This window comes from Citrobacter sp. Cpo061 (genome assembly GCF_030332845.1).
Lineage (GTDB): Bacteria > Pseudomonadota > Gammaproteobacteria > Enterobacterales > Enterobacteriaceae > Citrobacter > Citrobacter portucalensis.
On record NZ_JAOWHB010000019.1, the window covers coordinates 170,601 to 227,528 of the forward strand.

Consider the following 56,928-nt stretch of genomic DNA (forward strand, 5'->3'; position numbering starts at 1 on the left):
AATGTCGTTCGACGCACCGGTAGAAACATGTTCAGCACCGTAGATGATCTCTTCCGCCAGACGGCCACCGTACAGTGTGGAGATCTGACTTTCCAGTTTCTGACGGCTGGCGCTGATTGCGTCGCCTTCAGGCAGGAAGAAGGTCACACCCAGCGCACGACCGCGCGGGATAATCGTTACTTTGTGCACCGGATCGTGTTCCGGTACCAGGCGACCGATAATCGCGTGGCCAGCTTCGTGATACGCGGTAGATTCTTTCTGCGCTTCCGTCATCACCATGGAGCGACGTTCCGCACCCATCATGATTTTGTCTTTCGCTTTTTCGAACTCAACCATCGACACTACGCGCTTGTTGCCACGAGCAGCAAACAGCGCCGCTTCGTTCACCAGGTTCGCGAGGTCCGCACCGGAGAAGCCAGGCGTGCCACGTGCAATGATTGCCGCATCGATATCCGGAGACAGAGGTACGCGACGCATATGCACTTTCAGGATCTGTTCACGACCGCGAACGTCTGGCAGACCAACCACAACCTGACGGTCGAAACGGCCTGGACGCAGCAGCGCAGGGTCAAGAACGTCCGGACGGTTAGTTGCCGCGATAACGATAATACCTTCGTTACCTTCGAAGCCGTCCATCTCAACCAGCATCTGGTTCAGCGTCTGTTCACGTTCATCGTGACCACCGCCCAGACCTGCGCCACGCTGGCGACCTACGGCGTCGATTTCATCGATGAAGATGATGCACGGTGCCGCTTTCTTGGCTTGTTCGAACATGTCACGCACACGAGATGCACCGACACCCACGAACATTTCCACGAAATCAGAACCGGAAATTGTGAAGAATGGAACCTTCGCTTCACCTGCGATAGCTTTCGCCAGCAGGGTTTTACCCGTACCCGGAGGACCAACCATCAGGACGCCTTTCGGGATTTTACCGCCCAGTTTCTGGAAACGGCTCGGTTCGCGCAGATACTCAACCAGCTCAGCGACTTCTTCTTTTGCTTCGTCACAACCCGCAACGTCAGCAAAAGTCGTTTTGATCTGATCTTCCGTCAGCATGCGCGCTTTGCTCTTGCCGAACGACATGGCACCTTTGCCACCACCGCCCTGCATCTGACGCATGAAGAAGATCCAGACACCAATCAGCAGCAGCATTGGGAACCAGGAAATGAAGATAGAAGCCAGCAGGCTCGGCTCTTCAGGTGGTTCGCCAACAACCTTGACGTTTTTGGTCAGCAGGTTATCAAGCAGCTTCGGATCGTTAACCGGGATGTAGGTCGTGTAACGGTTACTATCTTTCTTGGTAACGTTAATCTCACGTCCGTTGATCTTCGCTTCACGAACCTGGTCCTGATTGACCTCTTGCAGGAAGGTAGAGTAATCAACCTTACGGCCATTAGACTCGCTGGGCCCAAAGCTCTGGAATACTGACATCAGCACAACGGCAATGACCAGCCAGAGAATTAGGTTTTTCGCCATGTCACTCAAGGGATTAACCTCATATTACAACTGTGTTAAAAACAGCGTCAGGATACTCTATATCCAGTTTCTTTCAAACTTTCGTTTGAAATCTGCCGGTTATGGTTTACGCCCGGTCGCTACAATATACACTTCACGCGAACGGGCGCGAGAAGAGTCCGGCTTACGAACTTTGACCTTCGTAAACAGGGAGCGAATCTCTCTTAGATACTCATCGAAGCCTTCGCCCTGGAACACCTTCACTACAAAACTACCACCTGGCGCTAATACATCACGAGCCATTCCAAGCGCCAGCTCTACCAGATACATGGCCCGGGGAATATCCACCGCCGGTGTTCCACACATATTTGGCGCCATATCAGACATGACAACTTGTACTTTACTGTCACCTACGCGTTCAAGTAACGCTTTCAGGACTAATTCATCACGAAAGTCGCCCTGAAGGAAGTCCACACCAACGATTGGATCCATAGGTAAAAGATCGCAAGCGATAATGCGGCCGGTGTTGCCGATCTGCGTAACTGCATATTGCGACCAGCCACCGGGTGCAGCACCGAGATCAACTATCGTCATCCCCGGTTTAAAAATTTTGTCACTTTGCTGTATTTCATCAAGTTTAAACCAGGCACGGGAACGTAACCCCTTTTTCTGCGCCTGTTGAACATATTTATCGCTAAAGTGTTCCTGAAGCCAGCGACTCGAGCTGGCAGAACGCTTTTTACCTGTCATTTCACATTCCCAAAGGGCAGTTCATCGTAACCAATGGTGTAAATTTCTACACAGCTATTTGGTGATATATGGGAGATGGCGGTAGAATGACCCGTTTTCAATCCCAACGTAAGCAAAAATATACGATGAATCTGAGTACTAAACAAAAACAGCACCTGAAAGGTCTGGCACATCCGCTCAAGCCTGTAGTTATGCTTGGCAATAATGGTTTGACCGAAGGGGTACTGGCCGAGATTGAACAAGCGTTAGAGCACCATGAACTTATCAAGGTGAAAATCGCCTCGGAAGATCGCGATACTAAAACCTTGATCGTGGAAGCTATCGTACGCGAAACCGGCGCCTGCAATGTACAGGTCATCGGCAAAACGCTGGTACTGTATCGCCCGACTAAAGAACGTAAAATCTCGCTGCCACGCTAAGAATATCCCAAAGTTGCACACGAAGTTTGTGTAAAACGCGGGGTTTTCCGCTAGCAGGAGAGCAAAATGCCACGCTCTCTTCGTTGATAAAAGGCCGCTATGCGGCCTTTTTCCTTTCTTTACAATGTATCAACATCTTAACCAAGATGCGAATTACAGGTATTCTACCTTCGTCACTTCATATTCCACTTCGCCGCCCGGCGTTTTGATAACTACGACGTCATCCTGCTCTTTACCGATCAGGCCACGAGCGATAGGCGAGTTCACTGAAATCAGGTTCTGTTTAAAATCGGCTTCATCATCGCCGACAATACGCCAGGTCTGCTCTTCATCGTTATCGAGATTCAGAACGGTAACCGTCGCACCGAAAACAACGCGGCCATTGTTCGGCATTTTAGTAACGTCGATTACCTGCGCGTTGGACAGTTTAGCTTCGATATCTTTAATGCGTCCTTCGCAGAAACCCTGCTGTTCACGCGCCGCGTGATACTCCGCGTTCTCTTTCAGGTCACCGTGCTCACGCGCTTCAGCGATAGCGGCAATAATTTCAGGACGGCGCACAGATTTCAGAAAATCCAGCTCTTCGCGCAGTTTTTCAGCACCACGTAAGGTCATCGGGATAGCTTGCATTTGTTATACCTCTTGAACATTCCTGTAGGGGGTAGTTGCTCTCACCCCGGCTGCTAAGCCCACCCTGGCGTGTGTCATGCCAGAGTCAGAAGCAAAAAAATACCGACCCGGGGCTCAAGGTCCCAGGTCAGCTACAATTCTCTATTTGATGATCATTTTACCCTGGAGTTCCTTATGGGTCATCGTTTACTTTTTGGGGCGTTGCGCCGTAGTATGACGGCCTGTTTCCAGGTTGTTAGCGCGAGATTATGCGATTTTCCAGATTTACCATCGGATTGACTGCCAGTATAGCGTTCAGCGTTCAGGCTGCGAACGTCGACGAGTATATCAATCAGCTCCCTGCCGGGGCCAACCTCGCCCTTATGGTACAGAAGGTTGGCGCACCTGCACCCGCTATTGATTTTCATAGCCAGCAGATGGCGCTGCCCGCCAGTACCCAGAAAGTAATCACCGCGCTGGCGGCATTGATTCAGCTCGGGCCTGACTTTCGTTTTACCACCACGCTCGAAACCAAAGGCAGCGTGGAAGGCGGCGTATTGAAAGGTGACTTAGTGGCACGATTTGGTGCCGATCCGACGCTAAAACGCCAGGATATTCGCAATATGGTGGCAACCCTGAAAAAATCAGGTGTGACGCAAATTGCCGGGAATGTCCTGATCGACACCTCTATTTTTGCCAGTCATGATAAAGCGCCCGGTTGGCCCTGGAACGACATGACGCAGTGTTTTAGCGCACCGCCCGCAGCGGCTATTGTCGATAGAAACTGTTTCTCGGTTTCACTCTACAGCGCGCAAAAACCCAACGATCTCGCCTTTATTCGCGTGGCATCTTATTACCCGGTCACCATGTTCAGTCAGGTGCGTACTCTCGCCCGAGGTTCTGCGGAAGCGCAATATTGTGAACTGGATGTGGTTCCCGGCGATCTCAACCGCTATACGCTGACCGGATGCCTGCCACAACGTGCCGATCCGCTGCCGCTGGCGTTCGCCATTCAGGACGGTGCCAGCTATGCCGGGGCAATTATCAAAGATGAGCTAAAACAAGCAGGTATCACCTACAGCGGTACACTGCTGCGCCAGACGTTGGTCAACGAACCAGGAACGGTGGTCGCCAGTAAACAGTCTGCGCCGCTACATGACCTGCTTAAGATTATGCTGAAAAAATCGGACAACATGATTGCCGATACCGTTTTCCGTATGATTGGTCATGCCCGATTTAACGTGCCGGGCACCTGGCGGGCGGGTTCTGATGCCGTGCGCCAGATTTTACGTCAGCAGGCAGGCGTTGATATCGGCAACACCATTATTGCCGACGGTTCTGGCCTCTCCCGCCATAACCTGATTGCCCCAGCGACCATGATGCAGGTGCTGCAATATATCGCTCAACACGATAACGAGCTGAACTTTATCACTATGCTGCCGCTGGCGGGTCACGACGGCTCTCTGCAATACCGTGCGGGTCTGCATCAGGCTGGTGTGGATGGCAAAGTATCGGCGAAGACAGGCTCGCTGCAGGGGGTTTATAACCTCGCAGGTTTCATCACCACGGCAAGCGGCCAACGCATGGCATTCGTGCAGTATTTATCTGGTTATGCGGTAGAGCCAGCTGACCAGCGTAATCGCCGTATTCCGTTGGTGCGCTTCGAGAGCCGGTTGTACAAGGATATTTATCAGAATAACTGAGTGCATTATTGCCGGATGTCGACGCTAACGCGTCTTATCCGGCCTACGATATGATGCCGTCCGTAGGCCGGATAAGCGCTAGCGCCATCCGGCGACGAGATTAACGCTTGTAGATGAACTCAACGCCTTCTTCGTCGTCTTCGTCCCAATCGTCATCCCAGTCATCTTCCGCTTCGTCTTCGACTTCAGCGAGCTGCTGGCGGTGATAATCATCCCACATGAACTCAACTTTCTCTGGCTGTTTCGCTTCTTCAGCCTGAACAATCGGGTTCTCGATGATAAAGGTCATCACATCCCAGCAGAGATCTTTCACGCCCAACTGGCTGGCGGCAGAGATCAGGTAATATTTACCTTCCCAACCCAACGCTTCGGCGATCGCTTTCGCTTTCTCTTCCGCTTCAGCCTTGTCCATCAAATCAATTTTGTTGAACACTAACCAGCGCGGTTTAGATGCCAAATCCTGACTGTATTTTTCCAGTTCGCCAATAATGATACGGGCGTTTTCAACTGGATCAGAGCCATCAATCGGATCGATATCGATGAGGTGAAGCAGTACACGGCAACGTTCCAGGTGTTTCAGGAAGCGGATGCCCAGGCCTGCGCCTTCAGCCGCGCCTTCAATCAGTCCCGGAATGTCGGCAACCACGAAGCTCTTTTCGTTGTCCATACGCACCACGCCCAGGCTCGGCACCAGGGTGGTAAACGGATAATCAGCGACTTTCGGCTTCGCCGCGGACACCGCACGGATAAACGTCGATTTTCCGGCGTTTGGCATGCCCAGCATACCCACGTCCGCCAGCAGCATCAGCTCCAGCATCAGATCGCGCTTATCACCCGGCGTACCCATTGTTTTCTGACGCGGAGTACGGTTAACCGAGGATTTGAAACGGGTGTTGCCCAGACCGTGCCAGCCACCTTTAGCGACCATCAGACGCTGACCGTGTTTGGTCATGTCGCCCATGGTTTCGCCCGTGCCCTGATCGATAACACGCGTACCAACAGGTACTTTAATGGTAACGTCTTTGCCACGCTTACCGGTGCAATCACGGCTCGCGCCATTCTGACCACGTTCCGCACGGAATGATTTTTCAAAACGGTAATCGATCAGTGTGTTCAGGTTTTCGTCGGCTTCCAGCCAAACGTCACCACCGTCACCACCATCACCACCGTCCGGACCGCCTTTTGGGATGTACTTTTCGCGGCGGAAGCTGACGCAACCATTACCGCCATCACCTGCAACGACCAGAATCGATGCTTCATCAACAAACTTCATTTTACTCTCCGTAAATCATTCGCCTGAGCGGGGTTGCGAAACCACCGTTTCATGCTTACGTAAACCGCCCCAAATTCGATGACCAATGGCGGAATACATCGCGCCCGCAACCACGATAAACGCACCGAGATAACCTAATAGGTTTAGCATCGGTCTGGCGAAGAAATCGGGCCAGGCCAGTGATAATAAATCTGAAAATAACAACGTAAACAGCGGTGTGAGCGTGATAAGAGCGCTCACCTGCGCCGCCTGCCAACGCGCCATTGCTTCCGCGAGAGCGCCATATCCTACCAGCGTATTCAGGCCGCAGAATATCAGGCATGCCAGCTGCCAGTCGCTGAGCTGCGTGATGACACCGGGTTTAGCCAGCGGCAACAACGCAATCGTACATAAAGTGTACAGTAAAAACAGGATCTGCGGTGATGCCAGGCGGCGCAATAACACCTTTTGCGCGACCCCATAGCTCACCCAGACCATCGCCGCACCGACACCAAAGATAACGCCCCAGGTGTAATCGGTGAGTCGGGTAAAAATTTCGATCAGACTGGTATTAAAAAACAGGACCAGGCCGCTCAGAAGCATAATGGCGCCAATCACCTGCGTGCCGCGCATCTTTTCTTTCAGGATAAAGACGCTGGCGATCATCATACCAACCGGTGACAGCTGACCGATAACCTGCGAAGCCGTTGGGCTCAAATACTGCAAGGATGAACTAAACAGAATGAAGTTACCAAACAGCCCACCGGTTGCGATAGCCAGCAACACCAGCCAACGCGCTTTGCGAAAAATACGCAACGGAGGGAGCTTTTTTTTAACCGCAAGAATAGCGCCAAGGCCAACGCTTGCCATTAAAAAACGGTAGAACACCACGGTAGGAGGCTCCATCACCTCCAGCACTTGCTTCATTGCTATTGGCAAAGCGCCCCAACATACTGCCGTTGTGAGTGCTAACAGAATACCAATGCCTGCCTGCTGCTTCATGCCGTATTCCCTGCAAGGGCTCGTTTCCGGGTTGTCACGGCGCGACGAGCGTATTTACCGGCCGTCGAATGTAAAAAGCCCCGCAACGTGTTGCGGGGCTTTTATCCGTTACCGGGACGCGAAAAACTTATTCAGCAACGATGCTGATGAATTTACGGTTTTTCGGGCCTTTCACTTCAAATTTCACTTTACCGTCTGCTTTAGCAAACAGAGTGTGGTCTTTGCCGCAACCAACGTTGGAGCCAGCGTGGAATTTAGTACCACGTTGACGAACGATGATGCTACCAGCCAGAACTGTTTCACCGCCGAAGCGTTTTACGCCCAGACGTTTAGCTTCTGAATCGCGACCGTTACGAGTCGAGCCGCCAGCCTTTTTATGTGCCATTTAATCTGCTCCCCTTAACTTAAGCGCTGATGCCAGTGATTTTCACATCAGTGAACCACTGACGATGGCCCTGCTGCTTACGGTAGTGTTTACGACGACGAAACTTAACAATTTTAACTTTCTCGCCACGACCGTGAGCAACGACTTCAGCTTTGATAACGCCGCCATCAACGAAAGGAACGCCGATTTTGACTTCTTCACCGTTTGCGATCATCAGAACTTCTGCGAATTCAACAGATTCGCCAGTTGCGATGTCCAGCTTTTCCAGGCGAACGGTCTGACCTTCGCTTACTCGGTGTTGTTTACCACCACTTTGGAAAACCGCGTACATAAAAAACTCCGCTTCCGCGCACACCTTTTTGATGATTCAGAGTGCGCTATAAATATTCACAATAGGGCGCGAATATTACGCAAAACGCGAGCCTTTGACAAGTGCTACCGTCAATACATGAAGAAAAAAAACACAACACGTACGGTAACGTTTATCTACGGCGTTTTTTCAGTACAATCAGCATATATTTATAACCCTAAACCCGACGTTACCTTCCCACACAGTAAGGTAATCGGGGCGAGAAGCCCGGCTTTTGCGATGAATTTAGAAAAAATCAATGAGTTAACCGCGCAAGATATGGCGGGGGTCAATGCGACAATCCTTGAACAGCTCAATTCCGACGTTCAGTTGATTAATCAACTGGGGTACTACATCGTTAGCGGCGGCGGAAAACGCATTCGCCCAATGATCGCCGTCCTCGCAGCGCGGGCCGTTGGCTACCAGGAAAATGCGCACGTTACGATTGCGGCCCTCATCGAGTTTATCCACACAGCGACCCTGCTGCACGACGATGTTGTGGATGAGTCAGACATGCGCCGTGGGAAAGCTACGGCAAATGCGGCGTTTGGTAATGCGGCCAGCGTGCTGGTTGGCGATTTTATCTATACCCGTGCATTTCAGATGATGACCAGCCTTGGCTCGTTGAAAGTGCTGGAAGTCATGTCGAAAGCAGTCAACGTCATTGCCGAAGGTGAAGTCTTGCAGTTGATGAACGTCAACGACCCGGACATCACCGAAGAAAACTATATGCGCGTCATCTACAGTAAGACCGCGCGTTTGTTTGAAGCGGCAGCCCAATGTTCAGGTATTCTGGCTGGCTGTAGCGAAGAACAAGAAAAAGGGTTGCAGGATTATGGCCGTTATCTCGGTACCGCTTTCCAGTTAATTGACGATTTGCTGGATTACAGCGCAGATGGCGAGCAGCTGGGTAAAAACGTCGGTGATGACCTCAACGAGGGTAAACCAACGCTACCACTGCTGCATGCCATGCGCCACGGCACCCCAGAACAAGCGCTAATGATCCGCCAGGCCATTGAGCAAGGTAATGGTCGTCACCTTCTGGAACCGGTTCTGGAAGCGATGAACGCCTGTGGTTCTCTGGAATGGACCCGTCAGCGGGCAGAAGAAGAGGCTGATAAAGCCATCGCTGCGCTGCAGGTGCTGCCCGATACACCGTGGAGAGAAGCGCTGATTGGTCTGGCACATATTGCCGTACAGCGCGACCGTTAATTCCCTACAGCATCCTCCCTCATCCCGTGCACTGCACGGGATTTTCTTATAAGTTCCAGTAAGCCTTTCCCTCTCCAGATAATCACACAGAATCTTGGCATATTCTGAATATACACACACTTTACATGAACATTTTAGAACATTCGTTCTTCGGGCGTTATAGTGTCGGCACAACCGATCGTGAAACCGTAAGCCGTTAACCAAAGGAGAGATGAATTGATGGAAAGCAAGCTGATTGACTGGCATCCGGCCGACATCATCGCCGGACTGCGCAAGAAAGGGACCTCAATGGCCGCTGAATCACGTAAAAATGGATTGAGTTCATCAACGCTGGCCAATGCGTTAACGAGACCATGGCCAAAAGGTGAGTTGATTATCGCCCGGGCACTGGGAACTGACCCCTGGGTGATTTGGCCGTCACGCTATCACGATGCCAAAACGCATGAGTTCATCGACAGAACGCGGATGATGAGGAGTCGCAGAGAGAAAAAGAATCCGGAATGAACATTGAGCTGTAACCCCCGGCCAACTGAACTGGGGGTTACAAGAGACGTTGACGATTACTCGCCTTTCACGCGCTCAATGTTTGCGCCCAGCGCACGCAGTTTATCTTCGATGCGCTCATAGCCGCGATCGATGTGATAAATACGGTCGACTACCGTCGTACCTTCAGCAATACACCCTGCCAGCACCAGGCTTGCAGATGCGCGCAGATCGGTCGCCATAACCTGTGCGCCAGAGAGCGTTTCCACGCCGTGGCAAATCACGGTATTGCTTTCGATTTCTGCGTGAGCACCCATACGGCTCAGCTCAGGCACGTGCATAAAGCGGTTCTCAAACACGGTTTCCGTGATGAAGCCGGTCCCTTCAGCTACCAGGTTCAGCAATGTAAACTGGGCCTGCATGTCGGTAGGGAACGCCGGATGCGGTGCAGTACGCACATTGACCGCTTTCGGACGTTTACCGTGCATATCAAGGCTGATCCAATCATCACCCACTTCAATATCCGCACCCGCATCACGCAGCTTCGCCAGAACGGCATCCAGCGTGTCCGGCTGTGCATTACGGCAGATAATCTTGCCGCGAGAAATTGCCGCCGCCACCAGGAAGGTACCGGTTTCGATACGATCTGGCAGAACGCGATAAACACCACCGCCAAGACGCTCAACGCCTTCGATGGTAATACGATCGGTGCCCTGACCCGTGATCTTCGCGCCCAGCGCAATCAGGAAGTTCGCGGTATCCACAATCTCCGGCTCGCGCGCAGCGTTTTCGATGATGGTGGTGCCTTCGGCAAGCGTTGCTGCGCACATGATGGTGACCGTCGCGCCGACGCTCACTTTGTCCATGACGATATGCGCGCCTTTCAGACGGCCCTCAACGGACGCCTTCACATAGCCTTCTTCCAGCTTAATTGTCGCGCCTAACTGCTCCAGACCGGTAATGTGCAGGTCAACCGGACGCGCGCCAATGGTACAGCCACCCGGCAGTGAAACCTGGCCCTGACCAAAGCGGGCAACCAGCGGCCCGAGCGCCCAAATGGATGCACGCATGGTTTTCACCAAATCGTACGGCGCACAGAAGACGTTCACATCACGCGCATCGATGTGCACAGAACCATTACGCTCAACTTTCGCACCCAGCTGGCTCAGCAGCTTCATTGATGTGTCAACGTCCTTCAGTTTCGGGACGTTTTGGATCTCTACAGGTTCTTCAGCCAGCAGCGCCGCAAACAGGATCGGCAGTGCGGCGTTTTTAGCGCCTGAAATTGTGACTTCGCCCTGGAGCTTAGTTGGCCCCTGAACACGAAATTTATCCATTATTCTGTTCTCTGTTAAGAATTTATCTTCGCTACCGGCACATCACCCGTAGCTCAAAAACCGTTAAGTTTGCGATCGCGCGCCCATTCCGCTGGGGTAAACGCCTTAATCGACACGGCATGAATGCGGTTGTCCGCAATGTACTCCATCAACGGGCCATAGACCGATTGCTGCTTCTTGACCCGGCTCATGCCTTCAAACATCTCACCCACGGCAATAACCTGAAAGTGACTGCCGTCGCCAGAAACGTGGACTTCCTGGAGGGAGAGTGCATTCATCAGCACGCTCTGAATTTCATTATTTTCCATGGGCTCTTCATTCGTCAGATAGTGAAAACAGCCCAACATCTTAGAGCAAAGTGGCGCTGTCATAAATAAGCAAAAAGCCTCGCTGATAAATCAGACAAGGCTTTAGTGGCAGATCCCCCTCAGGGGTTTTGCCGGATAGCGGCACAAGACCTTATCCGGCCTGGAAAAATTAACGCGGAAGGACGTCGTCAGGCAGATTGTAAAGCTGCGCCAGCGTGTACACTTTATCGTTAACACCAGTGAGCGAAACGCTGTTTCCCTGCTGCTTGCCCTGATTAATCAGATGCAACAGTAACGCCAGACCGCCGGTATCTACCCGGGATACCTGGTTCAGGTCGATGCAGGATACCCCTTTCATCGCCTCAATTCGCGCATCCCATAATGGGTTTAACACGTCCTGATCCAGCTCCCCCACCAGCACCAGCTTGTCGCCTTCACGCGTCCAGGTGAGTGACTGCGTCATTATTTTTTCTCTTCCAGCGTGATTTTCTGCTGAGCAATAGATTTCAGCTGCGCCGTCAGGCCATCAATACCTTTGGTACGCAGCAGGTCGCTCCACTCATTTTGTTTGGTGGTGATCATACTTACGCCTTCAGCAATCATGTCATAAGCCTGCCAGTTACCGGTCTGGGAGTTTTTACGCCACTGGAAATCCAAACGTACCGGAGGACGACCGTTTGGATCGATGATGGTTACGCGGATAGGCACGATGGTCGCATCACCCAGCGGTTGCTCTGGTGCAATTTCATAAGTCTGGCCATGGTACATCGCCAGAGCCTGGCCGTAGGCCTGCTTCAGATATTCACGAAATGCGGCAAAATAGGCTTCACGCTGAGCAGGGGTCGCATCTTTGTAGTAGCGACCCAGTACCAGCGCACCCGCATATTTAACCTGCACGTATGGCAACAGTTCCTGATCGACAACCTGGCGCAGGTAATCCGGGTTTGCGCGGATTTTAGGTTGTTCATTCTTCAGACGGTCAAATGTCTTCTGCGCCGCCTCATTCATCTGTTTGTACGGGTTCGTTTGGTCGGCTGCAGTTGCTGCGCTAAGCGGGGCAATCACCAGCATAGCCACCATCATCAATCGTTTAAACATACGTCGATTCTCCTGAGATTATTTCGTTGCGCCCGCAGGCGTAGTGGCTTCATTATTGCCGTCAGTTGCGGCTGGCGCATCGCCAGAATTCTTATTGTCATCACCTTTACTGTTGCTGTTGTAAAGGAACTGACCAATCATATCTTCCAGCACCATCGCGGATTTCGTGTCCTGAATCGTACCGCCATCTTTGAGGATAGACGTTCCCAGCTCAGGATCTTCAAAACCCACATTCAATGCCAGATACTGTTCGCCCAGCAGACCGGAAGTACGGATGCTCAGAGAACTGGTGTCAGGAATATGGTTAAAACGCGATTCGATTTCCAGCGTCACGCGCGGCAGGTACGTTTTCGGATCTAACGAGATGTCCGATACGCGTCCAACTACCACTCCGCCAATCCGCACCGGAGAACGCTCTCTCAGGCCGCCAATATTATCAAAGGTCGCATAAATCGTGTAAGTCGGCTCAGTACGCATTGAGGTAACGTTCGCCGCCTTCAGGCAAACAAACAGCGCTGCCAGCAGCGCAACCAGCAGGAATAACCCGACCCAAATTTCATTTTTTTTCGTTTGCATGAACTCAATTCCCAAACATCAGTGCGGTCAGCACAAAATCCAGCCCCAGAACGGCAAGAGAGGCGTGCACAACGGTGCGTGTCGTTGCCCGGCTAATCCCGGCAGAGGTCGGGATCGCATCATAACCATTGAACAATGCAATCCAGGTGACCGTAATGGCGAACACCACGCTCTTAATCAGACAGTTGACCAGGTCCAGACGCCAGTCGACGGCATTTTGCATAGCCGACCAGAAGAAGCCTGCATCAATACCCTTCCAGCTTACGCCAACCAGTGAACCACCCCAGATACCCACTGCGACAAAAATAATCGTCAGCAACGGCAATGAAATGACGCCAGCCCAAAAACGTGGGGAAATCACCCGGCGCAGTGGATCGACGGCCATCATCTCCAGACTGGAAAGCTGTTCGGTCGCCCGCATCAGGCCAATTTCTGCGGTTAAGGCCGACCCGGCCCGCCCGGCAAACAGCAGCGCCGCAACAACCGGTCCCAACTCACGTAACAATGACAGTGCCACCAGCATACCGAGGCTGGTTTCCGCGCTGTAGGTGGTCAGCACCAGGTATCCCTGCAACCCCAGCACCATACCGATGAACACGCCAGAAACAATAATGATCAGCATCGATAAGACACCGACATTATAGAGCTGGCGTATCAGCAGCGGCGCATGTTTGCGAAACTCCGGCTTGCCGACAACCGCATTGAACAACATTAATCCGGCTCGCCCGAACGTCCTGAGGGTTTTTATTCCCCGATGTCCGAGTGATGCCAGCGCATTTAACAACATGGGTGGCTTAACTCCCTGTTTTGAGTAAATCGATGTGGTAGTCGCCCGCCGGGTAACGGAACGGAACCGGTCCATCGGCAATGCCGTCAAGGAACTGGCGTACACGCGGATCGACATTTTCTTGTAGTGCCTGAGCACTACCGTAGGCCACTATTTTTTTGTCCGCCATTATATAGGCGTAATCCGCAATACTCAGTACCTCAGGCACATCATGGGATACCACCACACAGGTGACGCCCAGCGCGCTGTTCAGTTCTGAAATCAGCTTCACCAGAACGCCCATGGTGATGGGATCCTGACCGACGAACGGCTCATCAAACATGATGAGGTCTGGCTCCAGCGCGATAGCACGTGCTAACGCGGCGCGACGCGCCATCCCACCGGATAATTCAGAAGGCATTAATTTGGCCGCACCCCGCAGGCCGACGGCCTCGAGCTTCATCATCACCGTGCTCTTCAGCAACGGCGCTGGCAACGTCGTATGCTCGCGCAGAGGGTACGCGACGTTGTCAAACACATTCATGTCGGTAAATAGCGCACCAGACTGAAACAGCATACTCATGCGCTTACGCACGGTAAATAAACGCGAACGGGACATGGCCGGGACGTTCTCACCGTCAAACAGGATCTCGCCCTTATCCGGGGGGATCTGTCCGCCAATCAGACGCAACAGCGTCGTTTTGCCGATGCCTGATGGCCCCATGATCGCCGTCACCTTACCGCGCGGTACCGTCAGGGAAATATTATCAAAGATGCAGCGGTCACCCCGGGAAAAGCTGACATCGCGCATATCGACTAGATTCGCCACAGACTGCCCCATTGATTCATCCTTTACTATTGCCTCGTTGATCGAAGAGTTTGGCGCTCAATTTAGCCATGAACTCAACATATTTACAGATTATTGCCTGTCCTGGTTAGCGAAAGCTGGCATTTGTTTTACTTTTTAGCCGCATAAAGTCAAAATTAAGACTTCGTTACGGCTTCCAGAAGATCCTTCAAGTGGACCGGCGAGTATACCTGAAGAAAGGACTTTAGATGCTTTTAGCGACGGCGCTGTTAATAATTGGTTTACTTCTGGTGGTCTACGGTGCCGACCGTCTGGTATTTGCTGCATCCATTTTATGTCGAAACTTCGGTATTCCTCCCATTATCATCGGAATGACCGTGGTCAGCATGGGTACGTCGTTACCCGAGATAATTGTCTCCGTTGCCGCATCGATGAATGGGCAACTCGATCTGGTTGTCGGGACCGCCATCGGTTCTAACATCACCAACATTCTGCTTATTTTAGGCCTGTCGGCGCTGATTCATCCTTTTACCGTGCATTCTGATGTTCTGCGTCGTGAATTACCGCTAATGTTGCTGGTAAGTATTTTAGCTGCATCCGTCCTGTATGACGGGCAGCTAAGCCGCAGCGACGGTTTCTTTCTTCTGCTTCTGGCCGTGCTATGGCTGCTATTCATTGTTAAAATCGCCCGTCTGGCCGAGCGACAAGGCAATGACAGCCTGACACGTGAGCAGATAGCTGAGCTGCCGCGCGAAGGCGGATTACCGGTCGCATTTTTGTGGTTGGGCATTGCGCTGATTATCATGCCAATGGCAACACGTATGGTGGTGGATAACGCTACCGTACTGGCGAACTATTTCGCCATGAGCGAACTTACTATCGGGCTGACAGTGGTCGCCATTGGTACCAGCCTGCCTGAGCTGGCAACAGCGATTGCGGGTCTGCGTAAAGGTGAAAACGATATTGCCGTCGGTAACATTATCGGCGCAAACATTTTTAATATCGTTATCGTCCTCGGGCTACCGGCGCTGATTACGCCGGGTGAAGTCAATCCGATGGCCTTCACCCGTGACTATAGCGTCATGCTGCTGGTGAGCGTGATTTTTGCACTACTCTGCTGGCGACGTCCGCGCCAGATTGGTCGCGGCGCAGGTGCGCTGCTGACCGGCGGTTTTATCATATGGCTGGCGATGCTGTATTGGTTATCGCCACTTCTCGTTGGATAACTGGAAACGCATTATGTCGCACTTAGAGTTGCAACCGGGTTTTGACTTTCAGCAAGCAGGCAAGGAAGTCCTGGCAATTGAACGTGAAGGCCTGGCGGAGCTTGATCAGTACATCAACCAAAATTTTACCCTCGCATGCGAGAAAATATTCAGCTGCCCGGGCAAAGTGGTGGTGATGGGAATGGGGAAATCCGGCCATATTGGGCGGAAAATGGCAGCCACATTTGCCAGCACCGGCACCCCCTCATTTTTTGTACACCCAGGCGAAGCCGCACATGGCGATCTGGGTATGGTCTCGCCGCAGGATGTGGTCATCGCCATCTCTAACTCCGGTGAATCCAATGAGATAGCGGCGCTGATCCCGGTATTAAAACGTCTTCATGTACCGCTTATCTGCATGACCGGTCGTCCTGAAAGCAGTATGGCGCGTGCGGCAGATGTGCATCTGTGTGTTAAAGTGCCCAAGGAAGCTTGTCCGTTAGGTCTGGCACCGACCAGCAGTACGACAGCAACACTGGTGATGGGCGATGCCCTAGCGGTGGCATTATTAAAAGCGCGCGGCTTTACCGCGGAAGATTTTGCGTTGTCTCATCCCGGTGGCGCACTGGGCCGTAAGCTTTTACTGCGCGTTAACGATATTATGCATACGGGCGACGAGATCCCGCATGTGACCAAAAACGCCAGCCTGCGTGACGCCTTAATTGAGATCACGCGTAAAAATCTCGGCATGACCGTCATTTGCGATGATGCCATGAAGATTGACGGTATTTTCACCGATGGCGATTTACGTCGTGTCTTCGATATGGGCGTTGATGTACGCCAGTTAGGCATTGCCGATGTGATGACCCCTGGAGGCATTCGCGTGCGTCCGGGTATTCTTGCCGTCGATGCCCTGAACTTAATGCAGTCCCGCCATATCACCTCGGTAATGGTTGCTGATGGCGACCAGTTACTCGGTGTGTTACATATGCATGATCTGCTGCGTGCAGGTGTAGTGTAAGAAACTCAAGGATAACGAAAATGAGTAAAGCAGGTGCGTCGCTTGCGACCTGTTATGGACCCGTCAGCGCAGACGTTATCACCCGGGCAGAAAACATCCGTTTGCTGATCCTGGATGTGGATGGCGTACTGTCTGATGGTCTGATTTATATGGGCAACAACGGTGAAGAGCTGAAGGCTTTTAACGTCCGTGATGGTTACGGAATTCGCTGTGCGCTCACTTCCGGTATTGAGGTTGCCATTATTACCGGACGAAAGGCTAAACTTGTAGAAGATCGCTGTGCCACTTTGGGGATCACCCACCTGTATCAGGGGCAGTCAGACAAACTGGTTGCCTTTGGCGATCTCCTTAGCAAACTGGCGATCGCGCCGGAGAATGTCGCCTACGTTGGCGATGACCTGATCGACTGGCCGGTGATGGCTAAAGTGGGATTAAGCGTCGCGGTGGCAGATGCCCACCCTTTGCTGATCCCGCGAGCTGATTATGTCACCCGTATTGATGGTGGACGTGGCGCTGTGCGTGAAGTCTGCGATTTATTACTCATGGCGCAGGGCAAACTGGACGAGGCCAAAGGGCAATCGATATGAGCAAAACCAGACGTTGGGTTATCATTCTACTGTCGCTGGCTGTCCTTGTGATGATTGGTATTAATCTGGCAGACAAAGATGACACCACTCAGGTCGTCGTCAATAACAACGAGCCAACCTATAAGAGCGAACATACTGATACCGTCGTGTATAGTCCGGAAGGCGCGCTGAGCTATCACTTGATCGCACAACACGTTGAATATTATTCGGAACAAGCGGTTTCGTGGTTTACTCAACCAGTATTAACCACGTTTGATAAGGATAAAGTACCGACCTGGACGATCAAGGCCGATAAAGCCAAATTGACCAACGATCGGATGCTGTATCTGTACGGCCATGTTGAGGTTAACGCCCTGGTGCCTGACTCTCAACTACGCAGAATTACGACCGATAACGCGCAGATTAACCTGGTGACACAAGACGTCACTTCCGATGATCTGGTGACGTTGTATGGCACAACATTTAACTCCAGCGGACTGAAGATGCGCGGCAACTTACGCAGCAAGAACGCCGAGCTGATTGAAAAGGTTAGAACCTCATATGAAATCCAAAACAAACAAACTCAGCCTTAATCTTGTACTTGCCAGCTCACTTCTGGCCGCCAGCATTCCGGCATTTGCCGTCACCGGCGATACCGAGCAGCCGATTCACATTGAATCGGACCAGCAGTCCCTGGATATGCAGGGCAACGTGGTGACGTTTACTGGCAACGTGATTGTGACTCAGGGCACCATCAAAATTAACGCCGATAAAGTCGTCGTGACCCGTCCTGGCGGTGAAGACGGCAAAGAAGTGATTGATGGCTATGGCAATCCAGCGACGTTTTACCAGATGCAGGACAACGGTAAACCGGTTAAAGGCCACGCCTCTCAGATGCACTATGAACTGGCGAAAGACTTTGTCGTTCTCACCGGCAAGGCGTATCTGGAACAGCTCGATAGCAACATCACGGGCGATAAGATCACCTATCTGGTAAAAGAGCAGAAAATGCAGGCCTTCAGCGATAAAGGCAAACGCGTCACCACCGTTCTGGTTCCGTCGCAGTTGCAGGACAAAAACAAGGCTCCGGCAGAGAAAAAAGGTAACTGATTCGTTATGGCAACATTAACTGCAAAGAACCTTGCAAAAGCCTATAAAGGCCGTCGTGTGGTTGAAGATGTCAGTCTGACCGTCAACTCCGGGGAGATCGTCGGTCTGCTCGGTCCTAACGGTGCAGGCAAGACAACAACCTTTTACATGGTAGTCGGCATTGTCCCGCGCGATGCGGGTAACATTATCATTGATGACGAAGACATCAGTCTGCTGCCTCTGCATGCGCGCGCGCGTCGCGGCATCGGCTACTTACCGCAGGAAGCATCGATTTTCCGTCGCCTGAGCGTGTTTGATAACCTGATGGCGGTACTGCAAATTCGTGACGATCTGACCAGCGAGCAGCGGGAAGATCGGGCCAACGAGCTGATGGAAGAATTCCACATCGAGCACCTGCGCGACAGCTTAGGTCAGTCGCTCTCCGGTGGTGAACGACGCCGCGTGGAGATCGCTCGCGCACTGGCCGCTAATCCGAAATTTATCCTGCTGGATGAACCGTTTGCCGGTGTTGACCCGATTTCTGTTATTGATATTAAACGGATCATCGAACACCTGCGCGACAGCGGCCTTGGCGTGCTGATTACCGACCACAACGTCCGCGAAACGCTGGCAGTGTGTGAGCGTGCCTATATCGTAAGTCAGGGACACCTGATCGCGCACGGCACGCCAACAGAAATACTGCAGGATGAGCACGTTAAGCGCGTATACCTTGGGGAAGACTTCAGACTCTGATAGGGTAGAAGACTTCACGTCACTGCAGGAGAAAACAACTCTGAACATGAAGCAAGGTTTGCAACTCAGGCTTAGCCAACAACTGGCGATGACGCCTCAGCTACAACAGGCTATCCGTCTGTTGCAGCTGTCCACGCTGGAACTTCAGCAAGAACTTCAGCAAGCGCTGGAAAGTAACCCACTGCTCGAGCAAACCGATCTTCACGACGAAATTGATACCCAGGAAAAACAGGACAGCGAAACCCTCGACACCGCAGATGCTCTCGAACAAAAAGAGATGCCTGAGGAGTTACCGCTTGACGCCAGTTGGGATGAAATTTACACCGCCGGGACGCCTTCGGGCACCAGCGGGGATTACATCGACGACGAACTGCCTGTGTATCAGGGTGAGACCACGCAATCACTACAGGATTACCTGATGTGGCAAGTGGAACTGACCCCGTTCTCGGATACCGATCGCGCCATTGCGACATCCATTGTGGATGCGGTAGACGAAACCGGTTATCTCACCGTGACCCTGGACGATATTCTCGAAAGCATGGGCGATGACGACGTCGGTATGGACGAAATCGAAGCCGTGCTTAAACGCGTTCAGCGCTTTGATCCCGTTGGCGTGGCCGCCAAAGATCTCCGTGACTGCTTACTGATCCAACTTTCGCAGTTTGATAAAGCCACGCCGTGGCTGGAAGAAGCGCGTCTGATCATCAGCGATCACCTCGATCTGTTAGCCAACCATGACTTCCGCACCCTGATGCGTGTGACCCGGCTGAAAGAAGACGTGCTGAAAGAAGCCGTCAACCTCATCCAGTCGCTTGATCCCCGCCCAGGGCAATCGATCCAGACCGGCGAGCCGGAGTACGTCATTCCGGATGTGCTGGTGCGTAAGCATAACGATCGCTGGGTGGTCGAACTCAACGGCGACAGCATTCCGCGCTTACAGATTAACCAGCACTACGCCGCCATGTGCAATAGCGCGCGCAACGATGCCGACAGCCAGTTTATTCGTAGCAATCTGCAAGATGCGAAGTGGCTGATTAAAAGCCTGGAAAGCCGCAATGATACGTTGCTGCGCGTCAGCCGCTGCATCGTTGAGCAGCAGCAAGCTTTCTTTGAGCAAGGCGAAGAGTTTATGAAACCGATGGTGCTGGCGGATATAGCCCAGGCCGTCGAGATGCACGAATCGACCATTTCCCGTGTGACCACGCAAAAGTATCTGCACAGTCCGCGCGGCATTTTTGAATTGAAGTATTTCTTTTCCAGTCACGTTAACACTGAAGGCGGAGGTGAAGCCTCATCCACAGCTATCCGTGCGCTGGTGAAGAAATTAATTGCTGCGGAAAACCCCGCGAAACCGCTGAGTGACAGCAAGTTAACCTCTATGCTGTCAGAACAGGGTATCATGGTGGCACGCCGCACCGTTGCGAAGTACCGAGAGTCTTTATCCATTCCGCCGTCTAACCAGCGCAAACAGCTGGTGTGACCCAACCGATAAGGAAGACACTATGCAGCTCAACATCACTGGAAACAACGTCGAAATCACCGAAGCCCTGCGCGATTTTGTGAATACAAAATTTGCCAAGCTCGAACAATATTTCGACCGGATTAATCAGGTCTATATTGTGTTGAAAGTGGAGAAGGTTACACATATCTCGGATGCAACACTGCATGTGAACGGTGGCGAAATTCATGCCAGCGCGGAAGGTCAGGATATGTACGCCGCCATTGACGGTTTAATTGATAAACTGGCTCGGCAGTTAACAAAACATAAAGATAAACTGAAACAGCACTAACTTGTCCGGGCAGTTAGCGGGTGCAGGACGGCCTGTTGTGTAGCACAACGGGCCATTTGTACAGTTAGCGCTTAGGTGAAATTATGACAAATAACGATACGACTCTACAACTGAGCACTGTTCTTAACCAGGAATGTACACGCGCAGGCGTTCACTGCCAAAGCAAAAAACGCGCACTGGAAATCATCAGCGAACTTGCGGCAAAACAGCTTAGCTTGCCTTCTCAGGTGGTATTTGAAGCCATTCTGACGCGTGAAAAAATGGGCAGTACCGGCATCGGTAATGGTATTGCTATCCCGCACGGAAAGCTGGAAGAAGACACGATGCGCGCGGTTGGTGTGTTTGTTCAACTCGAAACACCCATCGCCTTCGACGCCATTGATAATCAACCTGTCGATCTGCTTTTCGCCCTGCTGGTCCCGGCAGACCAAACCAAGACGCATTTGCATACGTTGTCACTGGTCGCAAAACGTCTGGCAGATAAAACCATCTGTCGTCGTCTGCGCGCCGCGCAGAGTGACCAGGAGTTGTATCAAATCATCACGGACACCGAAGGTGGACAGGATGAAGCATAACAACCCAATGGCATCCTTTTTTGTCGTTGTGAGGAGAAACAGTACATGGTACTGATGATCGTCAGCGGCCGTTCAGGGTCAGGTAAATCTGTCGCCCTGCGTGCGCTGGAAGATATGGGTTTTTACTGCGTGGATAACCTTCCCGTAGTGCTGTTGCCCGATCTGGCTCGTACACTGGCCGATCGCCAGATTTCTGCGGCCGTCAGCATTGATGTGCGCAACATGCCTGAGTCCCCGGAAATTTTTGAGCAGGCAATGAATAATCTGCCCGAGGGTTTCTCACCACAGCTGCTGTTCCTTGATGCAGACCGTAACACGCTGATTCGTCGCTACAGCGACACGCGCCGTTTACACCCGCTCTCCAGCAAGAACTTGTCTCTGGAAAGCGCTATCGATAAGGAAAGCGATTTGCTGGAGCCTCTGCGCTCTCGCGCTGACCTGATCGTTGATACCTCCGAAATGTCCGTACACGAACTGGCAGAAATGTTACGTACCCGACTGCTGGGTAAACGTGAACGTGAATTGACAATGGTATTCGAATCCTTTGGTTTCAAACACGGTATCCCGATTGATGCGGATTACGTCTTTGACGTGCGCTTCCTGCCTAACCCACACTGGGATCCGAAGCTGCGCCCAATGACCGGTCTTGACCGCCCTGTCGCCGCATTCCTCGACAGGCACACAGAAGTACACAATTTTATCTACCAGACTCGCAGCTATCTTGAGCTATGGTTACCCATGCTGGAGACCAACAACCGTAGCTACCTTACCGTAGCCATCGGCTGTACCGGCGGGAAGCACCGTTCGGTGTATATTGCAGAGCAGCTGGCAGACTACTTCCGCTCACGCGGTAAAAACGTGCAGTCACGCCATCGCACGCTGGAAAAACGTAAATCATGACCGTGAAGCAAACCGTTGAAATCACGAATAAGCTGGGTATGCATGCCCGCCCAGCGATGAAACTGTTTGAATTGATGCAGGGCTTCGAAGCAGAAGTGTTGCTGCGTAATGATGAAGGAACGGAAGCTGAGGCCAACAGCGTTATCGCTCTGCTGATGCTGGATTCAGCCAAAGGGCGTCAGATAGAAGTTGAAGCCACGGGACCACAGGAAGTAGAAGCCCTGGCCGCAGTGATTGCCCTGTTTAATTCAGGGTTTGATGAAGATTAATCGAGTACACAGAACGTAGCCAGTAGGCCGGATAAGGCGTTTACGCCGCATCCGGCAATAACTACGCTAATACAGATTATTTTCCCGCATAAACGACTCACCACCTAACTGGCGCATTTGGCGCATAATCCAGGCCTGGCGGTTACGCACATAACCAGAAGGCGCATTCGCCTTAAAACGCAAAGGATTGGGCAATACTGCCGCCAGCAAGGCCGCTTCAGACAGGCTCAACCGACTGGCCGGTTTATGAAAATACCGTTGCGCCGCCGCCTCCACGCCAAATACTCCATCGCCAAACTCGGCGATATTCAAATAGACGGTCAGAATACGTTTCTTACTCCAGACGGTTTCCATACCCAGCGTTAGCCCGGCTTCGAGACCTTTACGCACCCAGCTACGTCCATCCCACAAAAAGAGGTTTTTCGCCGTCTGTTGCGATAACGTCGACGCCCCGCGAATGCGGTTTTCATTGCGTTCATTGTGCGCCAGCGCTTTCTCTATGGCGGTGACGTCAAACCCCCAGTGGTCTGGAAACTTCTGGTCCTCCGCAGCAATCACCGCCAGTCCCATCCACGGTGAGATCTCATCCATACTCACCCAGTCCGAGTGCGCCACATAGCCGAAATCACCGGACAGCCATGCGCCCAGCTGTCGCTCGACCATTACCGCCGAGAAAGGCACAGGCATCACGCTGAAAAGTGCAATGCCCCCGCCCCAGAATACGGCGAGGACAACCACCGCCCGCAAAAAAATACGTCGCAGAAAGGCGGTTACTCCTTTTCTCATTCAGTCAGCACCAGCACACGCGATACCAGTTTATCGATGCCACTCGCAGCCTGAGCGATGTCCTGCGCCAGCATATAGGCAGGCGTGGTGACGATTTTGTTGTCTTCATCGACGACAATATCATCAACCGGACAAGGCACATGCTCAGCGCCCATCTCTTCCAGCACCTCTGCCGTGTCGATATCAGTGCCGATGGTCAGACGCAGCGGGAAGTCAAAAATTTTAGGTAACATGGCAGGCGCAATGCACATAAACCCCAACGGCTTACCCGCCTGATGCATGGCCACCGCCAGCGCGGCTAAATCGCTGTCAACCCGGCATTCGCTGCCCTGACTGGCAAAATTGCTCAGATTTTTGGCCGCACCAAACCCACCCGGCACGATCAACGCATCCAGTTCCGATGAGACTGCCTGCGCAAGTGGGCGAGTATCGCCACGTGTGATACGCGCGGCTTCAATTAGCACATTGCGAGTTTCCAGCATCGGCTCGCCGGTCAGATGATTAATCACATCCGCTTGTTGTTTATCTGGTGCGAAACAGACAGCCTGAGCGCCGTTGCGGGCAATCGCCAGAAGCGTGAGAACAGTTTCATGGATCTCTGCACCGTCATACACGCCGCATCCGCTGAGCACTACACCCACTTTTTTCATCGCAATACTCCTTTCTCAACTGGCTGAAACATATTAGTTATTATGATTTAAATGCTACGCTTCACACATTTAACTGATTCATGTAACAAATTATTTAAGATTTGCTATCTTAACTGCGTGCGGCCTGAAAATTAGGGCTGCGCCCTTGTAAACAATGATAATAATTTACGGCGCAGCCACGATTTCCCTGGTGTTGGCGCAGTATTCGCGCACCCCGGTCAAGCCGGGGTCATTTTTTTTCCACACTCGCCACCCAGGCTTTTAATACTGCCACGTCGTGCTGCCACTCCTGCTTCATCTCTTCAATCCATTCAGCAACGTTATCTTCCCAGGCAGGAAGATCCGGCGACTGGATTTGCTGACCAAGCTGTTGCAGGTGACGCAGCCCCACTGAACCTGCTGCGCCTTTAATTTTATGGCCTTCCTCAACAACACCTTTTTTGTCCCGTGCCGTCAGGTTGGACTCCAGCACGCTCAAATATCCCGGCATCATCTTCTCAAACACCGCCAGCCCGTCGGTAATTAACTTCGGTCCCACCAGCTCGAGGTATTGTTCCAACATAGGAATATCTAACAGCGCTTGCGATTTACTGCTTTCTTCAGATGTCACAGTGCTCTCCTCTTCGTTTCGGGTATCCCAGTATTTTTTGATCATGGCGGTTAGCGCCGGAACCGACAGCGGCTTACTCAGCACGTCGTCCATGCCTGCGTCCAGATACTCTTTTTTATCTTTCAGTACGTTGGCGGTGAGTGCAACCAACGGTGGCAGCTCTTCACGGGCATATTTTTGCGTGAGCTCCCGCGAGATATCCAGACCGGTCATATCCGGTAGCTGAATATCCAGCAGCACCAGGTCATATTCACCCGGCGTAAACATTTCCAGCGCGGCTTTCCCGGTCATCGCGACATCCACGCTGTTGCCTAATTTTTCCAGCACGGAGCGCGCAACAATAACGTTCAGCTCAATGTCTTCTACCAGCAGCACATTCAGGGCTGGCAGCGGCATTTCATCGTCTTCAAAAGCATCTTCAATCTCTTCCGCTACCGCAGGCGCATGCACAGTCAGCGTAAAGATGGACCCTTTTCCTGCCTGGCTGGAAACCGTAATATCACCGCCCATGTTTTTCGCCAGACGCTTCGACACGGCCAAACCAATCCCTGTCCCCGTAGCCGGTTTACCGCCGTTGCTGTCCTTCACCTGATAATACATAGCGAAGATTTTATCCTGCTCATCCTGCGGAATGCCGATGCCGGAATCTTCAACTTCGAAATGCAGCATATTCCCCTGGTCATAGCGCGCCCGCACGGTCACCTGCCCCTGCTGGGTAAACTTCACGGCGTTGCTGATCAGATTCCACAGGATCTGACGCAGACGCGTTCCGTCGGTAATGACCTTATGCGGCAGCGGTAACGTCGGCTCAAGCACAAAGCGCAGCCCTTTTTGCTGCGCCTGTAGGCCAGAGAGGTTTTCCAGATCCGCCATAAAGCTGGTGAAATCGATTGGCTGGTTATCGAGCTGGACTTTACGTCGCTCCATCTTATCCATATCGATAATATCGTTGAATATATTCCCCAGCGTCACAGCAGAGACGTGGATTGTTTTCAGGTATTTTTCCTGCTCCGCGGTTAGATCCGTATCCAGCAGGATCCGGCTTAAGCCGACAATGCCGTTAAGCGGGGTGCGCAGCTCGTGGCTGATGGTAGAAATAAAGGTGGTCTTATCGCGGCTGGCGCGCTCAAGCGCGTCCTGATAACGCTTACGCTCGGTAATATCGCGCCCAAAGCCCATCAGACCATGTCGTTTACCTACGCGGTCATAGTAAGGCACTTTGCGAATTTCAAAGCAGGCTTTGCGCCCGTCCGGGTAGTCCAGCCACTGTTCGTAGGTGAGCGAAACATTATGGCGGAACACCTTCTCGTCGGTCTCAATCACCTTTTCAGCCGCTTCAGGAGAGTAAACGTCAGCCGGTTTTAAGTTCACCAGCTGCTTTTCGCTTTTGCCAGTCAGCAGCTCCATGGCACGGTTACAGCCGGAAAACTCCTTATCTTCATTGCGATAAAAAACCAGATCCGGCGAGGCATCAAGGAAAGAGCGTAAAAAGGAAGACTGTTGCTCAAGCTGGATCTGCGCCTCTTCGCGCTCTTTGATTTCAACCTTCAGTTGCTCGAATGTTTCCTGGCGCTCTGCTTCGGCTTTTTCACGCTCAACAATTTCCTGATTGAGCTGGGCAATATTATCTTTCAGCTGCACATTGAGCTTGAGATCGCGCTCGCGCATCTCTTCCAGCTTTTGTACCAGTCGTGACAGGCGTTGCCGGGACTCCTCAAGTTGCTCCACCACCACAGACAAGAAATAGACGGCCCAGGGGGTAATTAACAGACCAAAAAAGATAGAACGGATGACATCAATGCTTTCTACCTGGCCATGCAGCACCATGGTGACAGCCATCTGCACCACAATTGCCAACACGACCAGAGCCAGCGCCAACAGCAGCGAAAAGCGCACCAGACCTAACTTCATCATCAGGTCGACGTAATATTGCGCCAGCATACGGATTTGCTTCATAGAGGGTTCCTTCACGACAACTTGGCACAATAATACTCAATTCTCAGCGTGACGTTGAAGATTGTGCAAGAAATGCGGAGGTTATCGGTGAAATGACCGCGGAGAGGCCATCGTAGGCCTGATAAGCAAAGCGCCATCAGGCAAGCAGGCGCAGATTGCCGGATGTCGCTTTGCTTATCCGGCCTACGGAGAGTTAGCTCCCCGGCTGAATCCATGGCGTACCGAGCGCCGAGCCTTGCACACCGTACTTGTTAAGGTACTTATCCAGTTCGACCATCCCGGTCCAGCGGTTTTCACACCATAGCGGTGCCAACAGCGTTGGGCGGCGCGCGCTGGCGGAAATTCGATGATAAATCACCTCTGGCGGCGTATGACGGATCATCTCCCCGGCGGTAACCGTATAGTCGTCCAGTTCAATTCCGTTCAGCCGCCCGGCTTCCCAGGCTTTCGCCATCGTACTGCCTTTCACAATATGCAGCGGGTGCAGCTTAATACCGTCAACACCCGTCTCCACTACACGTTCCATGGTTTGCAGGCATTCTGCCTGCCCTTCTCCCGGCAGACCGACAATCAGGTGCGAGCACACTTTCAGCCCACGCTCGCGTGCCAGTCGCGTAGTGCGTTGGTAGCAGGCAAAATCATGGCCGCGGTTAATACGATGCAGGGTTTTGTCATGCGCGGTTTGCAAACCGAGTTCCAGCCATACCTCATAGCCGAGGTCTTTATACTCGCAAAGCAGATCGAGTACCGCATCCGGCACGCAGTCGGGGCGCGTCCCAACGCATAACCCGACGATACTGGCCAGGCTAACCGCCTGCTGATACATCGAACGCAGCACCTGCACTTCAGCAAAGGTGCTGGTATAGGCCTGGAAATAGGCCAGATAGCGTTTCGCGCGATTGACCAGATGCGCCTGATGCTCAAGCTGCTCGGCAATAGAATGGTGCTGCTGTGCTTCATCGGCAAACGAGGCGACATTGCAGAAAGTACACCCGCCACGTCCGATGGTGCCATCACGATTTGGACAGCTAAAGCCGCCGTGAAGCGTGAGTTTATGAACCTTTTGCCCGTAACGGCGAGAAAGATCCCCACCAAACATATTGACTAATTTCTGTAACTGCATAATCTGGTAGACCGCGCCTTGAAAAGAGGCCAAAGCCTGCCATTTTTTGCCCCAGTCGGCGATGACCTGGATCAATCGCCCTGGCGTGCCTTTATTTATTGCATAACAAATCAAAATAATCGAAATTTCATTCATTCAAAATGAAATTACTTTTCCTTATATCCGACTGTTTTTTTTATCTTCTTATACTCTCAGCATAAAAACAGTATCTTTAAGACGCCAAAACTCTAAAAACCAGCATAAAATGCCAAGCATAGCGATAAACAAAGGGAGGACGGGGGATATACAGCCTTTCTGACAGTGAGACAGATCACACTTCGCTCTCCATTGTCCTTGCGTTAAATCAATGTAAAAAAGCCTTAAATTTCAATATATTCATAAAGTTAATCGTCCTATAGCACATTTTTGCATAAATAAGATTGCCATTTGACCTGTGTGTGGATTCCCGATAACGTGGAAATCCGCTGGAAGCTTTCTGGATGAGCAGCCTGCTCATCATATTTATGCAGTAATTGAGATTCCCTCTGAAGCAAGTCCTCAAACTTGTTTGACCTATGCGAAAAGGATAAAGAGGGCGAATGCGAGGTAAGCGTATGACACGCAAACCCCGTCGCCATGCTCTTGGTGTGCCCGTGCGCAACGGTCCAGATGGGAATCCCGCAGAGCCTGGGGAGGTTCACTGATATGTTGTACGATAAATCCCTTGAGAGGGATAACTGTGGTTTCGGCCTGATCGCCCACATAGAAGGCGAACCTAGCCACAAGGTAGTGCGTACCGCCATACACGCACTGGCCCGCATGCAGCACCGTGGCGCAATTCTAGCCGATGGTAAAACCGGCGATGGTTGCGGTTTGCTGTTACAAAAACCTGACCGCTTTTTCCGCATCGTGGCGCAAGAGCGCGGCTGGCGTTTAGCTAAAAACTACGCCGTCGGCATGATCTTTTTAAATAAAGACGCTGAACTGGCTGCGGCTTCTCGTCGCATTGTCGAAGAAGAATTACAGCAGGAGACCCTGTCGATTGTCGGCTGGCGCGACGTGCCGACCAACGAAGGTGTTCTCGGTGAAATCGCCCTCTCCTCCCTGCCTCGTATCGAGCAAATTTTTGTCAACGCCCCTGCGGGCTGGCGTCCGCGTGATATGGAGCGCCGCCTGTTCATCGCGCGCCGTCGCATCGAAAAACGCCTCCAGGACGATAAAGACTTCTACGTCTGTAGCTTGTCGAACCTGGTCAATATCTATAAAGGTCTGTGTATGCCGGCGGATCTGCCGCGCTTTTACCTGGATCTGGCGGATCTGCGTCTGGAATCGGCCATCTGCCTGTTCCACCAGCGCTTCTCCACCAATACCGTACCGCGCTGGCCGCTGGCGCAACCGTTCCGCTACCTGGCGCATAACGGTGAAATCAACACCATCACCGGCAACCGCCAGTGGGCATGCGCACGTACCTATAAATTCCAGACGCCACTGATCCCAGACCTGCACGACGCCGCACCGTTCGTTAACGAAACCGGCTCCGACTCCAGCTCAATGGATAACATGCTGGAACTGCTGCTGGCTGGCGGGATGGACATTATCCGTGCCATGCGTTTACTGGTGCCGCCGGCCTGGCAGAACAACCCGGATATGGACCCGGAGCTGCGCGCGTTCTTTGACTTTAACTCCATGCACATGGAGCCGTGGGATGGCCCGGCGGGCATTGTTATGTCCGACGGCCGTTTTGCCGCCTGTAACCTTGACCGTAACGGCCTGCGTCCGGCGCGCTACGTCATCACCAAAGACAAGCTGATTACCTGTGCCTCTGAAGTTGGGATCTGGGATTATCAGCCGGATGAAGTCGTCGAGAAAGGTCGCGTCGGCCCTGGCGAGCTGATGGTTATCGATACCCGCAGCGGGCGCATTCTGCACTCCGCCGAAACCGATGACGATCTGAAAAGCCGCCATCCGTACAAAGAGTGGATGGAGAAGAACGTCCGCCGTCTGGTGCCGTTCGAAGACCTCGCAGACGATCAGGTCGGCAGCCGCGAACTGGACGATGACACGCTCGCCAGCTATCAGAAACAGTTTAACTACAGCGCCGAAGAGCTGGATTCCGTGATCCGCGTGCTCGGTGAAAACGGTCAGGAAGCGGTCGGCTCAATGGGTGATGATACCCCGTTTGCCGTGCTGTCCAGCCAGCCGCGCATCATTTATGACTACTTCCGCCAGCAGTTCGCGCAAGTGACTAACCCGCCGATCGACCCGCTGCGTGAAGCGCACGTTATGTCGCTGGCCACCAGCATCGGTCGTGAGATGAACGTCTTCTGCGAAGCCGAAGGTCAGGCACACCGCCTGAGCTTTAAATCGCCGATCCTGCTGTACTCCGATTTCACCCAGCTCACCACCATGAAAGAGGAGCATTACCGCGCCGACCGCCTGGATATCACCTTCGACGTGACCGAAACCACGCTCGAAGAGACCGTCAAAGCATTGTGCGATAAGGCGGAACAGATGGTGCGTAACGGTACTGTGCTGCTGGTGCTCTCTGACCGTAACATCGCGAAAAACCGCCTGCCGGTTCCTGCACCGATGGCCGTAGGCGCAGTGCAAACGCGCCTTGTAGAACAAAGCCTGCGTTGCGACGCCAACATCATCGTTGAAACCGCCAGCGCCCGCGACCCGCACCATTTTGCTGTCCTGCTCGGCTTTGGCGCGACGGCCATTTACCCGTATCTCGCGTATGAAACGCTGGGACGGCTGATCGACACTCAGGCGATTGCCAAAGATTACCGGACCGTGATGCTGAACTACCGTAACGGCATCAACAAAGGTCTGTACAAAATCATGTCCAAAATGGGCATTTCGACCATCGCCTCTTACCGCTGCTCGAAGCTGTTTGAAGCTGTTGGTCTGCACGATGATGTCGTGGCGCTGTGCTTCCAGGGCGTGGTCAGCCGTATTAGCGGCGCAGGGTTTAGCGACTTCCAGCAGGATCTGCTGAACCTCTCCAAACATGCATGGCTGGCACGTAAACCTATCAGCCAGGGCGGTTTGCTCAAATACGTCCACGGCGGCGAATACCATGCCTACAACCCGGACGTGGTGCGCACGCTGCAACAGGCGGTACAAAGCGGCGAGTACAGCGACTATCAGGAATATGCCAAGCTGGTCAATGAGCGTCCGGCGGCCACGCTGCGCGATCTGCTGGCGATTACGCCTGGCGATGAAGCCGTAAGCATTAGCGAAGTAGAACCCGCGACCGAACTGTTTAAACGCTTTGATACCGCAGCTATGTCCATCGGCGCATTAAGCCCCGAAGCACACGAAGCGCTGGCCGAAGCCATGAACAGCATCGGCGGCAACTCGAACTCCGGTGAAGGCGGCGAAGACCCGGCGCGCTATGGCACCAATAAAGTGTCGCGCATTAAGCAGGTTGCTTCCGGTCGCTTTGGCGTAACCCCGGCGTATCTGGTCAACGCCGATGTCATCCAGATTAAAGTCGCTCAGGGCGCGAAACCTGGCGAAGGCGGTCAGTTACCGGGTGATAAAGTCACCCCGTACATCGCCAAACTGCGCTATTCGGTACCGGGCGTGACGCTGATCTCCCCGCCGCCGCACCACGATATTTACTCTATCGAAGACTTAGCGCAGCTGATTTTCGACCTCAAACAGGTCAACCCGAAAGCGATGATCTCCGTGAAGCTGGTTTCCGAACCAGGCGTTGGCACCATCGCCACAGGCGTGGCGAAAGCCTATGCGGATCTGATCACCATTGCTGGCTACGATGGCGGTACCGGCGCAAGCCCGCTCTCCTCGGTGAAATATGCGGGCTGCCCGTGGGAACTCGGTCTGGTGGAAACCCAGCAGGCGCTGGTCGCTAACGGTCTGCGTCACAAGATTCGTCTGCAGGTTGATGGCGGTCTGAAAACCGGTGTCGATATCATTAAAGCGGCGATTCTGGGTGCGGAAAGCTTCGGCTTCGGTACCGGTCCAATGGTGGCGCTGGGCTGTAAATACCTGCGTATTTGCCACCTGAACAACTGCGCAACCGGCGTGGCGACTCAGGATGACAAACTGCGTAAGAACCACTATCACGGCCTGCCGTTCAAAGTGACTAACTACTTTGAATTTATCGCCCGCGAAGTCCGTGAGCTGATGGCGCAACTGGGTGTGAAGCGTCTGGTGGATCTGATTGGTCGTACCGACCTGCTCAAAGAGCTGGAAGGGTTTACCGCCAAGCAACAGAAACTGGAGCTGTCTCGTCTGCTGGAAACCGCCGAACCGCATCCGGGTAAAGCGCTGCATTGCACCGAGAACAACCCGCCGTTTGATAACGGCGTGCTGAACGCTCAGTTGTTACAGCAAGCGAAACCGTTTGTCGACGAGCGCCAGAGTAAAACCTTCTGGTTCGATATCTGCAACACCGACCGTTCCGTTGGCGCGTCGCTGTCGGGCTATATCGCGCAAACGCATGGCGATCAGGGGCTGGCGTCTGACCCAATCAAAGCGCACTTCAGCGGTACCGCAGGCCAGAGCTTCGGCGTGTGGAACGCGGGCGGCGTGGAGTTGTATCTGACCGGTGATGCCAACGACTATGTCGGTAAAGGTATGGCGGGCGGTCTGCTGGCAGTGCGTCCTCCGGTTGGCTCTGCTTTCCGTAGCCATGAGGCGAGCATCATTGGTAACACCTGTCTGTATGGCGCCACCGGTGGCCGCCTGTTTGCCGCGGGTCGTGCAGGTGAGCGCTTTGCAGTACGTAACTCCGGCGCAATCACCGTGGTTGAAGGTATTGGCGACAACGGCTGCGAATATATGACCGGCGGCATCGTCTGTATTCTCGGAAAAACGGGCGTCAACTTCGGAGCGGGTATGACGGGCGGATTCGCCTACGTGCTCGATGAAGACGGTGAGTTCCGCAAACGCGTGAACCCGGAACTGGTAGAAGTGCTGAGCGTGGACTCGCTGGCTATCCACGAGGAACACCTGCGCGGTTTGATTACCGAGCACGTACAGCATACCGGCTCTTCACACGGCGAAGAGATCCTGGCTAACTGGCCAGCATTCTCGGCGAAATTCGCGCTGGTAAAACCAAAATCCAGTGATGTGAAAGCACTGTTGGGTCACCGTAGTCGTAGCGCAGCAGAGCTGCGTGTGCAGGCGCAGTAAGGGGTAGCAGCAATGAGTCAGAACGTATACCAATTTATCGACCTGCAGCGCGTTGATCCACCTAAGAAGCCGCTGAAGATCCGTAAGATCGAGTTTATCGAGATCTACGAGCCGTTTTCCGAAGGCCAGGCCAAAGCACAGGCAGACCGCTGCCTGTCCTGCGGTAACCCGTACTGCGAGTGGAAGTGCCCGGTGCATAACTACATCCCGAACTGGCTGAAACTGGCGAACGAGGGGCGTATTTTTGAAGCAGCAGAACTGTCGCACCAGACCAACACTCTGCCGGAAGTCTGTGGCCGCGTGTGCCCGCAGGATCGTCTGTGTGAAGGATCCTGTACGCTGAACGATGAGTTCGGCGCGGTGACTATCGGTAACATCGAGCGCTATATCAACGATAAAGCATTCGAAATGGGCTGGCGCCCGGATATGACCGGCGTGCGCCAAACCGACAAGCGCGTGGCGATCATCGGTGCCGGTCCGGCAGGCCTGGCCTGTGCTGATGTGCTGACCCGTAACGGCGTGAAGGCGGTGGTGTTTGATCGTCATCCGGAGATCGGTGGTCTGCTGACCTTCGGCATCCCGGCTTTCAAGCTGGAGAAAGAGGTCATGACCCGCCGTCGTGAAATCTTCACCGATATGGGCATTGAGTTCAAATTGAACGTGGAAGTGGGCCGCGATGTACAGCTTGACGATCTGCTGAAAGATTATGACGCCGTGTTCCTTGGCGTAGGTACCTATCAGTCGATGCGCGGTGGGCTGGAAAACGAAGACGCTTCCGGTGTGTTTGATGCCCTGCCGTTCCTGATCGCCAATACCAAACAGTTGATGGGCTTTGGCGAAAGCAGCGACGAGCCGTACATCAGCATGGAAGGCAAACGCGTCGTCGTTCTCGGCGGAGGCGATACCGCGATGGACTGCGTGCGGACCTCGGTTCGCCAGAACGCAGCACATGTCATCTGCGCTTATCGTCGTGACGAAGAGAACATGCCGGGTTCCAAACGCGAAGTGAAAAATGCGCGTGAAGAAGGCGTCGAATTCCAGTTCAACGTCCAGCCTTTAGGCGTGGAAGTGAACGCCAACGGTAAGGTATGCGGTGTGAAAATGGCGCGTACTGAAATGGGTGAACCGGATGCGAAGGGCCGTCGCCGTGCGGAGATCGTCGCCGGTTCCGAACACGTTGTTCCGGCAGATGCGGTGGTACTGGCGTTTGGCTTCCGTCCGCACAGTATGGAGTGGCTGGCAAAACACAGCGTCGAACTGGATTCTCAGGGCCGCATTATTGCTCCAGAGCGCAGCGACAACGCCTTCCAGACCAGCAACCCGAAAATCTTCGCCGGTGGCGACATCGTGCGCGGTTCGGATCTGGTAGTCACCGCGATTGCCGAAGGTCGTAAAGCGGCAGACGGTATCCTGAACTACCTGGAAGTGTAATACAGCCTCTTAAGGCATCTCATCTGCCCGGGTGGGTGAGATGCCAAATTCCTGCCACAATACCGCCAAACCTGCCGATTAAGCCAGTCTGACAACACGTTTAGTAAACAGGGCAAATAACCTTAACACCCCAAACAGATCAACATCATGAATAATAACCATGTAAAAATCAGACGAAAACGTTTGCTTTACGTTGAGAACTGTATATTATGCGGCGGATTTTTTGGGCAAAATTCATGGAGGCGTTGTGTCGCAAGACAACAATTATAGCCAGGGCCCCGTCCCTCTGGCGGCGCGAAAAGGCGTAGTTCCACTAACATTTGTCATGTTGGGACTCACATTCTTTTCCGCCAGTATGTGGACCGGTGGCACACTCGGTACCGGTCTTTCTTATAATGATTTCTTCCTGGCAGTTCTCTTCGGTAATCTTCTCCTCGGTATTTACACTGCATTTCTCGGTTTTATCGGCGCAAAAACAGGGCTCTCAACCCACCTTCTGGCGCGTTACTCATTTGGTGTGAAAGGTTCATGGCTTCCCTCTCTGCTGTTAGGCGGCACACAGGTAGGCTGGTTTGGCGTTGGTGTGGCCATGTTTGCTATCCCGGTTGGCAAAGCGACGGGAATTGACGTCAATATCCTGATTGCGATTTCCGGTCTGTTGATGACCCTGACCATCTTTTTTGGCATCTCAGCGCTGACCGTTTTATCTATCATCGCCGTGCCTGCCATCGTCGTACTTGGCAGCTACTCCGTCTGGCTGGCAGTGAGCGATGTCGGCGGTTTGGAGCATTTAAAAACAATAGTGCCGCAAACGCCGCTGGATTTCTCCACCGCACTGGCGCTGGTAGTCGGCTCGTTTGTCAGCGCAGGGACGTTAACCGCTGACTTCGTCCGTTTTGGCCGCAACGCCAAAGGCGCGGTGCTGATCGCCATGGTGGCGTTTTTCCTTGGCAATTCGCTTATGTTCATCTTCGGCGCTGCGGGCGCGGCTGCGGTTGGACAGGCGGATATCTCTGACGTGATGATTGCCCAGGGACTGCTGCTGCCCGCGATCATCGTTCTCGGCCTGAATATCTGGACCACCAACGATAATGCGCTGTACGCATCGGGCCTGGGATTTGCCAATATTACCGGCCTTTCCAGCCGTACGCTGTCAGTGGCTAACGGTATTATTGGCACACTGTGCGCACTGTGGCTTTACAATAACTTTGTCGGCTGGCTGACATTTCTGTCGGCAGCGATTCCCCCGATTGGCGGGGTGATCATCGCCGACTATCTGCTGAACCATCGCCGCTATGCCGACTTCAGCAAAGCGCAATTTATTTCCGTAAACTGGATAGCGATCCTGTCCGTTGCACTGGGCATTGCCGCAGGTCACTATATTCCCGGCATCGTGCCCGTCAATGCCGTACTTGGCGGCGTATTCAGCTATATCCTGCTGAATCCACTTTTCAATCGCAGCCTTGCTAAATCCCCGGAGGTCAGCCATGCAGAATAATAACATCACCATTCATCAGGCGCGTTTACAGGGACGTGAAGGGTTATGGCAAATCACGATTGAAAACGGGCGCTTTAGCCGTATTGAGCCTCAAGACGCAGCGACGTTACCACAGGGTGAAGTGCTTGATGCTGAAGGCGGTCTGGCTATCCCACCGTTCGTTGAGCCACATATCCATCTGGACACTACACAAACCGCGGGCGAGCCGAGCTGGAATCAGTCTGGTACGCTGTTTGAGGGCATTGAACGCTGGGCTGAACGTAAGGCAATGCTCACTCACGAAGACGTCAAAGCGCGCGCCATGCAGACCCTGAAGTGGCAGATGGCCAACGGCATCCAGTATGTCCGTACTCACGTTGACGTTTCCGACCCTACGTTGACGGCGCTAAAAGCCATGCTGGAGGTGAAGCAAGAAGTCGCTCCGTGGGTAGAGCTACAGATTGTCGCGTTCCCGCAAGAAGGCATTCTTTCTTATCCCAACGGTGAAGCGCTCCTGGAGGAAGCCGTGCGTCTGGGCGCCGACGTCATTGGCGCGATCCCGCACTTTGAATTCACGCGTGAATATGGCGTAGAGTCGCTGCATAAGATTTTCGCTCTGGCGCAAAAATACGACAAACTTATCGACGTGCACTGTGACGAAATCGATGATGAGCAATCCCGCTTTGTTGAAACCGTTGCGGCGCTGGCGCATCGCTACAATATGGGCGAGCGCGTGACCGCCAGCCATACCACGGCGATGCATTCCTACAACGGCGCGTATGCTTCCCGTCTTTTCCGCCTGTTGAAAATGTCCGGCATTAACTTTGTCGCAAATCCACTGGTGAATATTCACCTGCAAGGGCGCTTTGACACTTATCCTAAGCGTCGTGGTGTTACGCGCGTCAAAGAGATGCTGGAAGCGGAGATCAACGTCTGCTTCGGTCATGATGACGTCTTCGATCCGTGGTACCCGCTGGGCACTGCGAATATGCTGCAGGTGCTACATATGGGATTACACGTGTGCCAGCTGATGGGATACGGACAAATTAACGATGGGTTGAACCTGGTCACCACCCACAGCGCGAAAACCCTGCATCTGCAGGACTATGGTCTGAACGTGGGGAATTCTGCGAATCTGGTGATTTTGCCTGCAGAAAATGGGTTTGACGCGGTTCGTCGCCAGACGCCTGCCCGTTATTCCATTCGTCATGGTCGAGTCATTGCCGAGACGGTCCCAAGCCAAACCACACTGCATCTGACGCAGCCAGAAACGGTGACGTTTAAGCGCTAGGTCGTTACATTCCATGTCGGATGGCGTTAGCCTTGCCATCCGACACCGTCTCTCATTCTCAAGCTTGTAATAAGCTGGCGCGGACTTTGATCACCACCTTTTTGATGTCCATCGGGGTCTGCACCACACAACCCGATTTATGCGGCTCGCCCGGCATAAAAATCACAAATTTTCCCGGCTTCAGTACCATAGCCTGTTCATCGGCAATCTGGCTGCACAGCTGATAATCATCCTCGATGTGCATCTCTTCGCAGTGACGAGCAGAATCGGTCATCCCGAACAGAATCCGTTCTTCGCCGGACAACAGCATCTGAATATCAATGTACTGCTGATGTAGCTCCGCTTTCTTATGCTCTGGGCTCTGCGTTGTAAATTGCATGACATTCATAAAAATATTCTCACCCTGCAACGTGTAGCGCCCAGGCGTCTTCTCCTGCGGATTTGCCGCAATGGCAAGCGTTAACGCCTGCTGCAAGACCGGATGTAATCCGGCAGAAGGCAGTGAATTCAACGCATCTGATATCATCATCATTCTCCCTGGGCCAACAGCGCGGCCCCCAGTAATCCAGCGTCATGACGGTAATGCGCCGCCAGCAATTCCACGTGATAGGCCCAAGGCTCTTGTGCCAGATAATGTTCCACCAGCGCCAGATACCCTTCAGCCAGCCCAACGCTACCGCCAATGACCACGCACTGACAATCGGTCGTGGCCTTCACATCGGCAACAAGCCTTGCCAAAGTACGCGCTGAGCGATGGATCAACCGGCTTGCCTGCTCATCCCCCTGCCCGGCACGGCTAAAAATAGTTTTGGCGTCGCATCCGGCAAGCGCGCCTTCGGCAGCCGCCGCTATTCCACGACCGGATGCGATCGCCTCAACGCAGCCCACACGCCCGCAGCCGCAAACAGGCCCATGCGGATCGGCCAGCGTATGTCCCAGATGCCCAGCCAAACCGCCGACTCCGGTCAGCAGTTTCCCACCGCTGACGACTCTCCCGCCAACGCCTGTGGAGACGGTAATAAACACCAGATCGCGGTACTCACCACCAAGCGCATGGTACTCAGCCCACGCCGCTGCCTGTGCGTCATTGACGGCCAGCGTCGGCAGGCCGGTGATTTGTTCCAGCGTTTGTGTCAGCGGAAAATGCATCAATCCGCCGAGGTTATGCGGATTCAGCGCCAGTAAAGCCCCCTCACGGATAATCCCCGTCGAGGCGATCGCCACCCGATTAGCACGCCCCTGTAGCGGGGCAACCAGTGTTTGTAACGCGGCGCGCAGCGCTTGCGGCGTTTTACTGGCAGGCGTCGGCAGTTCACGCCGCTCGCGGACTTGCAGATTGTTGTCTATCAGCGCGGCAGCCAATTTGGTGCCGCCAATATCAATCGCCAGTGTGGTCATGACGCCGCCTCATGCATCGTGGTGGCGCTCTGTAGCTCAAAGAACGACATATTCTTCCCTTACAGCTATTGCCCGGTTCAGCACCGGGCAACTGGATTAACTTTTGGATTTCACCATGGTGCTTTTGTCACCGCCGAACGGCACGGCACCGCTAAACGGTCGACCATCAATGGCATCATGCGTACGCAACGCTTCAGGACGCAGCCAGCGCTGTACGCGGGACGGCATATCGAGACCAATCAGCAGGATCACCACAAATGTCAGGCCGAAAGAGAGCGATCCCAGCGCGGTACCCAGATCAAGACGTTGGGCAATCAGCGCGCCGATGATCGGTGCCAAAGCCCCGCCCAGTGCGCCCACGTTATAGGTGAAGCCCAATCCCGCCGCACGCTGATCGGTATCGAAATAGCCGCCAATCAGTTTTGGTAAGATCCCGGAGATCCCCTGGCCGAGCATTTGTTGGAAAAACAGCAGCAAACCCAGTACCCAGACGTTTGAACCGCCTATTGCAAACACCGGAATAATCAGCAACTGCGAGGCCAGCAGACTGCAGACATAGGCTTTACGCGTGCCCAGCCAGTCACCAAGAAAACCGCCGACGCAACACCCAACCGCCGCACCAAAGCCGCTAAAGAAGAGCACTCTGGCCACCGTGGAAGGATCGTACAGCAGTTCCGTTTTCAGATAGGTTGGCAACAGCGCCTGAATCGGCCACGAGTACAGGAAGGCAAATAGCACGACCACCATCAGCATCACGCCCGTCGGCCAGCGTTTCCCGCTGCTTTGCACCATAAAGCTAATGAAGATAAAGGCGCATATCAGTCCCAGGACCGCCACGATAGCCGCATTTTGCAGGTTGCCAGCAAAGCAGAACCACAACGCGGTTGCAGCGGCGAGCGTCATCAGAATATTAATTACCCGATGCTCACCCCGGTAGAGAATGTCCACCATCGTGCGTACCGGCGCTTTGCCTTCGTGTTTCTCTTTCCAGTCTTCCGCTTCCGGAATATTTTTACGCAGCCAGAGGGCGAAGATAATTGGCAGGATGCCGATGAAGAACAGCGCGCGCCATCCCCAGACCGGGACCACCAGACTGTAGACCTGGGCGGCGATCACGGCACCAACGGAAAAGCCGGAAATCAGGAAACCACTGGCTTTGTTTCGCAGATGTTTAGGCCAACTTTCAATAACATAGGTTGCGCTGGAACCATACTCACCGGCCATTCCCATACCGATAACCAGGCGGGCGATAAACATGGTGGTGTAGCCCGGCGCAAAGCCGCAGGCCAGCGTTCCCACGGAGAACAGAATGATGCTGGTGACCATTGCCAGGCGGCGTCCGTAGCGGTCGCCCATTGCCCCCAGCATTAACCCGCCAAACCAACGGGAGATAAAGGCGGCCGAGATCAGGCTGGCGGCCTGCACCGTCGTCAGTCCGAATTCGCCCTGCACTTCTGTCAGCACCAGGGCGATTAACACAAAATCGAAACCATCAAGCAAATATCCCAGCCAGGCGGCGGAAAATGCCCGCCATTGTGCCCGATTGAGATGGCGATACCACGGGATGCTTTGGGTAGAAGTACTCATTTTACTCTCCCGACGATTTTTGTTGTTGTGCCGGGTGGTGGCTTTGCCTTACCCGGCCTACGGTCGAAAATCCAGGCCGGGCAAGCGAAACGCCCCCGGCGACCCGTGATTACGCCTTTTCCGCCAGCAGTTGGTTTGCCAGCGCTTTCAGTTCCGGCAGATAGTGTTCATCTACCGGGGCAAAGGGTTTACGGCACAGTGGGACAGAAACCACATCCATATAGTGCAGTACTGTTTTCAGGCCGCGGAACACGCCAACCTTAATGAGCAGATCGATAACCTTATTGCACTCAGTTTGCAGCTTTTGCGCCGTGCGGATGTCGCCTTCTTTGAGCGCTTTCACAATTCCCTGATAGCGCCACCCCATGATGTTGTAAGTGCTACCGATACCGCCATCTGCGCCCGCAAGCAGTCCGGAAGCAAAGATCTCGTCATAGCCGTTATAAAGCACCAGATCGGGATGAGCGCGGCGGATCTGTTCCATCTGATAGAGATCGCCCGAAGTTTGCTTCAGTGCGCCAACGCCTGGCAGCGTTACCAGCGTGTTGATCTGATCCAGCGTCAGTTTTACGCCGCTCAGCGCCGGAATGTTATAGACCACCATCGGTAAACCATCAGCGGAATCAATAATTGCGCGGTAGTGATCGCAATGTTCTTCAAAGCTGAACGGATAGTAAAACGGTGTAACGGCCGAAACGGCATCAAAGCCGTAACGATGTGCCGCACTCGCCAGCTGTTGGCTCTCTTCAGTACTCACCGTGCCAACATGGGCGATCAGCGTCACCTTACCTTTCGCCTCTTCGGCAACAATTTCCAGTACCTGCTCTCTTTCAACGCGGTTTTGGACAAAGGCCTCACCCGTTGAGCCACCGACATAGAGCCCGTCTACACCCTGACCAATGTTGAAACGCACCAGGCGGCGCAAACTCTCGATGTCCAGTCTCTGTTGGTTATCGAATGGGGTTAACAACGCTGGCATTACGCCTTTTAAATCTCTTGCCATAACGACCTCTGACGATGATTAGTGTTATCTAACTGCATACCTTTATACCTGTTATACCAGATTAAATAAGCAGCAATACAATACAGAACGCTTATAGTGCGATCTACTTCACTAAACACTTCATCCTTCGAGCCGCCTCTGCGTTAGCTGCGTTCGCTCACCCCTGTCACATAGTTATCTATGCTCCAGGGAACTCGCTCTCTTGCCGCCTTGATGCAACTTGAATGATTTTGTGTTTAAACGATCGTCGGGATCGCAATCACTTACGCAACTTTTTACTTTTGCTGAAGGCATGCCAGGTCGCGGAAACGCTGTTGAGGTGTTCTTGCAGTGCGCGGTCAGCTTCTTCAGGATCGCGCTGGCGAATTGCGTCGACAATCGCGATATGCTGCTGATAACTCACGTTGTTGTGCTCATACAACTCTTGATCGGCGACGGTCGGACGGGCGGCAATCAGCCAGTCTAACAGCGCAACATGGATAGCCATAAAGATAGGATTGCCCGGGATCTCAGCCAGTACACGGTGAAAATCAACGTCCGAGCGGATGAACAACGTATTGTCATCGAGCGACTGGCTGTTGATCTCCAGTGCTTTAGCCAGTCTGTCGATTTGCTCATCTGTCGCATGTTCGGCGGCGTATCGTACCAGGCTGGATTCAAAGAACAGTCGCAACTGCTCGAAGTGGGCAATGCCGCCGGGATGTGCGAGGAAATCTTTCGCCATGCCAGACAGCTCACTGATGATGGTATCAGCTGAAGGACGCGAAACGCGGGCGCGCTCGCCGTTGTTGATTTGTACCAGACCTTTGCGTTTTAACGCGGCCAGCGCTTCTCGTACAGAAGGACGGCCCACGTTAAAGAAGGCCATCAGCTCCCGCTCAGACGGCAACTGTTCGCCCTCGCCAAATTCCCGACGACGAATCATCTGCTCCAGTTCTTCTTCAACCATTTCAGACAGTTTTTTACGCGCCAACGGGCGATTGCGTAAGCTACGGCCAATGGTGGATGGAGAGTCTTCAGCTTGCGAATCAAATGCGTTCATAGGGTCCATTCAGCTAAGTCGTGGTGACAAACAACAGCGGGTTTATCCTAACACAGGATCGAAAGCAGGGTGAAATGATGGACGATCTGATCCGGCTGGCTTATTGATAATATACGTAACAGCAATATTATTTTAAGCGAGTATCTTCTGCCTCATTTTAATTGAATGGAGTTAAATAGCTTCATGAAAATTATGAATATGAACGTGATAATTTATCATAACCTTCTATTTTACAACGATAAATAATTACATCATCGAATTAAAAATAAGATATTCACTCCATAAAAAATACCCAGAAAAATATAACATCCGTTTTGACAGCAGCGTTATTACCGGATTTATCTTCTTCTCTGACATGGAGTGAAACAATGTTCGGCATCATTATCTCTGTCATCGTTTTATTAACGATGGGTTACCTGATCCTCAAAAACTACAAACCGCAGGTCGTGTTGGCCGCCGCCGGGATCTTCCTGATGATCTGCGGAGTCTGGCTGGGCTACGGCGCGTTGGTCGCTGACGACAAAAGCAGTGGCTATCTACTGGTCGATATTTACAATGAAATTTTGCGTATGCTCTCCAACCGCGCGGCCGGACTGGGGTTATCAATCATGGCGGTGGGCGGTTATGCCCGTTATATGGACAGAATGGGGGCCAGCAGAGCGATGGTTAGCCTGTTAAGCCGCCCGCTCAAGCTAATCCGCTCCCCCTATGTAGTGCTTGCCGCCACCTATGTGATTGGTCAGATCATGGCGCAGTTCATTACCAGCGCATCCGGGTTAGGTATGTTGCTGATGGTGACGCTGTTCCCAACGCTGGTTAGTCTTGGCGTAAGCCGTTTATCCGCTGTTGCGGTCATTGCCACTTCGATGTCGATTGAGTGGGGCATTCTGGAAACCAACTCTATTTTTGCCGCGCAGGTCGCGGGCATGAAAATCGCCACCTATTTCTTTCAATACCAGTTGCCCGTCGCGTCGTGTGTCATTGTCGCCGTCGCCATTGCGCATTTTTTCGTTCAGCGTCAATTTGATAAAAAAGCCGCACCGGAAAGTAACGGATTTGCGGAACAAAAGACGCTGGAAAACGTACCCCCGCTCTATTACGCCATTTTGCCGGTGATGCCGCTGATCCTGATGCTGGGCTCGCTTGCCCTTGCACAAATGGGGCTAATGAAAGCAGAGTTGAATCTGGTGGTGGTAATGTTGATGAGCATGACGCTGACTATGTTTGTTGAATTCCTGCATAAACATAATTTGCGCGAAACGATGGATGATGTGCAGGCTTTTTTTGACGGCATGGGGACACAGTTTGCCAACGTTGTCACCCTGGTGGTCGCCGGTGAAATCTTTGCGAAAGGGTTGACGACTATCGGGACAGTCGATGCCGTAATAAAAGGCGCAGAGCATTCCGGTCTTGGCGGTATCGGCGTGATGATCATCATGGCGGTGGTCATCGCCGCCTGCGCGATCGTCATGGGGTCAGGCAACGCTCCGTTTATGTCTTTTGCCAGCCTCATTCCGGATATTGCCGCCGGGCTGCATATTCCTGCCGTAGTAATGATTATGCCGATGCATTTTGCCACTACGCTTGCCCGCGCGGTGTCACCCATAACCGCTGTAATTGTCGTGACATCGGGTATTGCCGGCGTATCGCCCTTTGAAGTGGTAAAACGTACAGCAATCCCGATGGCAGTAGGATTTGTGGTGAATATGGTAGCCACCATCGCGCTGTTTTATTGATACCAAAGCCAGAAAACAGAACAGGCCCCAAAGGGCCTGTTTTTCATTTCACTACTTATTTCACTACGCGCAGCGCTGGACGCCCACCGCGAGGCGGTGGCGGAGTATCATCCGGATCGTTGTCGTCGCCATTATCAGGTTTATCGCCATCAATGACCGACATGACCGTTTCACTCTCAAAACCAGACGTGTCGTTGTCGTCATCATTTAAGCTGGCAACATCTTCGTCGTAGGCGGCCTCCGGTTCAAACATCGTACCGGCGCCATTTTCACGTGCATAAATTGCCAGAACGGCAGCCAACGGCACAGACACCTGACGCGGCACACCACCGAAGCGCGCGTTAAAGCGCACTTCATCGTTAGCCAGTTCCAGGTTGCCCACCGCACGCGGTGCAATATTCAGAACAATTTGCCCGTCACGCGCATATTCCATTGGAACCTGCACGTCCTGGAGCGTCACATCCACCACCAGATGCGGCGTGAGCTGGTTGTCCAGCAGCCACTCATAGAACGCGCGCAGCAGATACGGACGGCGTGGTGTTAGCTGTGGCAAATCCATACAGGTTAACCCCGGCCCAGACGCATTTCACGTTCAGGCTCAGTCAGAGAAGCCAGGAAAGAGTCACGTTCGAAGACGCGAGTCATGTACCCTTTCAGTTCTTTCGAACCTGCACCGTTGAATTCAATCCCCAGCTGCGGTAAACGCCACAGCAGCGGCGCCAGGTAGCAGTCTACCAGGCTGAACTCATCGCTCAGGAAGTAAGGTTTCTGGCCAAATACTGGCGCGATTGCCAGCAGTTCTTCGCGCAGACGCTTACGCGCGACTTCGGCTTCAGATGCAGAACCGTTCACGATGACGTTCATCAGCGTGTACCAGTCTTTTTCAATACGCTGCATGTACAGGCGGCTTTCACCACGCGCAACCGGGTAAACCGGCATCAGCGGCGGATGCGGGAAGCGCTCATCCAGGTATTCCATAATGATGCGAGATTCCCACAGGGTCAGCTCACGATCCACCAGTGTCGGTACGCTCTGATTCGGGTTGAGGTCGATCAGATCCTGAGGTGGATTGTCCTTCTCCACATGCTCAATCTCGAAACTAACACCTTTCTCAGCCAGCACAATGCGGACCTGATGGCTATAGATGTCAGTAGGACCAGAAAACAGCGTCATTACCGAACGTTTGTTGGCAGCGACAGCCATGAAAACCTCCAGGTATATTCAGAATTTTTACTGCTACCAGCCACTCAGTGGCCAGCCAGAAGTGATGTCACCCAAACTCGGGAAAGTCATTACTGCTCAAAATGCAAACAAAAAATGAACGATACCGGACATTTGGGCAGAAAATTGGATGATAGTTTACCAGATTTTGTGACCTTTGTGGTGAGTCGATTCTTGAAATGGGGAAAAAGAGGTGGCAATCAGCGGATTACCGTGGATCTGAGGCGAGAAATAACGATAAAAAAACCCGCCGAAGCGGGTTTTTTCGCAAATTGTCGTCTGCCGAAGCAGAGTACAATTAACGTTTGGAGAACTGAGGACGACGACGTGCTTTACGCAGACCGACTTTCTTACGTTCAACCTGACGAGCATCACGGGTAACGAAGCCAGCTTTACGCAGTTCGCCACGCAGGGATTCGTCGTACTCCATCAGAGCGCGGGTGATACCGTGACGGATCGCACCAGCCTGACCAGAGATACCACCACCTTTAACAGTGATGTACAGATCCAGTTTCTCAACCATGTCGACCAGTTCCAGCGGCTGACGAACTACCATGCGGGCAGTTTCACGACCGAAGTACTGTTCCAGAGAACGTTGGTTGATTACGATTTTACCACTGCCCGGTTTGATGAAAACGCGAGCTGCGGAACTTTTGCGGCGACCAGTGCCGTAGTATTGATTTTCAGCCATTGCCTATAATCCCGATTAGATGTCAAGAACTTGCGGTTGCTGTGCCGCGTGGTTGTGCTCGTTGCCAGCGTAAACTTTCAGTTTACGGAACATAGCACGACCCAGCGGGCCTTTTGGCAGCATGCCTTTAACCGCGATTTCAAGCACACGCTCAGGACGGCGAGCAATCATCTCTTCAAAGGTCGCTTGTTTGATACCACCGATGTGGCCGGTGTGGTGATAGTACACTTTGTCAGTACGCTTGTTGCCGGTTACAGCAACTTTGTCAGCGTTCAGAACGATGATGTAATCACCGGTATCTACGTGCGGAGTGTATTCCGCTTTGTGCTTACCGCGCAGGCGCAGAGCCAGTTCGGAAGCCAGACGGCCCAGAGTTTTACCGGTCGCGTCAACAACATACCAGTCGCGTTTTACGGTTTCTGGTTTAGCTGTAAAAGTTTTCATTAAAAGCTTACCCAAATAAATAAGTTACACGTTGGTGAACACCCAAACGTTTTGTCAGTTGAGGTTCACACGACATTGTCCAGCAAACCTACCCCTTCGAATAGCCTATGCCGGCGCATAGAAAGTTTTGGGAAAAAAACTCTCTCGTAACGTGGGGTCGCAAGATTATAGAGAAGTCAGGGTCAAAGATCGACCCCTTTATGTGATTTGCGGCAGGTTTAACCGGCTAAATGTTCCCGCTTCAGATACTCTTCGCTTTGCATCTCCTGCAAACGCGACAAACAACGCTGAAATTCAAACTTCAGACGCTCGCCCTGATAAATTTCATAGAGGGGTGATGCCGCACTGACCACCAGCTTGACGTGGCGTTCGTAGAACTCATCCACCAATGCGATAAAGCGTCGCGCTTCACTCTCCATCAGCGGGGTCATGACCGGCACATCAGACAACAGCACCGTGTGAAACAGACGCGACAGCGCAATGTAGTCATGCTGACTCCGGGCATCGACGCAGAGCGTGGTAAACGACACCGCCAGCGTTTGGTTTTCGACGGCCAGCGTCTGCATCGGACGATGATTGATCTCCAGCGTTGGCGCATGTTCACCTTTGGTTCCCGCTAATGCCAGCCAAAGCTTATCCATCTGCTGGCGGGTTTCCTCATTCAATGGCGACAACCACAAATGCGCCTGCGTTAAGGTGCGCAGACGATAATCGACGCCGGCATCGACATTCATGATGTCGCAATGCTGTTTGATCGCATCAATGGCAGGAAGAAAACGCGTGCGTTGCAAACCGTTACGATATAGCTCATCTGGCGGAATATTAGAGGTCGCCACCAGCGTAATACCGCGGGCAAACAGCGCTTTCATCAGGCCGCCGAGCAGCATGGCGTCGGTGATATCAGAAACAAAAAATTCGTCGAAGCACAGCACGTCGGTTTCGGCCTTAAAGCGGTCGGCGATGATTTCCAGCGGATCGCTCTGCCCCTGTAAGGCAGTAAGCTCTTCATGCACGCGCAGCATAAAACGGTGAAAGTGCAAACGCTGTTTACGTTCGCCCGGCAGGCTTTGGTAGAACAGATCCATCAGCCAGGTTTTTCCGCGCCCAACTCCGCCCCACATATATAAACCACGCACCGGCGCGTTGATCGGTGACTCACGCTTGCCCAGCAACTTACCAAAACGCGCCATCAGTCCACTCTCCTGCGGCGCAGGACGTGCTGGCGTCGTAAGCGCCTGGAAAATGGTTTCCAGTCGATTCACGGCTTCGAGTTGTACGTTGTCGGGTTGATGACTGCCGTCGTTGAGGGCTTGCTGGTAACGCGATGTAGGGGAAAAGCTTTGCATGATGTTATTGTTATTCCTTGAGAATCGATGTGCCGTCGCTCACGGTTGACGAAAAAAAGGCCGTTCTACATTACGTGATATAAACACGGGATTCCACTTCTACGGGATTAGCGGTTATAGTGGCATAATCAGGCGCAGGCATGGAGCCTAAAGCCAACACCCTACGGAAACACAAGACAACGGGAGATGTTCATGACCTGGGAATATGCGCTAATTGGGTTAGTCGTCGGTATCATTATTGGTGCTGTAGCCATGCGTTTTGGTAATCGTAAATTACGCCAACAGCAGGCATTGCAGTACGAACTGGAAAAAAATAAAGCTGAGCTGGAAGAGTACCGCGAAGAGCTGGTGAGCCACTTTGCCCGCAGCGCTGAATTGCTGGATAACATGGCGGACGATTATCGTCAGATTTACCAGCACATGGCGAAAAGCTCCAGCAACCTGCTGCCGGGTATGTCGCCGGAAAACAACCCGTTCCGTAACCGTCTGGCAGAGTCTGAAGCAGGCAACGATCAGGCGCCGGTTCAGATGCCACGCGACTATTCTGAAGGGGCATCCGGCCTGCTGCGTAGCGGCGCAAAGCGCGACTAACCGCACATCGTTAAGAAATTTATTGGGCGCAGCAATTGCGCCCTCCGCTTCTCTTCCTGTCCCAGCTATTATTTAGTCGTTAGCCGCATTGTGACCAAACCGAAAATTCAATAACATCAACCTGTTTTGAATCATCTTCCGTTTACTCAAGGTACGAGAGCAGGATCCATGAAAAAACAAACCCAGCTGTTGAGTGCATTAGCGTTAAGTGTCGGGTTAACTCTCTCGGCGCCATTCCCGGCCGCAGCGTCTATCCCCGGCCAGGTTCCCGGTCAGGCTGCGCTTCCCAGCCTCGCTCCGATGCTGGAGAAAGTGTTACCTGCCGTGGTGAGCGTAAGGGTTGAAGGCACCGCCACTCAGGGGCAGAAAGTCCCGGAAGAGTTCAAAAAGTTTTTTGGTGACGAACTTCCCGATCAACCGTCACAACCCTTTGAAGGGCTGGGCTCAGGGGTCATCATTGACGCAGCCAAAGGCTACGTTCTGACCAATAACCACGTTATTAATCAGGCGCAAAAAATCAGCGTTCAGCTTAATGATGGCCGTGAGTTCGACGCTAAGCTTATCGGCAGCGACGATCAGAGCGATATCGCACTGCTACAAATTCAGCACCCCAGCAACCTGACGCAAATTGCCATTGCTGACTCCGACAAACTCCGCGTGGGTGATTTCGCGGTGGCTGTGGGTAACCCGTTCGGTTTGGGTCAAACAGCCACCTCCGGCATTGTATCTGCCTTGGGTCGCAGTGGGTTGAACCTGGAAGGTCTGGAAAACTTTATTCAGACTGACGCCTCTATCAACCGCGGTAACTCCGGCGGCGCATTGCTCAACCTGAACGGTGAGCTGATCGGTATTAACACTGCGATTCTGGCCCCCGGCGGCGGCAGCATCGGGATTGGTTTTGCAATCCCGAGCAACATGGCGCGCACGCTGGCACAGCAGCTGATGCAGTTTGGTGAAATCAAACGCGGTCTGTTGGGTATCAAAGGCACCGAAATGACCTCGGATATCGCCAAAGCGTTCAAACTGGACGTACAGCGTGGCGCGTTTGTCAGTGAGGTTCTGCCTAACTCCGGCTCCGCAAAAGCGGGAGTGAAATCTGGTGACGTCATTACCAGCCTCAACGGTAAACCGCTCAACAGCTTCGCCGAACTGCGTTCACGCATTGCGACAACTGAACCTGGGACCAAGGTCAAACTGGGCCTGCTGCGTAACGGTAAACCGCTCGAGGTTGAAGTCACCCTCGATACCAGCACATCATCGTCCGCCAGCGCAGAGATGATTGCGCCTGCGTTGCAAGGGGCCACGCTCAGCGATGGTCAGTTAAAAGACGGCACCAAAGGCATCAGAATTGATAACGTAGAAAAAAGCAGCCCTGCAGCACAGGCCGGTCTGCATAAAGATGACGTTATCATTGGCGTTAACCGCGATCGCGTAAACTCAATCGCCGAAATGCGAAAAGTGCTGGAAGCGAAACCGTCGATCATTGCTCTGCAGGTGGTGCGCGGTAACGAGAGTATTTACCTGCTCCTGCGATAACGCATGCAACCGGACATCAGCCCCTCGTGTGATGTCCGGTAAACTCGTGATATGCTGCTGCCGTTCCCTTTATTAATGACGCCGCCATCATGTTTGTGAAGCTTTTACGTTCGGTCGCGATTGGTTTAATCGTCGGCGCCATCCTGCTGGCCGCGATGCCCTCTCTGCGAAAAATTAATACGCTTACCGCACCGCAGTTCGACAGTGCAGATGAAACGCCCGCTAGCTATAACCCGGCGGTTCGCCGCGCAGCGCCTGCCGTCGTGAACGTTTATAACCGCAGTATGAACAGTACCGCGCACAACCAGCTTGAGATCCGCACGCTCGGCTCAGGCGTTATCATGGATCAGCGCGGCTATATCATTACCAATAAGCACGTCATTAACGATGCCGACCAAATCATCGTCGCATTGCAGGACGGCCGCGTATTTGAAGCGCTGCTTGTAGGGTCTGATACGTTAACCGACCTTGCGGTGCTGAAAATCAACGCCACTGGCGGGCTGCCAACAATCCCAATTAATAACAAACGCGTGCCGCACATTGGTGACGTGGTACTCGCCATCGGTAACCCGTACAACCTTGGGCAAACCATCACTCAGGGGATTATCAGCGCCACCGGTCGAATTGGCCTGAACCCGACAGGACGGCAAAACTTCCTGCAAACAGATGCTTCCATCAACCACGGAAACTCCGGCGGTGCGCTGGTCAACTCACTGGGTGAATTGATGGGGATTAACACGCTGTCATTTGATAAGAGCAACGATGGCGAAACCCCGGAAGGGATCGGCTTTGCCATTCCGTTTCAGTTGGCGACCAAAATCATGGATAAGCTGATTCGTGACGGGCGCGTGATTCGTGGCTACATCGGTATCAGCGGTCGCGAAATTGCACCACTGCACGCTCAGGGCGGCGGGATGGATCAAATTCAGGGGATTGTGGTTAACGAAGTTTCCCCGGATGGTCCGGCAGCGCAGGCGGGCATTCAGGTTAACGATCTGATTATCTCGGTCAATAACAAACCGGCGGTGTCTGCGCTGGAAACGATGGACCAGGTGGCAGAGATTCGACCAGGTTCAGTTATCTCCGTTGTCGTGATGCGTGATGACAAACAGTTGACGCTGCAGGTAACGATCCAGGAATACCCAGCCACCAATTAACGTCACGTCTGGCGGCCTACTGACCATAAAAAAACCGGAGCATGTTGGCTCCGGTTTTTATTAGGCGATATCGTAGAGAGTTAGTACGTAATGCCTGATGGCGCTACGCTTATCAGGCCTACAAATACACGCAGGCCTCTCTTCGCGTTACTTAACGAACTCTTCGCCCAGAGTAATATCTTTTTTCAGCGTATCCAGCATGCCTTCCAGCGAGCTTTGTTCAAACGCGCTCAGCTTGCCGATAGACTGACGCTCTTCTACGCCGTTTTTGCCCAGCAGCAGCGGCTGAGAGAAGAAGCGAGCATACTGGCCGTCACCTTCAACGTAAGCACATTCAACCACACCTTTTTCGCCGCTCAATGCGCGAACCAGGGACAGGCCGAAACGTGCAGCAGCCTGACCCATAGACAGGGTTGCAGAACCGCCACCGGCTTTGGCTTCCACAACTTCAGTACCCGCATTCTGGATACGTTTAGTCAGGTCAGCTGCTTCTTGTTCGGTGAAGCTTACGCCAGGAATTTGTGACAGCAGTGGCAGGATGGTCACGCCAGAATGGCCGCCAATAACCGGAACTTCAACGTCGCCTGGTTGTTTGCCTTTCAGTTCCGCAACAAAGGTGTTGGAGCGGATGATGTCCAGCGTGGTCACGCCAAACAGTTTGTTCTTATCGTATACGCCTGCTTTTTTCAGCACTTCTGCAGCGATAGCAACGGTAGTATTCACCGGGTTGGTGATGATACCGATACACGCTTTCGGGCAGGTTTTAGCAACTTGCTGCACCAGGTTCTTCACGATACCGGCGTTGACGTTGAACAGGTCGGAACGATCCATACCCGGTTTACGTGCGACACCCGCAGAGATCAGTACCACATCAGCACCTTCCAGTGCAGGGGTAGCATCTTCGCCGCTGAAGCCTTTGATTTTCACAGCAGTAGGGATATGGCTCAAATCAACGGCCACACCAGGTGTTACTGGAGCGATGTCGTACAGGGAGAGTTCTGAACCTGAAGGCAGTTGGGTTTTTAACAGTAATGCTAGCGCCTGACCGATACCACCAGCAGCGCCGAGGACTGCAACTTTCATCCTAAACTCCTTATTATATTGATAAGCAAAATGTCTATTGCTCCGCGGCGGCGACCTTAATTCACAAATCCAATGAATACAACAACCACGCGTCAAGAATGCGTAGTCACGCAAATTTGGCTTTTATGCATTTAACTTACGTAAAATAAAACCTAAGTTACGTAATTCAAAACCACCCACACAGTAGAGCAACTTTCCAACAGGTGCTGACAATATACCCTACCCGCCTCTCAAAACAACATCAATTTGATAACATTTAATTTACTTTTAACCTTATTTGCGAGCCGTGACACAGGCATGTTTCTTGATAACGAAATTTGATAAAATTCCGCTCTTTCATAACATTATTTCAGCCTTGAACAAGGCAGACTGTTTGCATAAAAATTCATCTGTATGCACAATAATGTTGTTTCTACCGCCATATTACGGGTGACTTATGCGAAGCTCGGCAAAACAAGAAGAATTAGTAAAGGCGTTTAAAGCGCTACTTAAAGAAGAAAAGTTCAGCTCTCAAGGCGAAATCGTCCTCGCGTTGCAGGATCAGGGCTTTGATAATATCAATCAGTCCAAGGTTTCACGCATGCTGACCAAATTTGGCGCCGTGCGTACCCGCAATGCGAAAATGGAAATGGTGTACTGCCTTCCGGCGGAACTGGGCGTACCCACGACCTCCAGTCCGCTGAAAAATCTGGTGTTGGATATCGACTATAACGATGCGGTCGTGGTTATTCATACCAGCCCTGGCGCTGCTCAGTTGATTGCACGTCTGCTGGACTCATTGGGGAAAGCGGAAGGTATCCTGGGTACGATTGCCGGTGACGATACCATCTTCACCACCCCAGCTAAGGGTTTTACGGTAAAAGATCTGTACGAAGCCATTCTGGAACTGTTCGAACAAGAACTGTAATACCACCTCCCCGTCGCCTCGCGGCGGGGGAAAACACTCTCTTTTCATCCCCCTCCTTCTCTTTTCCACTGCTATTGATTTAACAAATGGTGCGTTTAACCATCAAAATACATTCACATGGTGAATGTGCAGCCTTAAAAACGCACATTTTGCAAAATCAAGTATCTACATGATTTAATTGAATTTATTTTGTACAGGCTGTTTGAAATGCTCTTTTTAATTCCATTGAGTTATAAAAAATCATTTTCTTAACACTAAAAACCCAATGAAACAATTAGCGTGGTATTAATTTATCGGGTGATTAGTGTATACTTGATTTTGTGATGAGGGTCACGAAACACAGACCCCAATAAAAGAATTCGACGAGGTAAATATCATGAAAATCAAAACTACTATTGCAACCTTAAGCCTTCTTTCTGTTCTCTCCTTCGGTGCAAGCGCCGCGGTTACTCAGGTGAACTCACAAGAAGCACAGAATCTGCAATCCATCGGTAGCGTCTCCGTCTCTCAGATCGGTAGTTCACCAATGGACATGCGTCAGGCCATCGCCGCTAAAGCTGAAAAAGCAGGCGCCAGCAGCTATCGCGTCACCGAACTCCGTGAAGGTGCTCACTGGCACGCTACTGCAGAACTCTACAAATAAACCCTCGTCGTCTAAGTCCGACGACTTGCCCCCGCCTGCCGGGGGCTTTTTTATGTCTTACATTGAGTGACGAACGTTAAAACGCAACTGCCCTTCCAGCTCTTCTTCCGCTTCATCGAACAGTAAAATCAACGCGCCGTATCGCCTGCGCAGCTTGTCCGGTAAATGGACAAATTCAATCTCCAACGGCAGCGGCAAGACCTCCCCGGTCACCACCTCCCACAGAGAATCCAAATCAACAACCTTTTCCCGGGCCAGACCGAATGTGCGCGTGAACTCGCGATAGAAATCGCCCTGATCTTCTATCTCGTCAAAATCAAATGTATAGATGTTCATCTATAGCCACCATCCCGACACCAGCTACTCTACAGACCGCCAATATCCAGGGGTCTCTCGCATTTTCAGCTAAGTATAGCCATAAAAAAACCGACGCTTTTAGCGTCGGTTTACAACTCTTAATTACTGACCAGCGCATGCTGGTATTTGTGCAGCATCCCACTGAGTCGTTTTACCGGCTCGGTCACCTGCGGCGGTGCTTGCCAGATAATTAATTTCTCCTGGTAGACCTCGAGCTCCTCCAGTAACTGGCTAAAGTAGCGTCGGCGCTTGTCGTCATTTCCTGCTGAAATTACGTGATCGGCAGTACGCCGAAGCTGACGATGGAATGCGGATAGATCCTCGTTTACCGGTACCGGTGCATCACGCAGGCGCTGGTGCGCGATGATCATCGTCAGCGCCAGGCGAAACTTCGCCAGATCACCGGGAAACTTGTTCATCAGCAAAAACAGCTGCTGATAAAGTGCCGGAAGATGGTTTTCTTTACGACGGACTACATTGGTGGTCATTGCTGAAACCGCCGCCGACACGAACTGGTTGAGCAATACACGACCCGTTCGGTCGCGAGAGTTATCACGCACCAGCAGAATGACGATAAACGCCAACACGCAGCCAACAATCTGCCCCAGCGCACTGTCAAGGAACTGACTAAAGTGGAAGGTCATCGGGTTATCCAGCACAATGATATTAATGGTGCTGGCCAGCGCCCCCATCGATCCCAGGCGTCGTTTCTGTACCTCAATCCCCAGAAAGAATCCCAGCACCGCCAGGCTCAGGCACAGTAACAGCATGCTTTGTTGCGTATTAGGGATAATCACCAGGAAATAGAGCGCTCCGAGCGGTAACGCTGCCAACGTCCCATAGATAAAGTCTATCGCCACCATGCGAGGATTTGGCAAACGCATTGCCAGCGAGGTGACGACCGCAATCATCACCATTGCACCGCTGCCGGAGGTCCATCCGGTCCATAGCCAGAATAAGGTCCCCAGCACACAAGAAAGCGTGGTACGCCAGAAGTTAACCATCGCATGATGACGCTCGGCAGACTCCACTTTCACCACCGGCTCACCTTGCAGGATCTCTTCTTCCGTAGCGCTAATCTTGGTATTACTCACCACACCACGTTTGAGCAGCAGGTAGCGCGTCGCCGCACCTGCCCAGCTATAAATCGTTACCGGTGTTTCACGTTCGCCAGTCCAGACAATAACCCGACGCATCCGCTTCAGCTGTTTGTGGACATCCTGCGCCGTTTCAACCGACGTATCGAACAACTCGCGGAAAGTATCAGTGATCAGTTCCGGTCGGGTGTTCTGAATAAGATAGGTTTCACAGGACTGCGTGATGAGCGTGAGTGACAGCGTGTTCAATGCTTTAAGCCTGCGGTTAGCACGCCCCCAGCGTGAAGACTCCATATTCAGGTTACTGCGCATACCTTCCAGCGCTGCCGTACGACGAACTAAATCGCCCCAGGCTTTATCCACAACCTCGCTGTCGCCGTGCTTAATGCACAACTGCATCAGTTGATATTGCGCCACCAGCAGGCTGTCCAGCTCAACATCAATCTCTTGTTTTATCGAACGGGGAGAGAAAAGTAGATCGGCCACAATGGCACAGACAATCCCCATCACAATTTCACTGCAACGTTCGAGCGCAAATTGCGGCGTCAGCAGCGGTTCGGCCTGAATGGTAATGACGATGATCAGCGCCGTATAGCCCGAAAGCCCCCAGGCATAGGAGTTTTCGATCTTCACCAGTGACGAGATCCAGGTACAAAAACCGGCCCAGATACAGCACACCAGGATCATCAATAACGGAGCGCGGATCATACTGATGATAATGATCAGTCCGGCAATACAACCGATAAATGTCCCGACAATACGCAGCATGCCGCGATAGCGAATAGCCCCTGAATAGGGTTCCCCACCGGCAGCAAAGGCCGGGCCTGCCGCCACAATGGCTGCAGTCAGCACCGCCCAACGCGGAGTCTCAAGTTGGAAGTGAAAACCAACGAACAGCGCCAGTACAATCGCGCACGCCAGTTTTACCGCAAAGCGGATATGCTGGTTTGCAATGGAGAAAATACCCATCGCAATTAACCAAATTCGCGCAGGCGGTGCGCCATTTTACGGAAGAAGGACTCCTGGCTGGCATCACGGTCCTGTTTACCAGTAATGACAACGGTAGCCGTTGTCCCGGCAGGCCACAGAGTTCCTTGCTGCTCATCAAGACGGATTCGCACCGGTACACGCTGCGCCAGGCGCACCCATTCCAGATTTGAATCAATGGTCGCCATACCTTTTGCATCCTGCGTACTGCTGGCATTTGTTACACCCGCCGCCACGCTATCAACGGTGCCTTTTAAGACATTATTACTGCCCAACGGGGTGATCTCAGCGCGATAACCAGGGCGAACGCCTTCCAGTTTGGTTTCTTCCATATAAGCCAGCACATAGAAAGAATGCTGTTTGACCAGTGCCACCGCTGTGGAACCACGCGTAATAAATTCGCCGCTATAAACGTTCAGGTTAGTGACCCAACCGTCTGCTGGTGCGCGAATGACGGTACGTTCCAGATCTAATTTTGCCAGGTCGCGGGTCGCTTGTGCTTTCGCAAGCTGGTGTAATACGGTTTGCAGGACGTTGTTTGACTGGTCAATCTCTTCACGAGACATGGCCTGCACGCCCAGGCGGTTACGACGACCAGCCTCCTGGCGTTTTTCCTGGGCCAGAACCTGATAATAAGAAACATCAGCTTCGGCCTGCTCAAGGGCTTTCTTATAGCGTGGCTGATCGATGGTGAACAGAATCTGATCCTTTTTCACCAGTTGGTTATCATGGACGTTAACGTTGGAAATAAGACCCGCAACATCCGGCGCAATAGCGACGACATCTGCGCTGAAACGCGCATCACGTGTCCATGGCGACTCGGTGTAATACACCCATGCGCGAAAAATAGCGATGAAGGCCAGAATGACCAGTACGAGAGTCGTGGCCGTACGGGAGAGTTTTTTTGTTAGTGTTTTCACTTCAACCTCAAACGAACAGGCGCGTTATTA

The 56,928-nt window shown here is 52.7% G+C and carries 58 protein-coding genes (2 of these 58 running past the window's edge); 25 read left to right on the forward strand and 33 right to left on the reverse strand.

From position 1 onward, the window contains the following. Together ftsH and rlmE are read right to left on the reverse strand one after the other, a co-directional pair. Positions 1–1,479 carry the 5' portion of an ATP-dependent zinc metalloprotease FtsH gene (gene ftsH, locus OGX97_RS02120; protein WP_003025013.1) on the reverse strand. It extends 456 nt beyond the left edge of the window, so 1,479 of the gene's 1,935 nt are visible here — the first part of the coding sequence; it begins with the start codon at positions 1,477–1,479; the stop codon falls past the left edge of the window. A 99-nt stretch (positions 1,480–1,578) separates the two neighbouring features. Then, complete coding sequence (gene rlmE, locus OGX97_RS02125; RefSeq protein WP_003025015.1) at positions 1,579–2,208, reverse strand: 23S rRNA (uridine(2552)-2'-O)-methyltransferase RlmE; 630 nt, start codon at positions 2,206–2,208, stop codon at positions 1,579–1,581. Between the two features lie 125 nt (positions 2,209–2,333). Here rlmE and yhbY point away from each other — a divergent pair, with 125 nt between their 5' ends. After that, positions 2,334–2,627: a ribosome assembly RNA-binding protein YhbY gene (gene yhbY / locus OGX97_RS02130; RefSeq protein ID WP_003025016.1), complete on the forward strand. Its 294-nt coding sequence runs from the start codon at positions 2,334–2,336 to the stop codon at positions 2,625–2,627. A gap of 153 nt (positions 2,628–2,780) precedes the next feature. Here the strand turns inward: yhbY and greA are convergent, their stop codons facing one another. Beyond that, positions 2,781–3,257: a transcription elongation factor GreA gene (greA, locus tag OGX97_RS02135; RefSeq protein WP_003025019.1), complete on the reverse strand. Its 477-nt coding sequence runs from the start codon at positions 3,255–3,257 to the stop codon at positions 2,781–2,783. Between the two features lie 248 nt (positions 3,258–3,505). Between greA and dacB the strand changes: the two genes are divergently transcribed. Continuing rightward, positions 3,506–4,939 (forward strand): serine-type D-Ala-D-Ala carboxypeptidase, encoded by a 1,434-nt coding sequence (gene dacB / locus OGX97_RS02140; protein ID WP_032945109.1) that lies wholly within the window; start codon positions 3,506–3,508, stop codon positions 4,937–4,939. Between the two features lie 100 nt (positions 4,940–5,039). Here the strand turns inward: dacB and cgtA are convergent, their stop codons facing one another. From cgtA to rplU, 4 genes are all read right to left on the reverse strand, one after another. Further along, positions 5,040–6,212 carry an Obg family GTPase CgtA gene (gene cgtA / locus OGX97_RS02145; protein WP_003828732.1) on the reverse strand — a complete coding sequence of 391 codons (1,173 nt, stop codon included), beginning with the start codon at positions 6,210–6,212 and terminating at the stop codon, positions 5,040–5,042. A 15-nt stretch (positions 6,213–6,227) separates the two neighbouring features. After that, on the reverse strand, positions 6,228–7,193 hold the full coding sequence (locus OGX97_RS02150; RefSeq protein WP_008785922.1) for a DMT family transporter: 966 nt from the start codon (positions 7,191–7,193) through the stop codon (positions 6,228–6,230). A gap of 127 nt (positions 7,194–7,320) precedes the next feature. Beyond that, complete coding sequence (rpmA, locus tag OGX97_RS02155; RefSeq protein ID WP_003025030.1) at positions 7,321–7,578, reverse strand: 50S ribosomal protein L27; 258 nt, start codon at positions 7,576–7,578, stop codon at positions 7,321–7,323. A gap of 19 nt (positions 7,579–7,597) precedes the next feature. Further along, positions 7,598–7,909, reverse strand: coding sequence for a 50S ribosomal protein L21 (gene rplU, locus OGX97_RS02160; protein WP_003025032.1), 312 nt, complete (start codon positions 7,907–7,909; stop codon positions 7,598–7,600). Positions 7,910–8,167: 258 nt separating this feature from the next. Between rplU and ispB the strand changes: the two genes are divergently transcribed. Then, positions 8,168–9,139 carry an octaprenyl diphosphate synthase gene (gene ispB / locus OGX97_RS02165; protein WP_003839953.1) on the forward strand — a complete coding sequence of 324 codons (972 nt, stop codon included), beginning with the start codon at positions 8,168–8,170 and terminating at the stop codon, positions 9,137–9,139. 219 nt (positions 9,140–9,358) lie between these two features. Next, on the forward strand, positions 9,359–9,643 hold the full coding sequence (gene sfsB, locus OGX97_RS02170; RefSeq protein ID WP_003025035.1) for a DNA-binding transcriptional regulator SfsB: 285 nt from the start codon (positions 9,359–9,361) through the stop codon (positions 9,641–9,643). 56 nt (positions 9,644–9,699) lie between these two features. Here sfsB and murA read toward each other — a convergent pair whose 3' ends face one another. From murA to mlaF, 7 genes are all read right to left on the reverse strand, one after another. Beyond that, positions 9,700–10,959 (reverse strand): UDP-N-acetylglucosamine 1-carboxyvinyltransferase, encoded by a 1,260-nt coding sequence (gene murA, locus OGX97_RS02175; protein WP_032945112.1) that lies wholly within the window; start codon positions 10,957–10,959, stop codon positions 9,700–9,702. Positions 10,960–11,012: 53 nt separating this feature from the next. Then, on the reverse strand, positions 11,013–11,267 hold the full coding sequence (gene ibaG / locus OGX97_RS02180; RefSeq protein WP_003025040.1) for a BolA family iron metabolism protein IbaG: 255 nt from the start codon (positions 11,265–11,267) through the stop codon (positions 11,013–11,015). A 169-nt stretch (positions 11,268–11,436) separates the two neighbouring features. Then, complete coding sequence (gene mlaB / locus OGX97_RS02185; protein ID WP_003025045.1) at positions 11,437–11,730, reverse strand: lipid asymmetry maintenance protein MlaB; 294 nt, start codon at positions 11,728–11,730, stop codon at positions 11,437–11,439. Beyond that, positions 11,730–12,365 (reverse strand): phospholipid-binding protein MlaC, encoded by a 636-nt coding sequence (gene mlaC / locus OGX97_RS02190; protein WP_008785928.1) that lies wholly within the window; start codon positions 12,363–12,365, stop codon positions 11,730–11,732. Before mlaC ends, mlaB begins: the two co-directional genes overlap by 1 nt. An 18-nt stretch (positions 12,366–12,383) precedes the next feature. Next, a complete protein-coding gene (mlaD, locus tag OGX97_RS02195; protein WP_003828747.1) occupies positions 12,384–12,941 on the reverse strand; it encodes an outer membrane lipid asymmetry maintenance protein MlaD in 558 nt (185 codons plus the stop codon). Positions 12,942–12,945: 4 nt separating this feature from the next. After that, a complete protein-coding gene (mlaE, locus tag OGX97_RS02200; RefSeq protein ID WP_003025053.1) occupies positions 12,946–13,728 on the reverse strand; it encodes a lipid asymmetry maintenance ABC transporter permease subunit MlaE in 783 nt (260 codons plus the stop codon). A gap of 7 nt (positions 13,729–13,735) precedes the next feature. Then, positions 13,736–14,548 carry a phospholipid ABC transporter ATP-binding protein MlaF gene (mlaF, locus tag OGX97_RS02205; RefSeq protein ID WP_235126491.1) on the reverse strand — a complete coding sequence of 271 codons (813 nt, stop codon included), beginning with the start codon at positions 14,546–14,548 and terminating at the stop codon, positions 13,736–13,738. 215 nt (positions 14,549–14,763) lie between these two features. Here mlaF and OGX97_RS02210 point away from each other — a divergent pair, with 215 nt between their 5' ends. The 11 genes from OGX97_RS02210 to npr all read left to right on the forward strand — a co-directional run bounded on the left by OGX97_RS02210 (position 14,764) and on the right by npr (position 22,683). Beyond that, complete coding sequence (locus OGX97_RS02210) at positions 14,764–15,741, forward strand: calcium/sodium antiporter (RefSeq protein WP_279850780.1); 978 nt, start codon at positions 14,764–14,766, stop codon at positions 15,739–15,741. Positions 15,742–15,754: 13 nt separating this feature from the next. Beyond that, on the forward strand, positions 15,755–16,741 hold the full coding sequence (kdsD, locus tag OGX97_RS02215; protein ID WP_003025063.1) for an arabinose-5-phosphate isomerase KdsD: 987 nt from the start codon (positions 15,755–15,757) through the stop codon (positions 16,739–16,741). A gap of 20 nt (positions 16,742–16,761) precedes the next feature. Further along, positions 16,762–17,328, forward strand: a complete 567-nt coding sequence (gene kdsC, locus OGX97_RS02220; RefSeq protein ID WP_235126489.1) for a 3-deoxy-manno-octulosonate-8-phosphatase KdsC — start codon at positions 16,762–16,764, stop codon at positions 17,326–17,328. Then, entirely contained in the window at positions 17,325–17,900 is a 576-nt protein-coding gene (lptC, locus tag OGX97_RS02225) for an LPS export ABC transporter periplasmic protein LptC (RefSeq protein WP_008785932.1), read from the forward strand. Before kdsC ends, lptC begins: the two co-directional genes overlap by 4 nt. Further along, positions 17,869–18,417, forward strand: coding sequence for a lipopolysaccharide ABC transporter substrate-binding protein LptA (lptA, locus tag OGX97_RS02230; protein ID WP_003828759.1), 549 nt, complete (start codon positions 17,869–17,871; stop codon positions 18,415–18,417). The genes lptC and lptA overlap by 32 nt, the downstream gene beginning before the upstream one ends. A 6-nt stretch (positions 18,418–18,423) precedes the next feature. Next, positions 18,424–19,149, forward strand: coding sequence for an LPS export ABC transporter ATP-binding protein (lptB, locus tag OGX97_RS02235; RefSeq protein WP_003828761.1), 726 nt, complete (start codon positions 18,424–18,426; stop codon positions 19,147–19,149). 46 nt (positions 19,150–19,195) lie between these two features. Next, on the forward strand, positions 19,196–20,629 hold the full coding sequence (rpoN, locus tag OGX97_RS02240) for an RNA polymerase factor sigma-54 (RefSeq protein WP_032945120.1): 1,434 nt from the start codon (positions 19,196–19,198) through the stop codon (positions 20,627–20,629). 22 nt (positions 20,630–20,651) lie between these two features. Further along, entirely contained in the window at positions 20,652–20,939 is a 288-nt protein-coding gene (hpf, locus tag OGX97_RS02245; RefSeq protein WP_003025078.1) for a ribosome hibernation promoting factor, read from the forward strand. Positions 20,940–21,022: 83 nt separating this feature from the next. Further along, entirely contained in the window at positions 21,023–21,514 is a 492-nt protein-coding gene (ptsN, locus tag OGX97_RS02250; RefSeq protein ID WP_003025083.1) for a PTS IIA-like nitrogen regulatory protein PtsN, read from the forward strand. Between the two features lie 45 nt (positions 21,515–21,559). Further along, complete coding sequence (gene rapZ / locus OGX97_RS02255) at positions 21,560–22,414, forward strand: RNase adapter RapZ (protein ID WP_003025085.1); 855 nt, start codon at positions 21,560–21,562, stop codon at positions 22,412–22,414. Further along, the gene (gene npr / locus OGX97_RS02260) at positions 22,411–22,683 is read left to right on the forward strand and encodes a PTS phosphocarrier protein NPr (RefSeq protein WP_003828770.1); all 273 of its coding nucleotides are present in this window, start codon (positions 22,411–22,413) and stop codon (positions 22,681–22,683) included. Before rapZ ends, npr begins: the two co-directional genes overlap by 4 nt. 66 nt (positions 22,684–22,749) lie before the next feature. On the opposite strand, the gene mtgA is transcribed toward npr, so the two are convergent. From mtgA to OGX97_RS02280, 4 genes are all read right to left on the reverse strand, one after another. Next, a complete protein-coding gene (mtgA, locus tag OGX97_RS02265; protein ID WP_235126479.1) occupies positions 22,750–23,469 on the reverse strand; it encodes a monofunctional biosynthetic peptidoglycan transglycosylase in 720 nt (239 codons plus the stop codon). After that, positions 23,466–24,119: an isoprenoid biosynthesis glyoxalase ElbB gene (elbB, locus tag OGX97_RS02270; protein WP_235126471.1), complete on the reverse strand. Its 654-nt coding sequence runs from the start codon at positions 24,117–24,119 to the stop codon at positions 23,466–23,468. The genes mtgA and elbB overlap by 4 nt, the downstream gene beginning before the upstream one ends. Positions 24,120–24,348: 229 nt before the next feature. Further along, positions 24,349–26,685, reverse strand: a complete 2,337-nt coding sequence (gene arcB, locus OGX97_RS02275) for an aerobic respiration two-component sensor histidine kinase ArcB (RefSeq protein WP_235126469.1) — start codon at positions 26,683–26,685, stop codon at positions 24,349–24,351. Between the two features lie 193 nt (positions 26,686–26,878). Then, a complete protein-coding gene (locus OGX97_RS02280) occupies positions 26,879–27,808 on the reverse strand; it encodes a TIGR01212 family radical SAM protein (RefSeq protein ID WP_286591857.1) in 930 nt (309 codons plus the stop codon). 684 nt (positions 27,809–28,492) lie between these two features. Between OGX97_RS02280 and gltB the strand changes: the two genes are divergently transcribed. From gltB to OGX97_RS02300, 4 genes are all read left to right on the forward strand, one after another. Continuing rightward, positions 28,493–32,953 (forward strand): glutamate synthase large subunit, encoded by a 4,461-nt coding sequence (gene gltB / locus OGX97_RS02285; protein ID WP_279850779.1) that lies wholly within the window; start codon positions 28,493–28,495, stop codon positions 32,951–32,953. A gap of 12 nt (positions 32,954–32,965) precedes the next feature. Beyond that, the gene (locus tag OGX97_RS02290) at positions 32,966–34,384 is read left to right on the forward strand and encodes a glutamate synthase small subunit (RefSeq protein WP_032945128.1); all 1,419 of its coding nucleotides are present in this window, start codon (positions 32,966–32,968) and stop codon (positions 34,382–34,384) included. Between the two features lie 247 nt (positions 34,385–34,631). Beyond that, the gene (gene codB, locus OGX97_RS02295; protein WP_235126464.1) at positions 34,632–35,882 is read left to right on the forward strand and encodes a cytosine permease; all 1,251 of its coding nucleotides are present in this window, start codon (positions 34,632–34,634) and stop codon (positions 35,880–35,882) included. Further along, complete coding sequence (locus OGX97_RS02300; protein ID WP_032945132.1) at positions 35,872–37,152, forward strand: cytosine deaminase; 1,281 nt, start codon at positions 35,872–35,874, stop codon at positions 37,150–37,152. The genes codB and OGX97_RS02300 overlap by 11 nt, the downstream gene beginning before the upstream one ends. Before the next feature lie 58 nt (positions 37,153–37,210). Here OGX97_RS02300 and nanQ read toward each other — a convergent pair whose 3' ends face one another. The 5 genes from nanQ to nanR all read right to left on the reverse strand — a co-directional run bounded on the left by nanQ (position 37,211) and on the right by nanR (position 42,191). Next, positions 37,211–37,678, reverse strand: a complete 468-nt coding sequence (gene nanQ / locus OGX97_RS02305) for an N-acetylneuraminate anomerase (RefSeq protein WP_279850844.1) — start codon at positions 37,676–37,678, stop codon at positions 37,211–37,213. Between the two features lie 2 nt (positions 37,679–37,680). Beyond that, on the reverse strand, positions 37,681–38,550 hold the full coding sequence (nanK, locus tag OGX97_RS02310; RefSeq protein ID WP_279850778.1) for an N-acetylmannosamine kinase: 870 nt from the start codon (positions 38,548–38,550) through the stop codon (positions 37,681–37,683). 96 nt (positions 38,551–38,646) lie between these two features. Further along, positions 38,647–40,137 carry a sialic acid transporter NanT gene (gene nanT / locus OGX97_RS02315; protein ID WP_048215451.1) on the reverse strand — a complete coding sequence of 497 codons (1,491 nt, stop codon included), beginning with the start codon at positions 40,135–40,137 and terminating at the stop codon, positions 38,647–38,649. Between the two features lie 109 nt (positions 40,138–40,246). After that, positions 40,247–41,140, reverse strand: coding sequence for an N-acetylneuraminate lyase (gene nanA / locus OGX97_RS02320; protein ID WP_003828793.1), 894 nt, complete (start codon positions 41,138–41,140; stop codon positions 40,247–40,249). 259 nt (positions 41,141–41,399) lie between these two features. Continuing rightward, positions 41,400–42,191 (reverse strand): transcriptional regulator NanR, encoded by a 792-nt coding sequence (nanR, locus tag OGX97_RS02325; RefSeq protein WP_008785946.1) that lies wholly within the window; start codon positions 42,189–42,191, stop codon positions 41,400–41,402. 359 nt (positions 42,192–42,550) lie between these two features. Here nanR and dcuC point away from each other — a divergent pair, with 359 nt between their 5' ends. After that, complete coding sequence (gene dcuC, locus OGX97_RS02330) at positions 42,551–43,918, forward strand: anaerobic C4-dicarboxylate transporter DcuC (RefSeq protein ID WP_003828798.1); 1,368 nt, start codon at positions 42,551–42,553, stop codon at positions 43,916–43,918. Between the two features lie 55 nt (positions 43,919–43,973). On the opposite strand, the gene sspB is transcribed toward dcuC, so the two are convergent. The 5 genes from sspB to zapE all read right to left on the reverse strand — a co-directional run bounded on the left by sspB (position 43,974) and on the right by zapE (position 47,620). Continuing rightward, positions 43,974–44,477, reverse strand: coding sequence for a ClpXP protease specificity-enhancing factor (gene sspB, locus OGX97_RS02335; protein WP_032945142.1), 504 nt, complete (start codon positions 44,475–44,477; stop codon positions 43,974–43,976). Between the two features lie 5 nt (positions 44,478–44,482). Continuing rightward, positions 44,483–45,121, reverse strand: coding sequence for a stringent starvation protein SspA (sspA, locus tag OGX97_RS02340; protein ID WP_003025132.1), 639 nt, complete (start codon positions 45,119–45,121; stop codon positions 44,483–44,485). Positions 45,122–45,437: 316 nt separating this feature from the next. Beyond that, positions 45,438–45,830, reverse strand: coding sequence for a 30S ribosomal protein S9 (rpsI, locus tag OGX97_RS02345; RefSeq protein ID WP_003025138.1), 393 nt, complete (start codon positions 45,828–45,830; stop codon positions 45,438–45,440). 15 nt (positions 45,831–45,845) lie between these two features. Beyond that, positions 45,846–46,274, reverse strand: coding sequence for a 50S ribosomal protein L13 (gene rplM, locus OGX97_RS02350; RefSeq protein WP_003025141.1), 429 nt, complete (start codon positions 46,272–46,274; stop codon positions 45,846–45,848). 218 nt (positions 46,275–46,492) lie between these two features. Continuing rightward, positions 46,493–47,620, reverse strand: a complete 1,128-nt coding sequence (gene zapE / locus OGX97_RS02355; protein ID WP_235126438.1) for a cell division protein ZapE — start codon at positions 47,618–47,620, stop codon at positions 46,493–46,495. 192 nt (positions 47,621–47,812) lie between these two features. Here zapE and zapG point away from each other — a divergent pair, with 192 nt between their 5' ends. The 3 genes from zapG to degS all read left to right on the forward strand — a co-directional run bounded on the left by zapG (position 47,813) and on the right by degS (position 50,904). Then, positions 47,813–48,211: a Z-ring associated protein ZapG gene (zapG, locus tag OGX97_RS02360; protein WP_003025147.1), complete on the forward strand. Its 399-nt coding sequence runs from the start codon at positions 47,813–47,815 to the stop codon at positions 48,209–48,211. 168 nt (positions 48,212–48,379) lie between these two features. Then, positions 48,380–49,747 carry a serine endoprotease DegQ gene (degQ, locus tag OGX97_RS02365; protein ID WP_008785951.1) on the forward strand — a complete coding sequence of 456 codons (1,368 nt, stop codon included), beginning with the start codon at positions 48,380–48,382 and terminating at the stop codon, positions 49,745–49,747. 89 nt (positions 49,748–49,836) lie between these two features. Then, positions 49,837–50,904, forward strand: coding sequence for an outer membrane-stress sensor serine endopeptidase DegS (gene degS, locus OGX97_RS02370; protein ID WP_008785952.1), 1,068 nt, complete (start codon positions 49,837–49,839; stop codon positions 50,902–50,904). A gap of 147 nt (positions 50,905–51,051) precedes the next feature. Here degS and mdh read toward each other — a convergent pair whose 3' ends face one another. Next, positions 51,052–51,987, reverse strand: a complete 936-nt coding sequence (gene mdh / locus OGX97_RS02375) for a malate dehydrogenase (protein WP_008785953.1) — start codon at positions 51,985–51,987, stop codon at positions 51,052–51,054. A 436-nt stretch (positions 51,988–52,423) separates the two neighbouring features. Between mdh and argR the strand changes: the two genes are divergently transcribed. Both argR and yhcN read left to right on the forward strand, forming a co-directional pair. Continuing rightward, complete coding sequence (gene argR, locus OGX97_RS02380; protein WP_003025162.1) at positions 52,424–52,894, forward strand: transcriptional regulator ArgR; 471 nt, start codon at positions 52,424–52,426, stop codon at positions 52,892–52,894. A 376-nt stretch (positions 52,895–53,270) separates the two neighbouring features. Next, the gene (yhcN, locus tag OGX97_RS02385) at positions 53,271–53,537 is read left to right on the forward strand and encodes a peroxide/acid stress response protein YhcN (protein ID WP_003828812.1); all 267 of its coding nucleotides are present in this window, start codon (positions 53,271–53,273) and stop codon (positions 53,535–53,537) included. Between the two features lie 57 nt (positions 53,538–53,594). Here the strand turns inward: yhcN and OGX97_RS02390 are convergent, their stop codons facing one another. The 4 genes from OGX97_RS02390 to aaeX all read right to left on the reverse strand — a co-directional run. Then, on the reverse strand, positions 53,595–53,873 hold the full coding sequence (locus OGX97_RS02390; RefSeq protein WP_071444710.1) for a barstar family protein: 279 nt from the start codon (positions 53,871–53,873) through the stop codon (positions 53,595–53,597). 119 nt (positions 53,874–53,992) lie between these two features. Further along, positions 53,993–55,960, reverse strand: coding sequence for a p-hydroxybenzoic acid efflux pump subunit AaeB (gene aaeB / locus OGX97_RS02395; protein WP_048236868.1), 1,968 nt, complete (start codon positions 55,958–55,960; stop codon positions 53,993–53,995). A gap of 5 nt (positions 55,961–55,965) precedes the next feature. Beyond that, entirely contained in the window at positions 55,966–56,898 is a 933-nt protein-coding gene (gene aaeA / locus OGX97_RS02400) for a p-hydroxybenzoic acid efflux pump subunit AaeA (RefSeq protein WP_057067981.1), read from the reverse strand. A 7-nt stretch (positions 56,899–56,905) separates the two neighbouring features. Further along, positions 56,906–56,928 carry the final stretch of a p-hydroxybenzoic acid efflux pump operon protein AaeX gene (gene aaeX / locus OGX97_RS02405; protein ID WP_003828816.1) on the reverse strand. The gene runs 181 nt beyond the window's last position, so only the last 23 of its 204 coding nucleotides appear in the window; the start codon falls outside the window, past its right edge — the gene reads right to left on this strand; it ends in the stop codon at positions 56,906–56,908.

What these genes read in the sequence shown, in the direction of transcription:
- rpmA (WP_003025030.1), bottom strand. Translation starts at nt 7,578, where the DNA reads ATGGCACATAAAAAGGCTGGCGGCTCGACTCGTAACGGTCGCGATTCA.
- hpf (WP_003025078.1), top strand. Translation starts at nt 20,652, where the DNA reads ATGCAGCTCAACATCACTGGAAACAACGTCGAAATCACCGAAGCCCTG.
- nanR (WP_008785946.1), bottom strand. Translation starts at nt 42,191, where the DNA reads ATGGACCCTATGAACGCATTTGATTCGCAAGCTGAAGACTCTCCATCC.
- cgtA (WP_003828732.1), bottom strand. Translation starts at nt 6,212, where the DNA reads ATGAAGTTTGTTGATGAAGCATCGATTCTGGTCGTTGCAGGTGATGGC.
- zapE (WP_235126438.1), bottom strand. Translation starts at nt 47,620, where the DNA reads ATGCAAAGCTTTTCCCCTACATCGCGTTACCAGCAAGCCCTCAACGAC.
- OGX97_RS02210 (WP_279850780.1), top strand. Translation starts at nt 14,764, where the DNA reads ATGCTTTTAGCGACGGCGCTGTTAATAATTGGTTTACTTCTGGTGGTC.
- rpsI (WP_003025138.1), bottom strand. Translation starts at nt 45,830, where the DNA reads ATGGCTGAAAATCAATACTACGGCACTGGTCGCCGCAAAAGTTCCGCA.
- mlaE (WP_003025053.1), bottom strand. Translation starts at nt 13,728, where the DNA reads ATGTTGTTAAATGCGCTGGCATCACTCGGACATCGGGGAATAAAAACC.
- yhbY (WP_003025016.1), top strand. Translation starts at nt 2,334, where the DNA reads ATGAATCTGAGTACTAAACAAAAACAGCACCTGAAAGGTCTGGCACAT.
- OGX97_RS02150 (WP_008785922.1), bottom strand. Translation starts at nt 7,193, where the DNA reads ATGAAGCAGCAGGCAGGCATTGGTATTCTGTTAGCACTCACAACGGCA.
- argR (WP_003025162.1), top strand. Translation starts at nt 52,424, where the DNA reads ATGCGAAGCTCGGCAAAACAAGAAGAATTAGTAAAGGCGTTTAAAGCG.
- lptB (WP_003828761.1), top strand. Translation starts at nt 18,424, where the DNA reads ATGGCAACATTAACTGCAAAGAACCTTGCAAAAGCCTATAAAGGCCGT.
- sspB (WP_032945142.1), bottom strand. Translation starts at nt 44,477, where the DNA reads ATGGATTTGCCACAGCTAACACCACGCCGTCCGTATCTGCTGCGCGCG.
- murA (WP_032945112.1), bottom strand. Translation starts at nt 10,959, where the DNA reads ATGGATAAATTTCGTGTTCAGGGGCCAACTAAGCTCCAGGGCGAAGTC.
- nanT (WP_048215451.1), bottom strand. Translation starts at nt 40,137, where the DNA reads ATGAGTACTTCTACCCAAAGCATCCCGTGGTATCGCCATCTCAATCGG.
- mlaF (WP_235126491.1), bottom strand. Translation starts at nt 14,548, where the DNA reads ATGGGGCAGTCTGTGGCGAATCTAGTCGATATGCGCGATGTCAGCTTT.
- rpoN (WP_032945120.1), top strand. Translation starts at nt 19,196, where the DNA reads ATGAAGCAAGGTTTGCAACTCAGGCTTAGCCAACAACTGGCGATGACG.
- arcB (WP_235126469.1), bottom strand. Translation starts at nt 26,685, where the DNA reads ATGAAGCAAATCCGTATGCTGGCGCAATATTACGTCGACCTGATGATG.
- degS (WP_008785952.1), top strand. Translation starts at nt 49,837, where the DNA reads ATGTTTGTGAAGCTTTTACGTTCGGTCGCGATTGGTTTAATCGTCGGC.
- sspA (WP_003025132.1), bottom strand. Translation starts at nt 45,121, where the DNA reads ATGGCTGTCGCTGCCAACAAACGTTCGGTAATGACGCTGTTTTCTGGT.
- ptsN (WP_003025083.1), top strand. Translation starts at nt 21,023, where the DNA reads ATGACAAATAACGATACGACTCTACAACTGAGCACTGTTCTTAACCAG.
- rplM (WP_003025141.1), bottom strand. Translation starts at nt 46,274, where the DNA reads ATGAAAACTTTTACAGCTAAACCAGAAACCGTAAAACGCGACTGGTAT.
- aaeB (WP_048236868.1), bottom strand. Translation starts at nt 55,960, where the DNA reads ATGGGTATTTTCTCCATTGCAAACCAGCATATCCGCTTTGCGGTAAAA.
- dcuC (WP_003828798.1), top strand. Translation starts at nt 42,551, where the DNA reads ATGTTCGGCATCATTATCTCTGTCATCGTTTTATTAACGATGGGTTAC.
- OGX97_RS02390 (WP_071444710.1), bottom strand. Translation starts at nt 53,873, where the DNA reads ATGAACATCTATACATTTGATTTTGACGAGATAGAAGATCAGGGCGAT.
- sfsB (WP_003025035.1), top strand. Translation starts at nt 9,359, where the DNA reads ATGGAAAGCAAGCTGATTGACTGGCATCCGGCCGACATCATCGCCGGA.
- mlaC (WP_008785928.1), bottom strand. Translation starts at nt 12,365, where the DNA reads ATGTTTAAACGATTGATGATGGTGGCTATGCTGGTGATTGCCCCGCTT.
- nanA (WP_003828793.1), bottom strand. Translation starts at nt 41,140, where the DNA reads ATGGCAAGAGATTTAAAAGGCGTAATGCCAGCGTTGTTAACCCCATTC.
- lptC (WP_008785932.1), top strand. Translation starts at nt 17,325, where the DNA reads ATGAGCAAAACCAGACGTTGGGTTATCATTCTACTGTCGCTGGCTGTC.
- gltB (WP_279850779.1), top strand. Translation starts at nt 28,493, where the DNA reads ATGTTGTACGATAAATCCCTTGAGAGGGATAACTGTGGTTTCGGCCTG.
- mtgA (WP_235126479.1), bottom strand. Translation starts at nt 23,469, where the DNA reads ATGAGAAAAGGAGTAACCGCCTTTCTGCGACGTATTTTTTTGCGGGCG.
- npr (WP_003828770.1), top strand. Translation starts at nt 22,411, where the DNA reads ATGACCGTGAAGCAAACCGTTGAAATCACGAATAAGCTGGGTATGCAT.
- ibaG (WP_003025040.1), bottom strand. Translation starts at nt 11,267, where the DNA reads ATGGAAAATAATGAAATTCAGAGCGTGCTGATGAATGCACTCTCCCTC.
- nanK (WP_279850778.1), bottom strand. Translation starts at nt 38,550, where the DNA reads ATGACCACACTGGCGATTGATATTGGCGGCACCAAATTGGCTGCCGCG.
- rapZ (WP_003025085.1), top strand. Translation starts at nt 21,560, where the DNA reads ATGGTACTGATGATCGTCAGCGGCCGTTCAGGGTCAGGTAAATCTGTC.
- zapG (WP_003025147.1), top strand. Translation starts at nt 47,813, where the DNA reads ATGACCTGGGAATATGCGCTAATTGGGTTAGTCGTCGGTATCATTATT.
- elbB (WP_235126471.1), bottom strand. Translation starts at nt 24,119, where the DNA reads ATGAAAAAAGTGGGTGTAGTGCTCAGCGGATGCGGCGTGTATGACGGT.
- nanQ (WP_279850844.1), bottom strand. Translation starts at nt 37,678, where the DNA reads ATGATATCAGATGCGTTGAATTCACTGCCTTCTGCCGGATTACATCCG.
- mlaB (WP_003025045.1), bottom strand. Translation starts at nt 11,730, where the DNA reads ATGACGCAGTCACTCACCTGGACGCGTGAAGGCGACAAGCTGGTGCTG.
- kdsC (WP_235126489.1), top strand. Translation starts at nt 16,762, where the DNA reads ATGAGTAAAGCAGGTGCGTCGCTTGCGACCTGTTATGGACCCGTCAGC.
- degQ (WP_008785951.1), top strand. Translation starts at nt 48,380, where the DNA reads ATGAAAAAACAAACCCAGCTGTTGAGTGCATTAGCGTTAAGTGTCGGG.
- lptA (WP_003828759.1), top strand. Translation starts at nt 17,869, where the DNA reads ATGAAATCCAAAACAAACAAACTCAGCCTTAATCTTGTACTTGCCAGC.
- OGX97_RS02290 (WP_032945128.1), top strand. Translation starts at nt 32,966, where the DNA reads ATGAGTCAGAACGTATACCAATTTATCGACCTGCAGCGCGTTGATCCA.
- greA (WP_003025019.1), bottom strand. Translation starts at nt 3,257, where the DNA reads ATGCAAGCTATCCCGATGACCTTACGTGGTGCTGAAAAACTGCGCGAA.
- rlmE (WP_003025015.1), bottom strand. Translation starts at nt 2,208, where the DNA reads ATGACAGGTAAAAAGCGTTCTGCCAGCTCGAGTCGCTGGCTTCAGGAA.
- dacB (WP_032945109.1), top strand. Translation starts at nt 3,506, where the DNA reads ATGCGATTTTCCAGATTTACCATCGGATTGACTGCCAGTATAGCGTTC.
- yhcN (WP_003828812.1), top strand. Translation starts at nt 53,271, where the DNA reads ATGAAAATCAAAACTACTATTGCAACCTTAAGCCTTCTTTCTGTTCTC.
- mlaD (WP_003828747.1), bottom strand. Translation starts at nt 12,941, where the DNA reads ATGCAAACGAAAAAAAATGAAATTTGGGTCGGGTTATTCCTGCTGGTT.
- OGX97_RS02280 (WP_286591857.1), bottom strand. Translation starts at nt 27,808, where the DNA reads ATGCAGTTACAGAAATTAGTCAATATGTTTGGTGGGGATCTTTCTCGC.
- mdh (WP_008785953.1), bottom strand. Translation starts at nt 51,987, where the DNA reads ATGAAAGTTGCAGTCCTCGGCGCTGCTGGTGGTATCGGTCAGGCGCTA.
- ispB (WP_003839953.1), top strand. Translation starts at nt 8,168, where the DNA reads ATGAATTTAGAAAAAATCAATGAGTTAACCGCGCAAGATATGGCGGGG.
- OGX97_RS02300 (WP_032945132.1), top strand. Translation starts at nt 35,872, where the DNA reads ATGCAGAATAATAACATCACCATTCATCAGGCGCGTTTACAGGGACGT.
- kdsD (WP_003025063.1), top strand. Translation starts at nt 15,755, where the DNA reads ATGTCGCACTTAGAGTTGCAACCGGGTTTTGACTTTCAGCAAGCAGGC.
- rplU (WP_003025032.1), bottom strand. Translation starts at nt 7,909, where the DNA reads ATGTACGCGGTTTTCCAAAGTGGTGGTAAACAACACCGAGTAAGCGAA.